This window comes from Paenibacillus sp. sg306046 (assembly GCF_059821225.1).
Window position 1 is genome coordinate 1 of record NZ_JCAMRT010000026.1, and the last position, 57,671, is coordinate 57,671.

Genomic DNA, 57,671 nt, shown 5'->3' on the forward strand with positions numbered 1-57,671 from the left:
CCATAATGAACTGGCCTTCAATTCAGTTACATCGTGCATTAAAGCCGATTTTCGTTCTGCGAAAGTTGAGTAAGTAAAATAGGAAGATTGTAAAAAAATTTCATTCCCTGTCCCATTTTCACCGATAATTAAAGTAAACGGTTCCGAAAAATCCAATTCAAAGCTGTTGAACTTTTTGAAATTCTTTACATGGAGAGAAGTAATACGCATCGGAGTCACCTCAGCATAAGTGATTAATTCTATTATTTCTACGAAACTATCCACCTTAACCCGGTCAATGCTCCCGCCTTACTTAAACCAGCCCTTCTCCTTAAACCGCACAATAGCCTCGATCCGGTTGCTAACATCCAGCTTGTCGAGAATCGTCGAAATATAATTGCGCACCGTACCGGTGGTCAAATACAGCTCGCTGGCGATCTCCTTCGTATTTTTGCCGTCGGCGATCATCACCAGCACTTCCTTCTCCCGCTCCGTAAGCGGGCTTTCCTCGGCATACGCCCCGTCGACCAGCTCCGGCGCATAAATGCGGCGGCCTGCCATTACGCTGCGGATCGAATCCGCCAGCTCCTCGCTGGGGCTGTCCTTGAGCAGATAGCCGTTGGCCCCGGCCCGAACAGCACGCTCGAAGTAGCCCGGACGGGCAAAGGTCGTCAAAATCATCACCTTGCAGCCGGTGCCCTTCAGCTCCTCGGCGGCGTCCAGCCCGCTTTTGCCCGGCATCTCAATGTCCATAATGACAATATCCGGCTGATGCAGATGCACGAGCTGCACGGCTTCCTCACCGTTGCTCGCGCGTCCCACCACCTTCATATCCTCTTCCAAATCGAGCAGGGAAGCTAGCGCTCCGAGCAGCATCCGCTGATCCTCTGCGATGACGATGCGAATCATTCACCCGCCTCCTTCTCCGCTGTTTTGAAGACGTTCGGGACCTTCATGATTAAGGTCATACCCGGCTGACAGGCGATGTCCAGACTGCCGTTGACAAATTCCAGCCGCTCCTTCATCCCGCGCAGCCCGTTGCCCCGATAGCAGGTCGCTTCGTTCGCCACGCCGGCGCCGTTGTCCTGCACCTTGACCGTCAGCTCGGTTGCGGCCGGCTCGATCACAATGGTACAAGCGCTGGCTCCGCTATGCTTGACCACATTGGTGACCGCTTCCTTGATACACATGCTGAGCACGTTTTCCGTCATCAGCGACGTAGCCGTCAGCTTGGGGTCGCCTTCCAGCTGAAAGTCGATCTGCGCCGCCCGGCATATTTGCTCGATACGGAACATTTCGTCCTCCAGCCGGGTGCCCCGCATCTGGGTAACCAGCTCGCGGACCTCCTTGAGCGCAATCCGGGCCGTCTGCCGCACTTCGTCGATCTCCGTCTGAGCGCGCTCCGGATTTTTCGTCATCAGCTTGCCCGCAAGATCGCTTTTCAGACCGATCAGCGACAGCTTTTGGCCGAGCGTATCGTGCAGGTCGCGGGCGATACGCTGCCGCTCCTCCAGCTTAACCAGCTCGGAGATGCGTTTGTTTGCATCCTCCAGCTGCATCTGGAGCTTATCCCGCTTGTTGCGGTTGTACGTCGTAATGGGCAGAAGCACGACCGCCACGACACTGACGAGAATAAAGGGCAGCTGGGAAATAAATGTCGGGTTCGCCTTTTGCGTAATAAAAGCGAAGTTCACCGCCGCAATCGTCGTGACCAGATGAATCGAATATAACGTAAAAAAACCGGCTCTATGCTGAATGTTGCCGATAAAAAATGCCAGAAACAGCGAGAAATACACGTAGCCGAACACCAAGGTCATCAGGATGGAAATCGCGACCTGCATGCCGGTCCAAACGTACATAAGCCATCCCTTCGACAGAAAGGACAGCACGTAGCAGCCGAAAAACACGAGAATCATCACAATTCCGCCCACAACCTCGTAGGTGGAGGAGGAGCGGAAGATGAAGTAAAACGGCAGAATATAAAAGACGACCCAAACGTACGGGCTAAGCCCGGTGCTGCGGTGAAAAATATGATACCACTTCTGCATGGCCGCCCACCTTTTGCGCGAGGATACGGATTGTACCTGTAGTTTACCATACAAACGCGGCGCCGGGCTATTCACCTATTCCCCCTGCAGGCCCGGCTTGGTCAGCTTGAGGCTATCCACGACCGCCTCTGCGTTGCCCTTCGCCTGACGAATGCCCTTGAACCCGACAAACCGCTTGCGCTCCTCGTCCCACAGATGGAAGCGCAGCGATTTCAAGCTGGTACGCAGCGTGATCGTGGTCGCCATTTGCAGCGGCGGCGTCGCGTCATGCGCCTTCTCCAAGTTGTAATTCGGCACCTTGGGGCTCAAGTGATGCACATGGTGAAAGCCGATATTGCCGGTAATCCATTGCAGCAGCTTGGGAAGCTTGTAATACGAGCTGCCTTCGACAGCAGCCTGCACATAGCTCCATTCATGCTCATGCTCGAAGTACGAATCCTCGAACTGATGCTGCACATAAAACAGCCAGATGCCAAGCAAGCCGGATGCAAAAACAATCGGAAGCTGCACCAGCAAAAACGACTGCCAGCCGATCAGCGAGATCAGCAGCGCGTATACGCCGACGAGCAGCACATTTGTCAAGTAGTTGCCCAGACGCTCCTTGCGGCGCGCGCCCTTGCGGTTAAACCGGTATTGAATGACGAATACGAAAATCGGGCCGAGACCAAACATGATAAACGGATTGCGGTACAACCGGTACGCGATGCGGCGCCAGGACGGAGCCGTGACATACTCATCCACCGTCATAATCCAGATATCGCCGACGCCGCGCTTGTCAAGATTGCTGCTGGTGGCGTGGTGGATGGAGTGGGCGTTTTTCCATTGCTCGTACGGGCATAACGTCATCACGCCGGTAATCGTCCCGACGATATCGTTAGCCAGCCGGCTGCGGAAAAACGACTGGTGGCAGCAGTCATGGAAAATAATAAACGTCCGAATGACAAATCCGGCCGTCATCACAGCCAGGAACAACGTGAGCGCGTACGAAACGGATAAGCTCAAATAGGCGCCGTACCAGAGCAGCACCAGCGGCACGATCGTATTGATCAGCTGGCGAATGCTCGCTTTCATATCGGTTTTCTCGTAAGGAGCAACCGTTTTCTTGAGTTGGGCTATGCTGGGTTGATGCATCTCTCGGTCTTCCTCCTCCAAATGGCCTTGCGACGAAACGCAGCCCCGCTCGCGGCGGGCGGTTATATGCTCTTTACCGAGTATAAAAAATTCGACATTTTTATTGAAGTCATAAACGTCATAGTACAACCCATGACAAATGTCATGTCTATAGGTCGCGCAGCGCTTCAACGGCCAAATACGCCGCGATATCCTCGACAGCCTCTTGGTAAAAAATACGGTAGTTACCCTCCGTCACGTAACCGAGATGCGGCGTTGCCAGCACATTGGGCAGCGTGGGCAGCACATGGGAGACCGTCAGCGGCTCCAGCTCGTACACATCAAGCCCGGCTCCCGCGATTTGCCCGGCTTGCAGCGCCTCTATCAACGCCTCCTGCTCCACAATCGGCGCTCGCGACGTGTTGATCAAATACGCCGACGCCTTCATATGCGCCAGCTCCGCACGGCCGATCAAGCCTCTTGTCCGGTCGCTCAGCAGCAAATGGATCGAAACCACATCACTGTCCGCCAGCAGCGCCTCCTTAGAAGCAGCGAGCCCGACACCGTTCGCTTCAGTTTGCTCGCGGGTCAGGTTTTGACTCCAGGCCAGCGTCCTCATTCCGAACGCCTGCGCAATATGCGCCATACGGGTGCCCATCCGGCCTGAGCCAAGCAAACCGAGTGTACGGCCGGCTAAGTCCATGCCAACCGTCGTCTGCCACGGGCCGCCGCTCCTGAAGTTCGCGTTCTCCGGCACAAGCTGGCGGGCCAGGCCCAAAATCAGCGCCCATGCCAGCTCCACCGGCGGGTCGAGGCGGCCGCCTGTACCGCAAACCGTGATCCCTTGAGCTTTGGCGGCGGCAAGGTCAAGGGATGCATTGCGCATCCCGGACGTGACGAGCAGACGCAGCTTGTCCAGCTGCCAGCTGCCTGAGCAGCGAGGCGGGAAACGGCGTGCGCTCGCGCATGATGACAATCACTTCACAATCACGCACCGCTTCGAGCAGCTCCGCCTCCTCCGCAATAGGATGATGAACAGTTCGGATTTCCACCTTGCCTTCAAGCGCGGACCAGTCCGCAAGCTGCAGGGCGACATGCTGGTAATCATCAAGAATAACGCAACGCAGGGTCATAGATATTCTCCCTTTCGAATAAGCCTGTAGGTGACAGACATTACGCGCTCTATTGTATCATAGCCGAGCTGGCTTCTTGTATGCCATGCGCTCCCGTTTCGCCCTGGCGCATCTGTCAAGCCGCTGTCACGATCAGCACAGGTCTTCTTCCTCCAGCTATGCTACTATAGAATGAAGAAAGAAAGGGGGAAGTCATGCTTATGAACCATCGTTCCGGCATTGGGGCCAAAGTACTGCCAATCGGCGCGATTGTGACCGGCATCCTGCTCGTTTCAATCGGTCTGGAAATGTTCCTGACGCCGCACAAAATCATTCCCGGAGGCGTAAAAGGGATCGCGATTTTGCTGTCCCACGTGACCGAGATGAAAATGGGGCTGTTCCTGCTGTTTATCAATCTCCCGTTTGTGCTGTTTAACCGCAAGCGCCCCAGCCAGACGTTATCCGCGCTTGCCTCCTTAATCATTATTACACTGCTTGCTGTTTATTTGGACCCGTTTCCGCCGATATTGGAAAATCCGCTGCCTGCCGCCGTCTGCGGAGGACTTACGCTCGGAATCGGCCTCGGCTTAATTATCCGGCACGGCTGGTATCCGGACGGTCTGAATGTCGTAGCGGTTTATTTGAACCGGTCCATCCGGCTGACGATCGGCGAGCTGGTCATGATTCTCAACCTGTTTATTTTGGCTTGCGGCGGCTTTTTGTTCGGCTGGGATCAGGCGATCCATTCCGTCATTGCGTATTTCGCCGCATTCAAGGCGATTCAGCTTACGCTGGCATTTCGCAGCAGCAAGCTGGTCTGGATTGCCTCCGACGGCCCCGTGGAACCATTAACCCGCCATCTGACCGCTGCGTTCGGTGCGCATATTCAATTTCTGCAGCGGGAAGACGGCAAGCTGACAAGCCTGCAACGTTCGCAGGCGCAATCCGGCTTATTCCTGATCATTCCCAGCCAGCATGTAAAGCGGTTGCAAGCAGCTGTCAGCGAATTTTCCCCGGCCGCCCAGGTCATCGTCTCCTATCTGGATCAGGATTCGGCAGCAATGGCAAGCATCCGGAAGTAACCGCCTCCAGTTGACCGACGTGTGTCCATGCGTCCATGTGTCCGTCTGCTCCTCTTTCCATACGTCCGCCCGCGCGTACCCACGCCCCCAAGTCGGGACACGTACGGGCGATCGGACGGACCGCAGGCGGACTGTCTCGGCAGCAGCCAGCTTACCACGAAGGTCAACAGCCTGCCCGTCTCGCCTCAAGGGACAAGCCCTCATCCCCCTCTTCTCGACGCATCGCCTGACTGCTCTTCCTTTTCTCGGCGCATCGCCTGACTATTCCCCCTCTTCCCCGCGATTCGCTCTGCTTGCCGACAAATCCGCTCTTGACGCAACCTCCAAATCGCCGTACGATTATAGTTAGTCGACTAACTATAAAGGGGCGCTATCATGGATATTCATCATTCCGATTCAATCAACCATATTATGTCGCATGTGATGCGCCTGCATCGCCACCATATCCATCTGCATATTCAGGATCTGGACGTGTACCCCGGACAGCCCCCTCTGCTGTTCCGGCTGGCGGAGAAGGACGGGCAAAGCCAAAGCGAGCTGGCTGCCCAGCTGCGCGTCAAACCGGCCACGCTAACCGTCATGATTAACCGGATGCAAAAAAACGGCCTGCTGGAGCGGCGGACCGATCCGCAGGACCAACGGGTTTCCCGCGTCTATTTGACGCCGCGCGGCGCAGAGGCAACCCGTGCGATCAAGGATGTGCTTCGCACAATGGAGGCCAAATCCTTCGCGAATTTTCTGCCGGAGGAAAAGCTGCTTATGCGCCGTCTGCTGCTGCAGATGTACGACAATCTGGTTGAGTATGAGCAAAGCGCGGAATTTCCCCGCTCGACCAATTAGTTAGCCGACAACTTAATTTTAGTGAGGTGTTTGCTTCGTTTATGTGGAAATTGAAAAGCTACTTGAAGCCTTACTGGGTGGCGACGCTGCTGGCCCCTCTGCTGATGCTGCTTGAGGTGTATATGGACCTGCTGCAGCCTAAGCTGATGGCCAGCATCGTCAATGAAGGCGTGATGCAAGGCAATCTGGCCCATGTTCAATCGACCGGAGCGGCCATGCTGGGCATCGCGCTGATCGGGCTGCTGGGCGGCGCCGGTTGTACGATCTTTTCCAGCATCGCCGCCCAAAGCTTTGGCGCCGATGTGCGCAAAGCGCTGTTTGCGAAGGTGCAAACGTTTTCCTTCCGCAATCTCGACCGGTTCGGAACCGGCTCGCTGGTGACGAGGCTGACCCAGGATATCGTGCAGGTGCAGATGTTTGTGCAGATGACGCTCCGGATTCTCGTCCGTGCGCCGCTGCTGGTCGTCGGCAGCTTCGTCATGGCGATGCTGATCAGCCCGCGCCTCGGCCTCATTTTACTCGTCGTTGTGCCGCTGCTGTCCATCACCTTGTATGCGCTGATCCGCCTGTCCTTCCCGTTGTTCGGCCAGGTGCAGACGAAGCTGGATGGCGTCAACACGGTGCTCCAGGAAAATTTGTCCGGCATCCGCGTCGTCAAGGCGTTCGTCCGCTCGGCTTACGAGCAATCGCGATTCGGTCGCGCGAACCGCGACTACACGGAAATCGCATTGAAGGCGGCGCGGGTTATTGCATATAATATGCCCATTATGACGCTTATCCTCAATGCCAGCATTGTCGCTGTGCTCTGGTTCGGCGGCGCGCAGACGTGGGAAGGCGGCCTGTCGGTCGGCGATCTGGCCGCGTTCATTAATTATGTGATGCAGCTGCTCTCCTCGCTGATGATGATCGGCATGATGCTGGTCAACGTCTCCCGGGCCAACGTGTCGGCCGACCGGATTAACGAGGTGTTGGCCGTCCAGCCTGACATTGCGGACGCGCCGGGCGCGCAGGCAGGACTGACGCGGAACGTCGCGCGTCAGGTTATGTTTGACCGCGTGTCCTTCAGCTACGGCAGCGATGACAGCAAGACGAAGCAGGTGCTGCACGACATTTCGTTCACGGCCGAGGCCGGGCAAACGGTCGCGATTCTCGGCGCGATCGGCTCGGGCAAAACGTCGCTTGTCAGCCTCATTCCCCGGCTCTACGAGCCGGACAGCGGGCAAGTGCGGATCGACGGCCTGGATGTGCAGCAGCTGCCGCTGGCGGAGCTGCGCGGACAAATCGGGCTGGTGCTCCAGCAGTCGATTTTATTCACTGGCCCGATCCGCGACAATATCCGCTTCGGCAAGCCGGACGCCACCCAGGAGGAAATCGAAGCAGCCGCGCAGGCGGCGCAGGCTCACGATTTTATCATGCAGCTGCCGGACGGCTACGATACACAGCTTGGCCAGCGGGGCGTCAATTTGTCAGGCGGCCAGAAGCAGCGGATCGCCATCGCGCGCGCGCTGCTGCTGCAGCCTGCCATTCTCATTCTCGACGACAGCACCAGCGCCGTTGATCTGCGAACCGAAGCGCTGATCCGGCAGGCGCTCGGAGAGCTGATGGCGAACAGCACCTGCTTTATCATCGCCCAGCGCATCAGCTCCGTGCAGCAGGCCGATCTGATTTTGGTGCTGGAGGACGGGCGAATTTCGGCACAGGGCACCCATGACGAGCTGCTTCGCAGCAGCGCGGTGTACCAGGAAATTTACGAATCCCAGCTTACCCGGGACAAGGAGGAGTCGCTCCATGGCTGATCGCAACACATCCGCGCGAACGACTCCGTCCGCAAGCCCGGCTGCAAGCGTCGAGGCCAAGTCGCCGCCCGGCGGCTTCCAGCCGTCCGTCCCTGCATTTCCCGTATCGGCGGCAGCCCCGAACGAAGTGTCAAGCGAAGCCCCGCTCCGGCCTGCTCCGGGCTCGGCTATGCTCGGAGGCATGGGACCGGGCGGCGGACCAGGCCGGGGACCGGTGCCCAAGGTGCGACCCAAGCAAGCAAAGGCAACCATCCGCCGCCTCTGGGGTTATCTCAGCCGCCACCGCAGCGGTCTGCTGCTTGTGCTCATGCTGACGCTGGCCAGCTCCGGGCTTGCGCTGATCGGCCCGTATTTGATCGGCCGGGCAATTGACGAATTCATATTGAAGCAGGACCGCACCGGACTGCTCTGGCTATGCGCAGGCCTGCTGGCTGCTTATGCGCTCGGCAGCTTCACGCTTTGGCTGCAAGCGTATGTGATGGCGGGCGTCACACAGCGAACCGTGCAGCAGCTTCGCAGCGACCTGTTCGAGCGGTTCCAGCAGCTGCCGCTGCCGTTTTTTGACAGCCGCACGCACGGCGAGCTGATGAGCCGGACAACGAACGACATCGAGAACGTGTCCGGCACACTCAATCAAAGCGTCACCCAGCTGATCACCAGCGTCGTGACGGTCGTCGGCTCGCTGGCGCTTATGCTGAGCCTGAACGTGACGCTGACCGCGGTCAGTCTGGTCAGTATTCCGCTTGTCCTGCTGGTAACCCGGCAAATTACAAAGCGGACCCGCAAGCTGTTTACCGCGCAGCAGCAGCAGCTTGGCGAATTAAACGGCTTTATCGAAGAAACGATGAGCGGCCAGAAGGTCGTGAAGGCTTACCGGCGCGAAGCCGGGTCCATCCGGCAGTTCGAGACGCTGAACAGCCGGCTGAACCAGGTCGGCACGCGCGCGCAAATGTTTTCCGGCCTGATGGGCCCGTTCATGAACGTGGTCAACAATATGAGCTTCGCACTGCTCGCAGCCGTCGGCGGCTGGATGGCGCTTGGCGGGCTGACGTCGATTGGCGTTATTGTCAGCTTTCTGAACTATTCCAAGCAATTGGGGCGGCCGATCAACGAGCTGGCGAATCAATATAATATGCTGCAATCGGCGATTGCCGGGGCAGAGCGCGTCTTTGAAATTCTCGATATGGACTCGGAATTCGCCCCCGAAGGGAAAGACGAGGATGGACAGCTGACAACAGTGCAGGGCGAGGTCGTATTTGAGCGCGTTTCGTTCGGGTACGAGGCGTCCACGCCGATTTTGTCCGACATCTCCTTTACAGCGAAGCCCGGAGAAACCATTGCGCTTGTCGGTCCGACCGGAGCTGGCAAAACGACCATTGTGAATCTGCTGACCCGCTTCTACGAGATTCAGGAAGGGTCTATCGCCATCGACGGGCGCAACATCCGGGAGCTGGATAAACGGAGCCTGCGCAGCAAGCTTGGCATCGTGCTGCAGGATGCGTATTTGTTTTCCGATACGATTCTCGAAAATATCCGCTACGGCAAAACCGGCGCCACCCTCGATGAGGTGAAGGCCGCCGCCCTGCTGGCCAATGCGGACAGCTTTATTACCCGGCTGCCGCAAGGCTACGACACTAAGCTGACGGCGGAAGGCGGCAATTTGAGCCACGGCCAGCGGCAGCTGCTGACGATCGCGCGGGCGATTCTCGCGGACCCGTCCATTCTGATTTTGGATGAAGCGACCAGCAGCGTCGATACCCGGACGGAAATGCATATTCAGGACGCGATGAAGACACTGATGAAGGGCCGCACAAGCTTTGTCATCGCCCATCGGCTGAGCACGATCCGCGAAGCCGACCAGATTCTGGTGCTGCAGGGCGGCCGGATTATCGAGCGCGGCACCCATCAGCAGCTGCTGCACAGCCGAGGCTTCTACTACAGCCTGTACACCGGACAATTCCAGCAGGTGATCTGATCGCTTGGCACAAGATCATGAAACGATTAAATCCGTCCCCCTTTCAAAAGTTTAGTAAAAATTGGGTCCTTCATGACCGATATTGAAAACTATACATATCATGAATTAAAGGGGACTACCGAATGCCAGTTAAACAACCCGGCTTGGCCCAGACCTTGCTTGCGCTCGGCTCCATTCGCCAAACAGCCGGACGTATCGTCTGGTCATCGCTGCTGATTCTCGTCACTTGCATCGCTCTGCTGTCGTATATCCTGTATGCCTCGGCCTCCAAAACGATCAAGGATCAGGCGGAAATCCAGATGGAGCTGTCCTCCCATTTGTTAGCCGAGAAGCTGGACGCCAACCTGACGGAAAAAAAAGCGATAATGCAGCTGATCGCGGAGCAAGGCTCCGAGATTGAAGCAAGCCGGCAGAAGCAGCTTGAATTTGTCATCAAGGCGCAGAAGCAGCACCCGGAGTTTGAATCCATTTTCTTCTCGCTTGATTTGACGGCAGCCAAGGCTGTCAACATCCAGGGGCTGGATGTCAACTTATCTGATCGGCCTTATGTGAAAACAGCGCAGCAAGGCATAACCTTTGTATCCGATCCGGTTATTTCCAAAACGACGGGCACGATGCTTGTCGTTGTCGGCGCTCCGCTGAAAAAGGACGGCAAGCTGATCGGCTTTTACGGCGGCTCCTATCCGATCAAGGATGCGCTCAACAGCATCAGCTCCGCCCGGATGGGCGAGACGGGAAAAGCGTTTATGACGCTTGCCGACGGAACGTTCATTTCTTATATGGATGAATCGTATATTTTGACCAAAAAGCTGGCCGATCTCGGCAATCCCGAGCTTATGCAAGCATTGGAACGGGAAAAACAGGGCGATTCCAAGTCGTTCAGCTACAACGAAAACGGCGTTCAAAAAATGGGGCATATGAGCGTCACGACGACAGGCTGGATCATCACCATGTTTGCCGAAGAAAAGGAGCTGCTGCGTCCGGTCGCCGAGATGCTGACGCTGGTCGTGCTGGCCGGGGCTGTCATGGTTATCATCGGCCTGATCGTCAGCGTGCTGGTTGCCCTGCGCATCGCCTCGCCGATTCGCCAGCTGACTAAGGGCATCAACCTGCTGGCGCAAGGCGACCTGACCCACCGGATTTCGGTCAAGGGCAACTCCGATGTCAGCCTGGCGCTCCAGTCCTTTAATGCCGCAGGCGATCAGATACACGGCATGATGAAGGATGTGCAGGGGCTGGCGCATCAATTGACGGATTCGGCCAGGCAGCTGGCGGCAGGCGCAGACCAAGGCGCGCACGCGGCGCAAAACATTTCCGAAGCGATCCTCGTCGTCGCCGAAAGCACCGAACGGCAAACGGCCAGCGTTCAGGACGGCAGCGAGGCCGCGGAAACGATTGCGAGGCAAATTGACGGCATCGCGGCGCATAGCACGGATGCGGCTGCGATTGCCTCGGAGGCCTCGCATTTGTCGGATGACGGGGCCGCGTCGATGGAGCAGCTGACGGTAAGAATGGAAGAGATGGAGCAAGGCATCGGCAAGCTCGCCGGTACGATTCATGCGCTGAACGGCTTGTCCGGCCAAATCGGCAACGTCGTGACCGGCATCGACGCCATTGCCAGGCAGACGAATATTTTATCGTTAAACGCTTCTATCGAAGCCGCGCGCTCGGGAGAAGCAGGCCGGGGCTTTGCCGTCGTTGCCGAAGAAATCCGGAAGCTTGCCGCTCAATCGCTGACAGCAGCCGAGCAAATCGCCGGATTAATCAGCAATATCCAGCTTGAAATCGAACGCACGCTGCAAGCGTCGGAGCAGACGGTCACGCAAGCTGCCGCAGGCCGCCAGGCCGGCCGGGAAGCCGGCGAGCTGTTTGCACGAATTCGCAGCTCCGTTCAGCAGGTAGCCCAAAGCATCCATGGCGTGTCCACGGCTGCTGACGAAATTGCCTCCGGCACAACCGTTCTCGTTGACTCCATCCGGACAATTGCGGACTCGGCTACGGAAACGGCGGCGGAGTCGCAAAACGTATCCGCGGCGGCACAGGAGCAAATGGCGTCCCTGGAGGAGGTTGCCTCCTCCTCAGCCGAGCTGGCGACGATGGCCGAAAAGCTGCGGTCGCAGATCACAAAGTTTACGCTGTAGGCGTCGCAGCCGCATTCAAGGCGACTCGGCGGCTCGCTGCCTGTCCGAATGAAGCCGTCTCGGCCTCATTGCGCACAGACAGACAACAAGCCGGATTCGGACGGAAGCGCTCCGTGAATCCGGCTTTTTTTATATGCTCAGCAGACCTCTCCGTTACATACGTCCCACGAGCTGAGGAACAAGCGCATGCAGCTCCTTCAGAAACGTTTCACTGGCAAGCGACAGCTTCTTCTTCGCGTGAAGCCAATAAAACCATACCGGATACTCCACCTGCAAAGGAATCGGCACAATATTGCCGTTGATGACGTAGGGATCATTTTTCAGCGAAATATCCAAATAAAAGCCAATGCCCAGCCCTTCGCTAATGACCCGCTTGGAAACCTCGGAATGCTTGGAATAGAACATTTCCCGAATCGGCCCGTAGCGCTGCAGCTCCTCCCGAATATGCTCGGAGGTGCCGATAATGGGATGCTTGATAATTTCCTCCATCGACAAGCTTTTTTTGGCGGCCATCGGCGACTTTCCCCCTACGCAAGCCATAATGCGGCATGTCAGAAACGGCTCCGTCACCAGATTTTTAAAGGTCATCTCCTCGGGCGTGCCAATCAGGCCGAGGTCCCAATCACCTGCCAGCAGCCGCTCCTCGATTTCGGCCGGACGGCTTTCGATAATTTCCAGCCCCACAAGCGGGTATTTCTCGGAGTAGCTGGTCAACAGCTTGGGCAAAAAGCTCGTGCACGCCCCGAAGGTTGCCCCGATGACTAGCCGCTCATTCACAAGCGAGCTGTTCACCTTCGCCGCCTCCGTAAATTGGTCCCATTTGCCCAAAATTTCCTCCGCCATCTGAATCAAATTTTGGCCCACGACCGTCGGACGAGTTCCTGAGCGGGTGCGGGTGAAAATGGCTACGCCGATTTCATTCTCCAGCGCGGTAATCGAATTGCTGATATTCGGTTGCGACAAGTGAAGCTTCTCCGCCGCCAACGTAATGGAACCTTGATTTGCGACCTCGACCAAATAACGCAGCTGCTCGATCCGCATGTCTGAACCCCCTGTCATAGGTCGTAGTTATGCAATCATTAAGTTTTTATATTTTACATTCTAAGTCGGAATATGTCACAATTCAATCATTAATTCCGTAAAAAACTATCGGAAAATAATGTTTTGATAGAATTGAAAGGGGTGACCATCAAGATGAGCGAGACACTTGCTCCGTTTGTGTTTGCTAAACGAGTTCCGCAGTCAGCGCCGATGGGGGCCGCGCAGGCGGCAATTCGAAACGATGTCGTGCCGCTCTCCTACGGCTCTCCCGTCTCAAGCGCTTTTCCTTACGAAGCGCTCCAGCTGGCGGCTACGCAAGCGATTTTGGTGCAAGGCCCTGCCGCCCTGCAGTACGCCGGGGCGGATGGCCCGGACATCGTTCGCTCCTGGATCGCCGCCCGTTCCAGCTTGCGGGGGATTCAGGCGGTGCCGGAACATGTGCTTGTCACCTATGGCTCCGGCCAAGCGATTGACTTTGCTTGCCGGGCGATTCTGGAGCCGGGGGACTCGGTCTGGGTCGAGTCGCCCACCTTCTTCGGCGCCTTGAATACGTTTCGCGCCAGCGAAGCGAAGCTGACGTCCTTTCCGATCGACGCGGACGGCTTGCGAGTTGATCTGGTGGAGGAAGCGCTGAAGCAAGCGGTCCGCGCAAACGAGCCGCTGCCGAAGCTGCTGTACTGCATCCCGAATTACCATAATCCGGGCGGCGTCAGCCTGTCAGCCGAACGACGCAAGCGGCTCGCCGAGCTGGCCGAAGCCTACAATTTCTTCATCCTCGAAGATGACGCCTACTCGGAGCTCAATTTCGAAGACAGCTATTTGCCGGCGATTTACGCCTCGGCTCCGCAGCGGACGATTTATCTCGGCACCTTCTCCAAAACGATCGCGCCTGGCATTCGGGTCGGCTGGGCCATTGCCGCGAAGGAAACGATCGGCAAGCTGGGGACGTTTTTCCACGGCAGCCGCGCCAGCGTATTTACCCAGCAAATTGTCGGCAATTTATTGCAGAGCTATTCCCTGGAGGAGCACATCGGCAGCCTGATCGACCGCTATCGCCGCCAGCGTGACAGCCTGCTTGCCGCGCTGGACAAGCATCTGGGCGCAGTGGTCGACTATGCAATTCCGCAGGGCGGCTTCTTCGTCTGGCTGCGGTTCGGCGAAACCGTGGACACCGGCGAGCTGGTTCGTTATGCCGCGGAGCGGGGAGTCAGCTTCATTGACGGCCGCCAGTTTTATTTGTCGCCGGACGACGGGGCGCATTACGCCCGGCTGTCCTTCAGCTACTGCGAGGAAGCAGCGCTGGAGCTGGGCGTCATCCGGCTGGCCGATGCTTACGAGGCTTATGTCGCGGAGCGGACAGCCCGCCCTCAGGCATAACCCGTTGAAGCTCACAGGTCGGCAAACAAGCCGGAGCAGCACGCTAACATTCATCAGGTGGCAACCTGACCACCACTGGGAGGATTACTCATGAACACTCATCGAACGACAGCGCTAGTTGTGTTAATTTTTACCGCCCTTGCGCTCATGCTGGCTGCTTGCAGCAGCAAGCCTGCAACCTCGGGCAGCACCGGAGCTGCGACGGATGCGAAGGCTTCGGCCAGCCCGCAGTCCGCTTCTCCCTCCCCATCAGCCGATGCGAACAAATACAAGGGCGTGGTTGTCCGTCTCGAAGGCAGTCAGGTCGGCCCGATGGTGACCGGGAAGGAAAAAGGCTGGTTTGCCGAGGAGCTGGCCAAATACGGCGCAACCGTGGAATTTCAGACGCTCGCCAGCGCCTCGCAGTACAATGAAGCCCTTGCCGCAGGACGGCTGGACATTGTCCGCACCGGCTATATCGGCACCATTACCGCCCAGGCGGCCGACATCGGGTTCAAGGCGATTGCAGAAGGCAGCAGCGGCGCGCCGGACGCGATTCTCGTGCCGAAGGGCAGCGCGATTCAATCCGTGAAGGACTTGAAGGGCAAGACAATCGCCGTCGCCAAAGGAAGCAGCTCGTGGGGCCTCCTTCAGCACGCGTTGAAAAAAGAAGGCATCTCGCCGAACGACGTGAAGCTTGTGAATCTTCAGCCAAGCGATGCGCAGGCCGCCTACCAGGGCGGTAAAGTCGACGCCTGGGTGATCTTTGAGCCGTACCGCAGCCAGGAAACAAGCAGCGGCAATTCCCGCATCGTCGCGGAATCGAAAACCTTGGGCATTTTCACTCCCGGCTATGTGATGGCCCGCACCGAATTCGCGGACAAGTACCCTGAGCTGGTCGGCGCATTCCTCAAGGCTTACCAACGGTCCATCGACTGGCAAAAAGCGAATCTGGAGGAAGCGATCGACCTGAATGCCAAAGTAAGAAATTTGAGCAAGGACACGATCCGCATCTCCATGGCCAACCCTAGCTCGGAGGCAACCAACCTGCCGATTTCAGCGGAGGCTACCAAATTCCAGCAGCAAACGGCCGATCTCATGTTTGAGCTGGGCGAAATCAAAAAGAAAGTGGACGTCTCCAAGGTCATCGACAATTCCTTTGTGGAGAAGGCGTTGAAGGAACTGAAGGCGGGAGCCGCTACTAAATAAAGGACGTGTATGGCAGATGAAGCAATCTAACGAACAAATGAATTTAGGCGCCTTTGTCTTTACCTTCGGGCATCACTTTGCCGCGTGGCGTCATCCCAAGACAGATACAAGCGAAATCATTAGCCTGGACTTTTACAAGGAGCTGGCGGCCAGCGCTGAACGCGGCAAGCTGGACATGCTGTTCCTGGCCGACTCCGGCTCGATTCCGCTGAGCGATGCCGAATCGAGCGCCCGCTTTGTGTACCCGGAAGCTACGGCGGTCATCGGCGCTCTAGCTGCGGTCACGGACAAAATCGGACTGGCTGCGACCGTGTCCACCACCTTCAACGACCCGTATAATGTCGCCAGACGTTTTTCGACGCTGGATCATCTCAGCCGGGGACGCGCAGCCTGGAACGTCGTCACCTCCACGAAGGAAGGCGATGCTCTCAACTACAGCATGGACAAGCTGCCGGAGCATGGCTCCAGATACGAACGGGCGCAGGAGTTTCTCGATGTGGCGAACGCGCTCTGGGATAGCTGGGAGGATGATGCGCTTGTGTGGGATAAAGAAGGCGGCGTGTTCGCCGACAAGGAGAAGGTGCACCTGCTGGAGCATCGCGGCGCTTCCTTCTCCGTGCTGGGCCCGCTCAACATCCCCCGTTCCCCGCAGGGCCGCCCGGTGATCATTCAGGCCGGGACCTCGCCTGCCGGCTCGCGGTTTGCGGCGCGCGGCGCGGATATTATTTTTACAGCATGTGAGGATAAGGAGGAAGCGATCCGCTTTTATCGCCAGGTGAAGGGCTTGCTGCCCGAATTCGGACGAACCCCCGGCGAGGTGAAAATTATGCCCGGCCTGATGGTTTTCGTCGGTGCGACCGAAGCGGAGGCCAAAGCGCGGGAAGAAGAGTTTTACGAGCTGATTTTGCCGGAGGCCGGCGTCACCTATTTGTCGCGGATGCTGAATGTCGACCTGTCCGGCTGCCCGCTTGACGAGGAGCTGCCTGATATCAACCTCGAAGGCAACACAAGCCGGGCGAGGATCATTGTGGAGACAGCCCGGCGGACGAAGCAGACGATCCGTGAGCTGGGTCTGCATTTCGCCGTCGCGCGGGGGCATATGAAGGTCACGGGAACGCCTGAGCAGATCGCCGATCTTATGGAGGACTGGTTCCGCAGCGCCGCCTGCGACGGGTTCAACATCATGCCGCCGCTGCTGCCCGGAGGAATGGCCGAATTCGTGGATCAGGTCGTCCCCGTTCTTCAACGCAGAGGCTTGTTCCGTACCGAATATACCGGGCGTACGCTGCGGGAGCATTTGGGACTGGAGCATCCGGTCAGCCAATTCGCTGCGGGCGCCCGCTCCGCACATGAGGAGGCCGCCCGATGAGCGCAACAGGCAAGCAATTAAGGCTGGGACTGTTTATTCAAAGCACCGGACACCACGCGGCCGCCTGGAGGCATCCCGAGACGGCGACCGGACAAAGCCACAACGTCCGCTATTACCAGCAGCTGGCCCGAACCGCGGAGCGCGGCACGTTCGACCTCCTTTTTCTGGCGGACGATCTGGCCGTCCCGCTGCCGTTCAAGTCGGCGCTGACGGATCGTTACGGCAAGCTGGAGCCGTTGACGCTGCTTGCGAATCTCGCCGCCGTCACCGAGCATATCGGCCTGGCCGCCACGCTGTCCACGACCTTTAACGAGCCATACCACGCAGCGCGCAAGTTCGCCTCGCTGGACCACATTAGCGGCGGGCGGGCAGCCTGGAACGTGGTCACCTCGGCACTGCATGACGAAGCGCGCAATTTCGGACAGCAGCACATTTTGGATCACGAGCTGCGCTACGACCGGGCCGATGAGTTTGTACAGGTAGCGGCCGGCTTGTGGGATAGCTGGGAGGAGGATGCCGTTCAGGCCGACAAGGAAAGCGGGCAATACTTTGACGCGGAGAAGGTTCATGTGCTGAATCACGAGGGGAAGTTCTTCTCGGTGCAAGGACCGCTGAACGTTGCCCGGCCGGTGCAGGGACGACCCGTCATCATCCAGGCGGGCTCCTCCGGCACCGGGCAGAAGCTTGCGTCCAAGCATGCTGATGTCGTCTTCACGGTGCAAAACCATATCGAGTCGGCCAAGCAGTTTTATAAGCAGGTCAAGCAGCTTGCTGCAGCCGAGGGCCGTTCGGCGGACGCGATTAAAATTATGCCGGGCCTGTTCCCGATCATCGGAGACACGAGCGAAGAAGCCGGGGCGCGCTTTCAGCAGCTTCAGGATTTGGTCGATCGCCGGATCGGAACCGCTTTGCTCGGCGGCGTGTTCGATAATATCGACCTGTCGGGGTATGCCGATGACGAGCCGTTTCCCGAGCTTCAGGACGCTGAAGGGACCCGCAGCCGCTTTCAACTGGTAACGGAAACTGCAAGGAAAGAAGGCTTGACCGTCCGTGAAGTCTATTTGCGCTTTGCATCGGCGCGCGGACATCTGACCGTGATCGGCACGCCGGAGCAAATTGCGCACCGCATGGAGCAATGGCTGGACGAGGAGGCGGCCGACGGCTTTAACATCATGCCTCCCTTCATGCCCGGCGGGCTGGACGAGTTCGTCGACAAGGTGATTCCGCTGCTTCGGCAGCGCGGCCTGTTCCGCACCGAATACGAGGGACGCACCCTGCGGGAAAATCTGGGTCTCCCCCGCCCTGTCAGCCGGTATGCTGAAGCGGCAAGCGAGGCGAAGGCATGAGCGCAACAGGCCGGCTTGAGTTAACCGCAGTAAACAAAAGCTTCCATGCCGCCGAAACCAATCACGTGCTCGCCGACATTCACCTGAGCATCAGCCCGGGGCAATTCGTCACCATCATCGGCCCGAGCGGCTGCGGGAAAAGCACCCTGCTGAAAATCATTGCCGGGCTTGATTCCGAGTATGAAGGCACCGTGCTGCTAAATGGGACGAATGTCGGCGGTCCCAGCCGCCATAAAGGATTTATTTTTCAGGAGCATCGGCTATTCCCTTGGCTGACGGTCGAAGAAAACATCGCGGCGGACCAGTCGCTGCGCAGCAAGGACGTCCGCCGGCGGGTGGACGAGATGATCGAGTTGGTTCGACTGAACGGCTTTGAACGGGCATACCCTAAGGAGCTGTCCGGCGGGATGTCCCAACGGGTCGCCATCGCCCGGGCGCTGATGCGGCGCCCCCAGGTGCTGCTGCTGGACGAGCCGTTCGGCGCGCTTGACGCGTTCACGCGTGCGCATATGCAGGAGGCGCTGCTCGATATTTGGCGGACAAACCGCACCACGATGCTGCTGGTTACCCATGATCTGGACGAGGCCGTCTTCCTGGCGGAAAAAATCGTGGTCATGGACGCCCGTCCGGGACGGGTGAAGCAGGTGCTGTCCAATGATTTACCCTACCCGCGCACGCGTTACGGCGCCGGCTTTCAAGAGCTGCGGATGCAGGCGCAGCGGGTACTGGAGCTGACCGGGGACGCGGAGGAAAGCTGGTCGATTTAAGAATATTACACCGATGCTAGACCCGATTAAAGGAGACCGTATGAAAAAATCGCGAAAATGGTGGAAAGGGGCCATAATCCCCGTCCTCGTGCTGCTTGTCTGGCAGGGGGCCTCTCTGACGGGCGCTGCCGACCCCAAGCTGTTTCCTGCACCCAGCTCCATCTTCGGGGACTTCTACAGCATGATCGTGTCCGGGGAGCTGCTTCTTCACATCCGCATCAGTGTCGCCCGCGCTGCGCTGGGCTTTTTGCTTGGAGGGACGCTGGGCCTGCTGATCGGTCTGCTGGTGGGCATGTATGTGCATGTCGAAGAGCTGGTCGATCCGCCCGTGCAAATGCTGCGTACTGTACCACTGCTTTCCATTACGCCGTTGTTTATCCTATGGTTCGGCTTCGGCGAGCTGTCCAAGGTGCTGCTGATTGCGATGGGGGCCTTCTTCCCGCTTTATGTCAATACGTTTCTGGGCGTACGGAATGTGGACAAGAAGCTGTACGATGTCGCTCGGGTGCTGGAGTTCAGCCGCTTCAAGCAGGCGACGAAGCTGATGCTCCCCGCTGCCCTGCCGAACGTGCTGCTGGGACTCAGGCTGTCGCTGAGCATTGCCTGGCTGTGTCTCGTGGTGGCCGAGCTGATGGGCGCAGACAGCGGCGTCGGCTATCTGATCCAGGATGCGCGCTCCTACGTGCGGACTGGAGCCGTATTTGTCGGCATCCTCGTCTTCGCCACGGTCGGCAAGCTGGCCGACTCGCTGGTGCGCCTGCTGGAGCGCAAGCTGCTGCGCTGGCAGGATAACTACGGGGGATGATACCTCCCGGCTGCCGACCAACCATACCGTATCCGCAGAAAATCAACAGGATGTTCTGGCATGGCTGCGGATGGATGCGAGGAGCATGCGGAGATCCTGCCTATGAGCGATTAAAATCGTAGAACGAACAGGAACCGATGCTCTGTCCCGCCTGCGCGAAAAGCCCTCCGCTCCACAACAACGTGAACACGGGGGGCTTTTCTTTTCGGCTTTTCGGCTTTGTGGCCTACTTCAGCACGTATTCGGCCAGCACGCTTTGCAGCTCGTAAATGTTCAAGCTTTTGTTAAACTTCTTCATCAGCGGGGCCGGTGTGCCGGAAATCCAGATTTTCAGCTCCGCATCCAGGTCGAAGGTACCCGCCGTTTCGATGCTGAAGTGGGTGATGCTTTTGTACGGAATGGAGTGGAATTCCATCTTTTTGCCGGTCATCCCCTGCTTGTCGATCAAAATAAGCCTGCTGTTCGTGAACACAAACAAGTCGCGAATCAGCTTATACGCCTTCTCCACCCGCTCTGTTCTTGCCAGCACATGGGCAAATTCCTTCTGCACGTCCTCCAGCTTCAGCTCGGACGCATTTCCCATCAACGCATCGAATAATCCCACGCGATCCCCTCCCGCATAAATGATCTGGTCGGCTGGCCTCCAGCCGCTCCCTCCATTATAAAGCACAAACCTGTCTACGGGGCATTCTCTTCCAAAAATTTCAGGCTGCCCTGCGCCGTCTACAGCCTCGGGTCAAGCTCCCGCTCCTTCGCCGTCTCCACGAGCAGGCCAACCGCCGCCTCCCGGTAAGCGTCATGCTCCGGCGCAATCTCAGCCAGCCTCACCGCCAGCATTCGCTCGCCAAGCCGGTGCTCATTCATGGAGGTACGCAGCTTGGTCCGGATATTTTTCTGCTTCAGCAGCTTCCGGTACTTATGAGGAAATTTGTAATCATAGCCGTAAATAATCGACAAGTATTCCGGATTGCGCACCTTCATAAACGGCACGGCTTCGTCCGTCGGCAGCTCCGGCTTGATCACGACCCCCTCCATATGCTGCCCGACGGTCAGCCTGGAGAAAAATTGCTCAGCCAACTCGCAAGCGTCCGGCGCGGACAAGTCCAGCAGCACATGCTCATCGTCGGACAGGAAGCGGTACATCGCCGACGTCGTCCAGTCAGGACGCCGCTCCTCCCCGCTGTCCAGAACCATTTTCAGCAGCGCAAACGGCTTGTAGACCAGCTCCCCGTCCCCGGCGTAAATGTCGAGCTGCCGCTTGTAGGTCGCGTATGCCCGCATATGCTCCTCCACCGGCACATGAACCGCCAGCAGCTCGTGCAGATGCTTGTAGTTCTGGTAAACGCTGGCCCCGTATTTGTCGCTCAGCGCTCCCTTCGCCATCTGATGCTGATCCTTCTCGAAGCCGCTCGCCTTATAGCCCGAGGCCAGCTGCTCCCATGCCTGCTGGAAGCCATGCTGCTGCAGCAAGGCCAGCTCGCTTTCCAGCGCTTGCCCGATCGGCTTAAACTGGCGTTCAATCAAGCCGTCGCCAAGCGCCTTCCACGGCAGCAGCTCCCCGTCGAGCAGCAGCAGCTCGATCCCCTGCTCCGCCATGTACGAGCCGAAGCGGGCCAGCAGCCCTTCGTAAATGCCCGTCAGCTCCACTTGCCGAATCCGGTAGCCGTTGCGGCTGACCGCGTAGCACCGCTCCAGCTCCTTGTGCAGGTAAATGTTGCAGCGTGAGCCCATATACTTGGGCTGCAGCACGACCTGTTGAACCCCGCGCTCCTCAAAATAAGCCAATCCTTGCCTCAGCGACTCCAGCTCTCCCGCCGCCTCGTCCTTATCCGCCGGAGACATCGTGCCGGAAATAAAGTTGACACCGCTGCGCGAGATGTAGCGGAGACGACGCACCGCCTCTTCGTCCAGATCGTGAATGGACACCTTGCGCTCCGCCTGAAACAGTACCGGCAGCTCCTCGGCGACCGCCGCCTGCGTCGAGCGAAATGACTTGAACAGCGGCTTGTAGCCGATCACCACCGAGGTAAGCTGGTTGCCGTACACGCTGCCTGTATCCAGATGCAGCTTGTTTTTCACCCGGAACGCCTGCTTGGCGGCAATGTGGCCGAACAGATGGTACGGATGGTTTTTTACCGCTTCCTCCTGCACAAAGGCAAGCTGCTGCTCCGCCGACTCGCCGCGGTCCAGTCGGAAGCTGCGCTGATGGCGGGCCGCATAAGCGTCCAGCTTGCCGATATATTTGTTCCGGCATGGCGCGTGGGTGACGTAGAAGGACGGGCTGTCCACGCCGATATAGCGGTAGAACGGCTTGGCCTGCTCGACCAGCAGGTTGAATTTATTCAGCAGCTCGGCGTCCTGCGCCAGCACCTGCGTCGAGTCGAAATATGATTCCAGCAGCTGCGGGTCCACGCCGGACACTTCGCCCTTCATATATTTGTAGACAAAGTTCTCATGGTTGCCGAGCACAAACCGAAAATGCTCACGGTTGTCATACAAAAATTCAATGATCGCGCGGGAATTTTTCCCCTTGTCAATCCAGTCTCCGGCGAGAAGCAGCTTCGTATGCCGCAGCTTGTCCCCGGCCAGCAGCTTGCCGTCCTGCAGCTTGTAGCCGTAGCTGAGCAGCAAGCCTTGCAGCGCATCCACACACTCATGCACGTCGCCGATGACGATGTAGCGCTGATTGCGCGGCAAGATCGCCGCCAAATAGTCGTCGAGATTGGCGATGCGCACCTCGTAATCCGGGTTCGGCGCACCTTCCTCCGGGCGATAAAAATCTTTGGCTCGCACCCGATGCACCGCGTCATAGCCTTCACGGGCGAGCGAGCCAAGCACGTCCTTGCGCAGCCGGTTAATATGATTCGTAATGAGCCGCTTGGAGCGCTCGGACGCATAGTAATCGTCACGCTTGCGGTAGTCAAACAGGATGACTTCCACGTTGTAATGCTGCTCCTGAGCGATTTTCCGGACCTCCGCGCGGAATTCCTCTGCCAGTCCGGTCGTATCCACAATTATAAACTCCGCATTCACCGGGAAGGCTGCCGCCAGCTTCAAGCGCTCGAATAGCAGCCGGAACGCCTGCTCGCTTGCTTCCAGCATCACCTGGTCGTATTTATCGTGATCGAAGCCCAGAAGCTCTTGCCTGATCCGGTCGGATGAAATCACCTGCACGTTGGCCTTCAGCTGCTGCCCGGCCGCCTCGAACCGCAGCTGAGGAACCAGCACCTCGCGGACGAAGGTGGACTTGCCGCATTCCGTCGGACCGACCAGCAGGAAAATCGTATGAATCTTTGTTGTAAGCTGCACTTCTTTACGCCCCCTTGCGCCGCAAAATAACGCCTTGTGTCGTACGAATGTCATTTACGCCTTCGCCGATTGCAAGGAACTCATGCTCCAGCTCGCGGTCCTGCATCGTTTCCTCCAGCCATTGCCGGAAATCCGCCTCGCCCAGCTCCCACTTGTGATCGTCATGCCGGAAGCCGTCCAGCTCGTAGTAGCGGTTAAAATCCGCATTCGGCGTCGTAACGATGCACTGCTCGAAGCTCACGCGATCGCAAATGTCCCGAAGCAGCGCACGCGCCTCCTCCAGGCTCATATGCTCGATCACCTCGCTCACGATCACATCGACCTGTTCACCGTTGTATTGCTCCAGAAACCGGTCCAGCGAAGCGAAGGTCGCCACATTGTCCAGCTCCTTGGCCTGCGCTTTGCGCTGTACCGTCTCCAGCAATTCTTCATTAATATCAATGGCATAATAGCTGTCCTCCAGCTTGCCTGCAAACGGAATGGCATAGAAGCCTTCGCCGCAGCCGACATCCAGAATCGACTTGTTAAACGGCAGCATGCCGCCGATATACGATCGGCGCTGCATGCCCGTCCCGCCGAACTCAAATTGAATCGTGTAGCGGTCCGTCTGCGCCAGCTCGCCCTTGTACGTGCGGAAGCGATCCCGGGACGACAGGAAGTGGCGGGCAAACAAGCTGCGAATATAAAACGGCGCGTCGATGATCCGAATGCTGCGAATATATTTATCCAGGATGCTGTCGGAAATATCAAGCTGCTCCTCGCCAAACATCGCCAGAAACAAGCAGAGCACGCTGACGACATGCAGCAGTTGGTACAGGCTGCGCTTCGTCCGCACGGTTAACGCGTAGCTTTTGTGCGCACGATGCTCCAGCTCGAAGGTAAACTCCTTCAGATGCTGGCTGAACAGCTCCACATACCGCACCCGCTCCACATGGATCATATTGATAAAAAACGTCTGCTCGCAGCCGTCCGTATCCCTCGCATCCTGCTCTTTGAGCGGCGTTGAGAAAAATTCATTGATCGCATTCAGCGGAAATAGCGGCGTATTATAACGGGAAACGTTCAGGTATTCGAACTCCTCCTGCGCCTGCTGCTTGTATGAAACTTCATTGTCCGCGTCCTTGAAATACACATTAAACGTCGTCGCATCCGTGTACCAGCCGTACGCGATCCCCTTGCGGATCGAGCGGAGCAGCATGCCGGAGCTCGGGTTTTTCTTGATGATAAATGAAAGCTGCGGGTTCGTGGACCGCAACTGCACAATAGCCATCCTGACAACCTCCTTCGCGAAATAAAGCTTGTAAACTCTGGAATACAAAAAGGCTATGGACTCCATCGTCCATAGCCGGAAATTCACCACTGATACCAAACGGCAGGCTGCAGCTATCTCTGCCGGCAATACGCAAAGTTAGCCGATCCTCCGCTTGCAGACAGAAGCCGGGAAGGTCGATGAGCAGGAAACGTCAGAACGAACAGCCGCACGAAATCAGAACTTAGCGCCGGATGTCGATCATCCGCATAGCTTAGCTCCAAATTCTCACGATACTGATTGTAAGCAGCATACAGCTGTTCGACTGCTGGTTTCATCACTCATCACCCCTCCTTCAACTTATCATGAATAACGCGCGGCAATCCGTCACCTGTTTATTTTCGCCGATGCACCGGCAGCTGAACAGGGCGAAAGTATGGCGAAGCGCAATAAACAATCAGGCCCGACCCTGAATCGTCGATTTTTGTTCAACTCCTGCCGGATGCCCCTGTGCTACTATAATATAGAAAAACAGCCCAAGAGAGGAGCTCACGATGTCATGACGATGCCCATGATCATTACGCTGGCATTACTCGCTGCGGCAGCCGTCTTGTTTATGAGCGGCAAGGTTCGCTCTGATCTGGTCGCGGTATGCGCGCTTATTTTACTCGTCGTATGCGGCATACTCAGCCCGGCCGAAGCGCTATCCGGGTTCGCGAGTCCGGTGGTCGTGATGATGATCGGTCTATTTGTAGTCGGCGGCGGCATTTTTCACACCGGGCTGGCGAAAATGGCCAGCAGCCGCATGCTGAAGCTGGCTGGACCCCACGAAACCCGGCTGCTGATTACGGTGATGCTCGCCACCTCGGCCATCGGCGCGTTTGTCAGCAATACCGGCACGGTAGCCGTCATGCTGCCGATTGTCGTCAGCCTGGCAGCAGGCGCCGGGATCGGAGCCGGCCGGCTGCTGATGCCGCTGGCCTTCGCCAGCAGCTTCGGCGGCACCTTGACGCTGATCGGCACGCCGCCCAATCTCGTGATCAGTGAAACGCTGCAGGAGGCCGGGCTGGCCGGACTGTCCTTTTTCTCCTTTGCGCCGATCGGACTCGTCTGCCTCACCATCGGCACGGTGCTAACCGCGCTGCTGAGCCGCTTGCTGCTGCCCAAGGAAGCCGATGCGTCCGGGCGGCTCAAACGGCAGAGCCGTTCGCTGAATGAGCTGGCCCGCCAATACCAGCTTGCGCAAAATTTATTCCGCGTCCAGGTCGGGCCGGATTCTCCCTTGACGGATAAATCGCTGCGCGAGCTGGATATTCCGAATATGCATCACGTCCATCTGATCGAAATTCGACGCCAAAGCTCGGCCAAAAATCCGTTTTTCAAAACGATCCGTCAGGAAATCGCGGGACCGGCCACCATTGTTCACCAAGACGATATTTTGTATGTGTACGGCAGCTTCGAGCGGGTTGAAGCATTTGCCCATTCCCAGAGCCTGAGGCTGCTGGACCATCAAACTGCGGAGCGGTCGAGCCACGAGCTGCAGACCGATCGCTTCGCCTCCCGCCAAACCGGAATTGCCGAGGTGCTGCTGCCACCCAATTCCCGGCTCATTCATCTGCTGGTGAAGCATACGGGCTTTCGCGAGCGATACCAGATCAACATCCTTGGCATTCAGCGGAAGGGCGAATATGTGCTGCATGAGTTGAAGGAGGAACGCATTCGTTTCGGAGATGCGCTGCTTATTCAAGGAACGTGGAGCAACATCGCCCGGCTGGCGCAGGAAACGTATGATGTCGTCGTGGTCGGACAGCCGCTGGACACCGCTGCTTCCGTACCGATGAATCACAAGGCGCCGCTGGCTGCCGCCATTATGCTGCTGATGGTCGTCCTGATGATCGTCGAGGTATTCCCGGCCGTCGTCTCCGTCCTGATCGCTGCCGTGCTGATGGTCATAACCGGCTGTCTGCGCAGCATGGAAGAGGCGTACAAGACCATTAACTGGGAAAGCATCGTGCTGATTGGCGGGATGATTCCCATGTCCGTGGCGATTGAAAAAACGGGCGCAGCAGCGCTGCTGTCCGAGCAGCTGGTTGCCTCGCTCGGCGGATTCGGCCCGCTTGCGCTGCTCGCCGGTATTTATTTCACCACCTCGCTGCTGACCTTGTTCATCAGCAACACCGCCTGCGCAATTTTATTCGCGCCGATTGCGCTATCGGCGGCTGTCCATTTGGGCGTTAGCCCGCTGCCGTATTTGTTCGCCGTCGCAATCGCCGCCAGCATGTGCTTTGCCGTCCCGTTTTCAACGCCGCCCAATGCGCTCGTGATGGCGGCGGGCCGCTACAGCTTTATGGACTATGTCAAGGTTGGCCTGCCGCTGCAATTGCTGCTCGGCATAGCGATGGTCGCGCTGCTGCCGGTATTTTTTCCGTTCGGATGACGTTCGGATGACGTTTGGGTGATGCCGCATGAATGTACGATGAACAGCGTACGCGTTCGCCTGCGAGCTACTGCCCTGCAAGCAGCCCGTCCTCGTACAAAGACACCATCGCATCGACCAGAGCAGCGTCAAACTGCTTGCCCTTCTGCTCCACCAAATAAGCGACGGCCTGCGGCACGCTCCACTTTTCCTTATAGGGGCGTTTCGCGGTCAGCGCCTCAAACACATCGACGACGCTGACGAGCCGCGCCTCCAGCGGAATTTGCTCGGCCCGCAGCTGGTGGGGATACCCGCTGCCGTCCCATTTCTCATGGTGGTGTAAAATAATATTTTTAGCTGTCGTCAGCTCGCTTTCGAACAGCTCGTCATCCAGCTCGCGAAAAATTTTATCGACAATATCGACCCCGATCAGCGTGTGCATCTCAATGATCTTGCGCTCATAATCGGCGAGCGGCCCCGGCTTGTACAAAATACCTTCCGGTATGCCGGATTTCCCGATATCATGCAAAATGCTGGAATTAACGATATGGTTCAGCTTGTCCGGCGTCAGCTGTCCGCTGCAGGCTTCGTTATAGCGATCCGCCAGCAAGCTGGTCAAGCCTTGCACATTGGACAGGTGGGTTTCGATGCCGGGGTCGCGGATTTCGCAGGAAATGGCCAGCACCTTGAGCAAGGACCGCTGCACACGCCCCATCCGATCCTCGTCCAAATAGTGGCCGCTCTCCAAACGCTCCAGCTCGCGGAAAACGCCCACAAAGTAAGCCTTCCCCTCGATGTCATACGGCGTAATCGTAATGGACGAGTGCCACAATTCGCCGCTCCGTTTACAATTCGTAAACACGCCGGACCAGGCCACACCGTTATGAATGCTTTGCTTCATCTTGTCGAAGGTGTCCTGCGGCGTGTGCGGGGTACGTAAAATACCGGCTTTCCGCCCCTTAATTTCAACCAGGGTAAAGCCGGTAATTTGCTCATAGGCAGCATTCACCGCCAAAATGCGGTGATCCGCATCCGTCACGATCACCGCATCACCCAAGGCTAACAAAGTTTGCAGCATACTGTTCATCCATGTCCACCACTTTATTCACTTATTGTTGATCTCGCAGGCTTTGGGCTACAAAGACTATACAGGCTCCGTTACTGCCGGCTGCCCGCTGTTGTCCGCTAAGGCGGATTCCCGCGCAAGCCGGACAAAGCAGGCAGCTAAATGTAATTCACAGTATAGTACACCGAGCACAGCGCAGCAAGACTGTCCCGGCTGCTTGTCCCAAAATAAAAGAAACCCTAGCCTCCTGAAGCAGGACGCGGGTTTCTCGATACGCTGGAGTTGGCGGCCTTGCGGCCTCCATCATCCTGATTTATTCCATTTCAGAAGCCTGTGGCATACGGTGCAGGGATCGCAGCTTCCTTGTTTAATTTCGACGCAGCTTCCAGTGCCCAATAAGGATTTCTCAGCAGCCCTCTACCCACAGCAACCAGATCAGCCTCTTCATTTCCGATAACGGCATTCGCCACAATGGGAGCTTCCAGTCTTCCGACGGCCATGACCGGAATATTCAGCGCTTCCTTGATCGCCCTTGCCAAGGGTACTTGATACGCCGCGTGAGTTCCGGGTCTGCTTCCTGCAGTTATCGGTCCTTCACCGCCGGATGAAATATCAAACAGGTCTACTCCTGCTTTCTGATAGGCCTGGGCAAAAGCAATGCTTTCCTCCATACCATAGCCGCCTTCTACGTATTCTTTGGCGGAAATACGCATCAAAAGCGGCATGTCCTCCGGCATTTCGCTCTTTGCCGCGTGCAGGACCTCACGGCCAAATCGAGTAAGATCTCGACCATACTCATCATTCCGTTTGTTCGTAAGCGGAGAATGAAATTGATGAATCAAATAGCCATGGGCACCGTGAATTTCGATGGAGTCGAATCCGGCCTTGACAGCGCGGGCTACCGCAGCACGGAATTTCTCCACCAATCCTTTAACTTCTTCTGTTGTAAGCTCGCGAGGCTGCTTTGAACGCTCATCAAAAGCAATGGCAGACGGCGCTACAGGAACCTCAGCATCTTCCGCCTTGCGTCCGGCATGTGCGATCTGGATTCCCACTTTGGCTCCGTAGCTGTGACAAGCATCGACAATCCGTTTGAGTGCAGGAATCTGTTCATCCGACCATAAGCCAAGATCAAAGTCGGAAATACGGCCATCCGGCTCTACATCTGTCATTTCAATTATAATAAACCCGGCTCCGCCTACCGCTCGGCTAACATAGTGCATGTAATGCCAATCTGTAGCCACTCCGTCTTTGTTAGCAACCGAATATTGGCACATTGGCGACATCACGATACGATTTTTCAATTGCAAGCCTTTAATTGTATAGGGACTAAATAAATCTTTCATAGGAGAAAGACTCCTTTCACTATTTAATTTAAAAGCATATGGCCTTTATTTCGTACCAACTATATACAAGCATGCGCATGCATTTAATTTATCGAAAAAATCAGGTGCTGTCAAGCCACCGAGCTCGGCTATTGTTTATGCATGTCCCTGATGTTGTCACGGCTGTTCCCAAGTTAAGGCAGCAGGCATGTAAAAAGACACTCCTCTTCCTCTGTGAGTGTCTTCTACGCTACTTAAATAATGTTTGAATCACATGCTGAAACTCTGATTGCAAGCCCTCTTTTTGCAGCTCGGATTGTAAAATCTGGCTAAAGGTTTGTCTTGCTCTTTGCAGTTTGTTTTCGCCCAACTCCGTAATTCGGGTATAAATGCCGCGCCGGTCCATCTCACATATATGTCGTTCCAGCGCACCGCAGTCCTTCGCCTCCATTCTTACGACGAGCCTGGAGATCGCACTTTGGCTCAAGCCTACCATTTCCTGAAGCTGCTGCAAGCGTAATTCCTTGCCTTCCGAACTGGAAATAAAATGCAATACATAAAACTCTTTCAGAGATAAATCATAGTGCTGCTGCAAAGCCATTTCCAATTCGTTAGTCACGTTGGAGTAGATATTTGACAAAGCTAACCATGGATCTAACAGGTCCTTTTTAGGTTCCAAGTGTGACCCCGCCCCAATCTGCGCTCAAGTATTCACCTATTGTATCAAGCTTCAACAAAACGGTCAAAACCCGGCTGACACCTGACTCAAGCGGGACCGGAGCCTAGGCAAAAAGCCCGTCCGCAGCAGCCGCCTGAGACGGCGACACTGCGAACGGACCCTGCTGCATACGTTCGTGCGATGCTGTGAGACTTACAGCTGACCAGCGCCCGCTTCCGCCTTGGACCGGCTGGCCAGCTGCATCAGGTCCTGCCCTTTGAGCACGCCCTCAATCAGCTCTGGCAGCTTGTCCGGCGTGCAGCCAAAGCAAGGAATGCCTTGCTTCGCCAGCTTTTGAGCGATCGCTTCATCATAGGACGGCACCCCTTCGTCAGACAAGGCCAACAGGCAAATGACCTTCACCCCGGCCTCATGCATCCCGATTAAGCGGCGCAGCATTTCGGTGCGGTTGCCGCCCTCGTATAAATCGGATATGAGCAAAAACAACGTTTTTTTCGGCTCAGCCACAAATTGCTCGCAATACGTAATCGACTTGTTGATGTCCGTCCCGCCGCCGAGTTGAATGCCAAACAGCATATCGACCGGATCATTCGCACACTGCTCGCTCAAGTCTACGACCTCGGTGTCGAACGCGACAACCCGCGTATCCAGCGCAGGCATGCTGGCGAAGATCGACCCGATAATCGACGCGTAAATGACCGAACCGGCCATCGAGCCGCTCTGGTCGATATCCAGAATGACCGTCCACTCCTTGCTGCGACGAGCCCGATCGAAAAAGTACACCCGCTCAGGGATCAGCAGCTTGCGCTCCATATCGAAATGCTTGAGATTGCGGCGGATCGTCGTGTTCCAGTCCAGCCCGGTAGCCGAAGGCAGCGGAGAATGCTGGCGGCGGTTCAGCGCCCCGGTTACAGCCCGGCGCAAATTTTGCTCCAGCCGCCGCATGATCTCGTCCACCACCGCCCGGACAAGCTGCCGGGCCGTGTCCTTGGTTTGCTCCGGAATTTTGCCCTTGAGCGCAATCAGCGTCGCCACCATCTGAATGTCCGGCTTCACCTTGGCCAGCAGCTCCGGCTCCAGCAGCAGCTGTGTCAGCCCTTTGCGCTCAATTGCATCCGATTGAATGACCGATACGACGTCCTGCGGGAAAAAGTTGCGCACATCGCCCAGCCACTTGACCAGCTTGGGCGACGAAGCGCCCAGTCCGGCCCGGCGCGCGCCGCTATTCCGTCCCCCCGACTCAGCCGGATCGTAAGTATCGTCATAAATAGCGGCCAGCGCCTCATCCATCAGCCGGGCTTCCTCGTCCAGAAAGCCTCCGGCCGCCGGATGATGCGATTGCAGCGCCTGATCGGCGGCAGCTCCGAGAATGAGCCGCCAGCGTTTGACCTTCTCGCTATCCACTGTGCTCATAAGCTACACGTCTCCAAAGTCAAATTCGTTAAGCTCATCCAGCGCCTTCCTTTCTTCGTCGCTAAGCGGGCGCTGCAGCACAGCTCCGATCAGCTCTGCGCCGTCTCCCCACACGTCGCCCAGCATCTCCGCTACCGCCGCCCGTTCCCTTGGCTCGAAGGTGCTGAAGGCCCGGCGCAGAAAAACAAGCGCGCGATGGAACGCTTCCGGCGGCAGCGAATCAATGTAAAGGTCCAGCTGTGTCCATAACGACAGCCGGGACAGCAGCGCATAGCGGTTGCGCAGCGACAGCCCCTCGAACCAGCCCGCCCCGATATCCGCCGGAATGCCCGGCGACAGCCGGCGCGACACTTCGCGCGATACATGCTCGTCGGGCAGCTCGCCGCGCTCCAGCAGGATGGCGAAGGCAACGCCGGACAACTTCGCATTGCGGTCATCCCGCGACGCCAGCTCCTGCAAGCGGGCAAGCCACAGCTCATCGTCGACCGTCTCGAAGTGATCCTGCGCGATGCCGTGCATCAGTCCGATCGCCTTCACCATCCCATTTGCGGCGGCATCATTGCATGCGGACGCATCAATCAGCAGCAGCGTCCCCCGCAGAAACAGCTGCTCCAGCAGCGGCAGCAGCGACTCTGTCTCGATCCGCCGCAGCGAGCCGTAGCGGATCAGCACCGCCAGCTCGTAAGCTGCGCCGGCGACCTGCTCGAAGCTGGCCGCCTCGACGGCCAGCCCTTGCACGACCGCCCTCGCCTGCTCCATCAGCGCCGTCAGCGCGCAGTCGCAGGCGATGCGGATGATACGCGACGCTTCCGCAATATCGGCGCAATCGTCCAGCCGCTCCTTCAACACGAAGGCCGCGGCCAGTTCAACCGTCTCGCCCTTGAGCGTTGACTCGACGATTTGAATTTCCGCCTCCGGCGTCCATTGCAGCGTCCAGTGCTCCGCCCAGGAAGCGGAAGCCTGATGCACATGCTGCTTCTGGGCAAAGCTGATGCCAAGCACCTGCAGCCGATGCAGCAGCACCGAACGGTTCAAATCCAGCCAAGCGGACTCCTCCGACTTGACACGGCGATTTTCACGCAAATCCAGCTCCAGCGTGCTGGCGACAGCCGACTTGTGCTTCTCCAGCTTCAACCGCTTGAGCTGCCTTGTCAAATCATCCTGCACCGGCGTCTGGCTCACGCCCTCCGGCAGACGGCCGATCATCGTGCCGATGTCCGCACGGGCGAGCGCATCCGCAATGACCGCCAGCTCGCCGAAGCCCAGGCAAACGACTGCCGCATCGCGCAGGTCGCGCCAGGTCGGCTGGCTGCCGTCATGCATCGCAGCCAGCGCCTCGGCCAGACGAACCGCTTCGATCACAGAAGCCGTGGACCGATACGTCCCCTGCGTCCGCAAATGGGCGGCAACCTGCGACAAATACAGCGCAGGCAGCCGATGCAGATCGCCCTGCTGCAAGCATTGCCAGAACAGCTCATAATAAGCAGGCGCCTGGTTGCCCGCCCCGTAGCCGGAGTGAGAGGACAGCTTATAGTACGAATACGGCATCAGCGTCAGCTTGGTGGTCGTTTTGGGCAGGCCCTTGAGCTGAGCATTCGTCATCGCGGGCAGCGACAGGTCGAGACCGGATACGTGATGCGCCCCCGTGACGACAACGATGCGGTCCGGGCGATGTCCGGCCTCCATCGTTTCCTTGATGACCCGCCGCATGTATGCCTCGCGGATTTCGTTATAGGCCGCCTCGCGGGGCTTCCGCTCCCGCTCCTGCTGCTCGGTCAGCTCACGCATAGCCGCGGAATACCGGTGGATCGCCCCGCGGTAAGCCCGATCCTGCAAATTATGCTCGAAGTGACGTTCCCAATAGGCTTCGTAATCCGGCTCATCGGCCAGCTCCGCCAGCCGTTCATACAACCGCGCCTGCTCCTGCACATACGCGGCATGATCCGCATGACCGGCTTCATCGTCCGGCGCTTCGCGCCGCAGCTCGTACAGCGCAAGGGAGTGAGCGGTCGGCAAATCCATAAACGCCGCATGCGCCCCATGGTCTGCCGCCCAGCGAAACGCCTGGTATTCCGGCGAATACGCCGCATACGGGTACAGCAGCGTCCGAACCGGCAGCTTATCGGTATAAGCGAGCAGCGCGACAGGCGGCACGACGCCGTCAGCGGTCAGCTCGCGGATATATCCGCTTGCATCGGACGGCCCCTCGATCAGCACAGCCGTCGGCTGCACGCGGTCCAGAAACGCCTTCAGATGGAAAGCCCCGCCCGGCGACAAATGGCGGATGCCGAATACATATACAGCTCCGTCCTTTAGCTGTTCATCTCCGCGCACGCGTAATACAGATTTCTCCATGTCGAACCCCGCTTTTTCATCACATTGTCCAAGTATTCCTTCCACACGAGACGGTCCTTGTCCTCATCCTTCACGATGGCTCCCTGCAAGCCGGCGGCAATGTCTTCCTCCGTAATTTGGCCGCTGCCGAAGCTGCCCGCAAGCGCCATACTGCCCGTCAGCAGCGAAATCGCCTCCGCCGTCGAGATGACGCCGCTTGGCCCCTTCACCTTCTCCTTGCCATCGAGCGTCATGCCGCCGCGCAGCTCGCGGAAAATCGTAACAACCTTGCGCACCGCTTCCTCCTCAGGCAGCGATGCCCGCAGCTCATAGCTGGCGGAAATTTCGGCGACCCGCTTGCGGACGATCTCAATTTCCGTCTCGATGTCGGCGGGCGCAGGCAGCACGATGATGTTAAAGCGGCGCTTTAAGGCGGCCGACATATCATTAACGCCGCGGTCGCGCGTATTTGCGGTAGCGATGACCGAGAAGCCGCGAGCAGCCGATACTTCCCGGCCCAGCTCGGCGATCGAGATCGTCTTCTCCGACAAAATCGAAATCAGCGCATCCTGCACCTCGGAGGCGCAGCGGGAAATTTCCTCGAATCGGGCAATCCCGCCAGTCTCCATCGCGCGAAAAATCGGGCTTTTAATAATCGCCTGATCCGAAGGACCTTGCGCCAGCAGCATCGCATAGTTCCACGAATACCGGATCTGCTCCTCGCTTGTGCCGGCCGTCCCCTGAATGACCTTGGACGAATCGCCATGAATCGCCGCAGTCAAGTTTTCCGACAGCCACGACTTCGCCGTACCGGGCTCGCCGATCAGCAGCAGCGCCCGATCCGTCAGCAGGGTTGCAATCGCCATCTCGACGAGCCGCCGGTTGCCGATATATTTCGGCGTAATGTCGATATCCCCCGCCTTGCCCCCGGTGAGAAACGTCAGCACCGACCGCGGCGACAGCTGCCAGCCTGCAGGCTTTTCGGCTTTATCCTCTTGCTTCAACGCTTCCAGCTCCCGTGCATACAGCTGCTCGGCAGGAAGTCTAACGACCGCTTTATGTTGATCCATTGCTCATATCCCTGTCCCTTCTGTTTCCGTCTGGCCGTATCGGCCTATTCCGACTTCGCTTCCAGCGTTTCCGCCAGCTCAAGCAGTTGCTCCTTCACCGCGGTATACGTCGCTTTTTTGGCCAGCTGCCGCACTCGCTCCGCATACGAGCCGGGCAGCGCAGGCAGCAGCTCCATCAGCAGATGGTGCACATAATAGGCACGGCTTCGCTTCTCCAGCGCTGTCATCATCAGCTCCGGCGCCTCGCTTACCCCGAGGCTGACCAGCGTCCGCAGCGAGTAGGCGGTCCGGTCGTCGCTGGCATCGGGATTGGAGCGGCATTTGCCGGCGAGGTAGCCGATAACGTCCGGGTCCGGCTCACGGAGCAGACGGTTCGCCAGCTCCTCCTCGTCAATACGAGCGAGCAGCGCCGCCCAGCGCTTGTCCCAACGCTCCATGCCGGGTCTGTCCATCGGCAGCCGGTACGGCTCCAGCGCGCCGGATTCCGACCGCTGCCGCCCGTCAAACTCCGGAGCCAAGCCGTGCAGCGTACGCAGCACTTTTTTCGCGGCAGTCTGCTTCTTGTCCTGCAGTTCCGGCTCATAGCGAGCATACAGCTCCTCCGGCGGCAGCGTACGGAACCCGGCCCGGAAGCTGTACGCGATAAAGCGGCGCTTGTGCGCGGTTTGCAGCCCGATCAGCACGGCATCCGCCTCCGGCAGCTCCAGCTCAAGCAGCAGCTCGGCCGCCGCATCCTGGGTCAGGTCCGTTTGCTGCCTGATAAACTCCGGTGTGGCCAACAGGCGGCCGAGAAATACAACCACGCCAGGCAGCCGCCTGCCCTCCAGGCAGAAAATAACGCTGCGCAGCCGCTCGTCCTGGTCCTGAATCGCACGCAGCGCTTCGGCGGCGGGTGCGGCGACGGTTTTCGCCCCTTTTTTGCCGCCGGACTTGGCGACAGCCTCGGCCATTGCCGCCTGGTCTCCGGCTAACAGCCGCAGCAGCAGCTCCAGCGACTCTTCGCCATAGGCGATGACCGCATCCGTTAACGCTTCCGCGGCCGCACACTCCCGGATCGGCTGAACAGCCAGCTCGTAATCCTTGGAACGGAGCGCACGGAGCAGCCGCTCGACGGCGGCAGGCGTACCCAGCTGCGACAAAGCAAACAGCGCCGCCTGACGAATCTCCTTCTTTCCATCGTCGGCTTGCTCCAGCAAATAGTCCTCCTGCTCCGGATAGTCGCTCAGCAGCCGAACCGCCGCTGCGCACACCTCCTGGGAGCCGGCTTGCGCCGCCTGCAGCAGCGTCGCCAGCCCTTCGGGGGTATGGCGATGCAGCGCATAGATCAGCTCCAGCCGCCGAGCGTCGCCGCGACCGCCCTCCAGCTTCCATTGCCGCTCCAGGGCAGGCAGCGCCTCCCGTCCGAGCGCCGGAATCAGCTGCTTCTGGAGAAATTCCGGTACCTCCGCATAGCTGTCATCCAGCGCCGCCACAGCGGCTGACGGCACACGCAGATCGACAAACAACGCTTCCTCGGCCCCTTGCCGCAGCAGTTCCAGTCTTCCTTGACCCTTCTGGGTAATCGCCTCCAGAAACGGAGCAAGCTTGCGGTAAGGCTGAGCGGTTCTCAAGGCCGTAGCTGTTCCCTCCACCGGCGCCTGCTCCCCGTCCGCACCGGATCGCCCTTGCGTGTACATCACCGCATGCAGCAGCGTTGACAGCTCCAGCAGCCGGAAGGCGGATTCCCCGGGCTCTGCCTCCAGCACCCCGCTCACCGCCTGCTCCAGACGGCGGAACACCGGAGCCGCCTCACCAAGCCTTTGCAGCGCAGGCAGCCGCTGGCGCAGCCGGACGTCACCGGCGCCAAGCCCGCTGCCCGCGATCATTAACCGCCTTACTTCATGCTGCAGCTCGAACAATACGTCTATCCTCATCGCTTCGTCTCCCAGCTTTCCAAAGTCAGTACAGCAGCCGCACGACAGCTTCCGGCGTCACGATGCTGAGCGGCTGCGCCGTCAGCCGGCCGCTCTGCAGGTCATGGGCGAACATGACAAGCATCGCCTGATCTAGCAGGCAGCCCCGGTTCACCATGTCCAGCAAATGCACGGTCGGCACGCCGATGTAAGGAAGATCGGCCAGCGCAAGCTGTTCTCTCTGCCCGTCCAGCAGCACATAAGCCGACGGCGTCTTGACGATCCGCGCGAAGCGCACAAGCTGCACCGGGTGCTTGTCCGCCAGCGGAGCCTTCAGCTGGTTTTTCACCAGCCGGATCACCTGGGCCAGCGACGGCTGCGCGTACTCCAGCGCCTGACGGTAGTCCGCCGTTCCCGCTTCCCGCAGCGACGCTTCCTCCCAGCGTACCCGCGTATTCAGCTCGCCCGGATATACAAGCAGCTCCTTCGCATGGACGACGCGAAATTCGGAATCTTCCTCACGAATATATTTGGCCGCCTTAAACGGCCGGTACGTCCGGGTCACATGCAGTTGTCCGCTCTGCAGCTCCAGCCAGCAGCCCTCATCAATATATTCTTCTCTGGCGCTCGCGCTGTAGGAGCGGAACGCCAGCTGCAGCAGCTCCGTATCCCGCCGGACGCGGCCATGCTCCCGCAGCTCGGCAAGCTGCCAGGCATGTCCCAGCGCCTCCTCAAGTGTCGATTCGGCATCCATCGCCAGCTCCGGCTCGCGCAGCCGCGCCTGGAGGTAAGCCTTGCCCTTCTTGAGCAGCACGTGCAGACTCGTCAGCCGCTCAATCACAACCGAATACAGGCTATCCCGCTCGTCCTGCTGGAGCAGCTGCGCAATGTCGCGCATCGCATGCTGCACGCCGGGCAAATAAAAGTTGCCGAGCTGCTTCACCTGCGCATCTACGGTACGCAGCGTCTGCCTGTCCACCGTACCAAGCCCGGATTGTACAAGCTGCTGCAGCAGCTTCTCGGCAAGCTCCAGCCCTTCGAGCTGGGCCGCCAGCTTCTTGGCCAGCGCAGCCTTGCTTACCTTGCGCTTGGGGGCAGGCGCCTCTCCCGTGTCCGGTGCGGCCGCCTGCTCTTTTTTCTTCTCCTCGCGTTTCTCTTCGCGCTTTTCCGCCTTCTCGCGTTTCTCCTGAATATCCTCAGGAATGTCCGCAATTACGAACACCTGTCCCCCGCTGTATGCATACAACAAGCCCAAATTATGCTTGCAAGGGAATTGCCGGCTCGGGCATGTGCAGCGGAATACCGGGCTGTCCGGCTTCATCCAGTCCACCGAGCAGCGGTAAGGCGTTTTGCCGCTGCCTTGGCAATCTCCCCACAGCAGCGTGTTGTCCTCCGAGCGGCATAACAGCGGGAAGCTGCGCTTCCGCACCAGATCCTTGCCGTTTTTCATTGCAGCCGCATTCGGAGCCAAACTATCTACATACGAATCCGTCACATGGTCCATCGCATACCTCTCGCCACCCGGGACTGCTCCCTTTATTTCGATAACGCTCACGTTTGCTGCAGCTGCCATACGGCATCACGGGACGGAGCCTTGCCAGGCTCGCCTCCGTCTGCTGCAAGCTTATTTTTTTCAACGCGGCTCAATCACGCTTGGCTGCCTGCAGGAAGGGCCTCCGACCACTGAAAAGTGAGCCATCGGCCTACTCGCGCGGGTCTTCCAGCCGTGGCATGACGCCAAGTCATGACAGCCAAGCCATGATCATCAAACCGTTACAGCCAGGTCGTCTTCGCTTCAGCCGCCGTACGCTTCGTCGCTTCGACCTCTCCGCTCGGATAGCCGATAAAAATCGTACCGACGATTTTACGGTTCTCCGGAGAACCGAGAAATTGATGCAGACGCTCATCGCGAACCAGTCCAATGCCGCGCGTCCGCCAGACAAGACCGAGTCCCAGCTCTTGGGCAGCCAGCCACATGGAATGAATGGCGCAAGCGACCGCGTACTCATTGTCCTCGGAGGACGCTTCATCGCCGGGGACCACATCGGCTGTCGCCACGATCACCAGCGGCGTCGTCTCCAGAACGGCAAGCGAATCCTTGACCAGATGGGGCTTGGTCGGAAACCGCTCCTCCAGAAAGGTGCGGGCAAGCTGCGCGTAACGTTCCTTCGCCTCTCCACGGATCACGTAAAAATGCCAAGGCTCCCGCAGCCGGTCATTCGGCGCCCAAGTCGCCGCTTCAAGCAGCGCGTGAATGTTCTCCGTCTCCACTTCCTTAGGCTCGTAATTTCGAACCGCCCGGCGGCTTTTCAAAATGTCTGTTATCGACATGTCCATTGTCTTCCTCTCCTGATGCGTTCTTCCAATCCCTCCTAGTTTACTTGATTTCCAGCGGACTGTGAACCTGAATGTACAGACAAGCCATCCCGATTCAAGAGCTGTATTCTCCCGCTGCCCCGTCATTAGCCGGCGTCATTAACCCGCGCTCGTTAACCCGCGCTGGCGCTGCCAAGCGCCTCCTGCGGCACCTGAATCGGCTTCACCTCATTGTAGTTGGTAAACTTGCTGTCCATCTTCATTTCCATCGACACTTGCTGGCCTTGCTCGCCCATGTCCATCACCATATCCACCGTTGTGCTAACAGGCGTAAAGCTGTCCTTTTTGACCGTGTAGCTCATATCCATCTTCTTAATATTCATCTGGTTCATCAGCGCATCCAGCTGCGGATTTTGTCCCGATGTCCCGGTGCTGGCCATAAAGATTTTCACTGCTTCCTTAATGCCGTCGCCGGATGCTGTCACGTTCAGCACATACGTATCGCCGTTTTCCGTCACCTTGGCGTCCTTCGCAAAGGCATTAAATTGCTCCAGCTGCTTCTCCGGACTGGCCTGCGCCTGTACCGCCTGCATCAGCTGATCCTTCATGTCGGCAGGCAGCTTCATCCATTTGCCCTGAGTCTGCATGTAGATGCCTTCCGGTGTAATATATTGCTTGATGTCCTGGCTCCCCGCGCCCACGCCAGGCATCTCCATTTTAATTTCCTGATACATGGCCAGCGGCTCGTTTATAATGTCGCTCTTCATTATCATATGGATCAGCTGCTCCTGCTTTTGACCGTTTTGCGTCATCGCAAGCTTCTGGTTCACCTGGCTGTCCATCGAGTAGCTCTTTAAGCTTTTGCTCGCTTCCATCGTTTTCGTGATCAGCTCTGCTGAAGCGGGTACCCCCTTAACAACAGGGGCCGACGCCGGGGCTGGGACCGATGCCTCAGAGCTATTGGCCGCAGGCGTTGTGCCCGAACCGGTTACAGCCGCCGGCTCCTCCTTGCTGCCGCATGCGGCTAAACCTACCGCCAGTACACTTGCCATCCATACAACCGTCCATCTGCTTTTCCGTTTCACACTTCGTTCCTCCCGATTCTATCCTTTTACTTGTTTGGATATCTTCTCCTATTTACCACCACAACTCATTTCGAAACGCTGCTGACACAATTTCTAAACCTTCGGCATGAACACTTGTTCTCTATAACTGCCACACGGTATACGCCAGCTGCGGAAAAAAGTTCCATTATCGACCAAAATTTGTGACTTCGGCCCTACGTTCCGGGTCTATAGCAGCACACTATGCTGACGTTCTGACTTTCCGGCAGGGGCAGGCATACTGCTGCTGCTCCGACAAATAACAAAAACCCGCAGCCGGAAGCTGCAGGTTGAGTGGGCATATCTGGTTACGCGGCTTTGGCGGACGGCCCATCAAGCAGAATTTGACGGCTTTCCGCTCAACAAAGCATTCAGCTGCTCCGGCAAATTATTGCTGCCCATCAACGAAATCGTGCCGATCTTCTCGCAAATTTTCTCTAAAAACTCCAGCTCCTTGAGCCGGTACAACGTCTGGTTCTCATCCATCAGCTTGGCTGTGTTCAGCAAGCTGCGGGTTGAAGCCGTCTCCTCCCGGCGGGTGATGACGGTGGCCTGCGCTTTTTTCTCCGCCAGCAGCACGGTGTTCAAAATTTCCTTGATTTCACCCGGCAAAATGATATCCTTCACCCCGGCCGTCAGAAAGCGGGCGCCAAACGCCTCGCTTTGTTCATTCAGCCGGGACAACGCAAACGAGGCGATTTCCTGCTTCATACGCAGCAGCTCGTCGAGCTTCAGCGTGCCGATATATTCCCGCAGGAGCAGCTGCAGCCGGATATATAACTGCTCCTCGAACCCTTTGATGCCGAGCACGCAAAGCGGATCGGTGATCCGGTACTGGCAGACGAAGTTAAGCCGCAGCGTCACCTTGTCCTCGGTCATCATTTCCTGTCCGGTCATATCCAGCTGCAATTGACGCAGATCAACCGTTTTGACAGTAACGGCAACCGCGCCTTTCCAGAAATAATACTTTCCAGGCCGTAGCTCCCGCTGCAGTTCATGGTTGTAATACAACGCCCCGGCTTCGTGATTCGCTACTTCAAAAACCTGACAATACGGCGCCAGCTTCACACGCAGCGCCGCATTCAGGTTGGCCGGCAGCTCCGGCTGGCGAATGTCCACCCGCAAGAACGTATGGGCCTTCAACACCTGCCAGAACGCATAGCGACCCGGCTGCAGCAGTCCGGCGTACTTTCCATCCTCGAAACGCAGCACATATTCATGATCCTCAATCTGCACCACCTCCAGTTCGCGGAGCAGGTCGGCGTCATGGAGAAACAAGCCGAGGTCCCGATCGGGCGGCGCAAACGGCTTCGTCAGGCTGACGATCTCAACCGTATCTTCGGACCATGGCGCAAACCTGTACACCCCCGGCTTCAGCAGCTTGCGGTAGCTGCCTCGCTGAAACAGCAGCCCCCGCTCATCGTCTCGAATCGTGATTTTCTTTAGCATCTATAAGCCCCCTTCGGCAGTGGATAGCCGTTTGTTCTTCTTCTGATGTTGGGACTTCAGGTCAAGCAGCCTCCTGGCTCACAAGCGGAATCCCGCTTGAGCAGCCGCCCTTACCGGCCCCCGCTACTGGCTGTCTTTGAGCCGCCAGTCACCCGCTTGCGGTCATTGGCGTTCTCTCCGTTGCTCATTGCGGGGGAACCCGGCTGGATCGGCTGCGGCATCCGCGGATCGCAAAGCCGTGCGCCAGCGTGCCTTCAAGCCCGCTATTTCGACCGGAAGACGCTGAGGCCGCTGCCTGAAGTCACCTCTCATAGATTTCGCTGGCAAGCGAACTAATTGTCGTCGGATGCTCCACCACGAGCCGCCGCAGTCTGTGCCCGCGACCAGGGAATCGAACCCTGTCTCCGATCCATGTCCTCCTGTAGGTAACGAAGTACAGCATACGCGCGCCTATTGGCTCACACGCACTGCGGAACGTCAGAAGTTCCCGCCGATGGTACGGCCGGCTGCTGCCGGATTGCTGCTCTGCTCCGGCTTCGCCAAGCCTCTCGCTACAGAAGCTATTATCCCCGACCCGCGCGGCTCTGAACATGGCGTAAGTATGGCGACGGGAGGTTCTGCGCGGAAATTGTGCGAAAGCAAAAAGACGACTGCTCGCGGAGAGATGCAATCGTCTTTTTGCTATGGTGGTATGAAATAGAGTTGTTTACTCGAAGTACAGGTCGTAGCTTATATAGTCAACACCGTACCACTGATCGGCAAGCCTGTATTTCAGACCGTACAACGTATAGCTAACGCTGATCTTATCTCGATTTGCAATGGGAACAGCATAATACGTTTGCCCGTTCAGCTTCAGTTCCGTTCCCTCTAGCTGCTGTGACCCGTAATAAAACAAGTGGTCCACACCAGCCGTAGCGTAGTCAAGTTCCGCCATGACCTTCGCGTCAGGATGCAAGGGGTCTTGAAATGTAATCAAAATTTGATCAGCTGACTGCGCTGCTTTGGGCAACACATGTCTGCTCTCCACTTTCCGATCCAACGGGGCATAAACTTGCCCGGTCACACTGTTATACGGTGTCAGACTTGCGATTTCCAGTGCTGACTTGGTTGTAACAACCCGGGTTTCCAGTTCAGAGCAACCGGCCTCGTTGCATGCCTGAAACCCAAATGTGTAGGTTGTTGCGGGCTGCAAATCTGTAAACGCTCCGTCAGATTGCTTTACCAGCTCACCATTCTTGTACAGCTTCATTTCTTTAAAATTGAAATCAGGCGTGAGGCCAAACACGACTTTAGTCGAGCCAATCATGAACTCCTGCAGTAAGACAAATGGCCCGGGCTTGCCAGTCGGCCGAAGTATTGCAAGCTCAACATGCTGAGCGGAGCTTAGCGTAAAGGGAGGCGACGTCGCCTTCAGGAAGCCCTCCTTCGTTACCGTAACTGTAAGGGTTTTGCCGGACGGGACTTCATTAAACCAATAGTAGCCTTGATCGTTCGTTTGCTGCTTCTGATCCGTCCCGTCCAGCGTTACGGTTGCACCGGCAATTCCTTTAAAATGATGGTCGAACACCGCTCCCTTCACGCTGCCCGGAAGCATGACGCCCGGAATCGGAATGTCCACCCTCAAACCCAGAATCGGGCAAGTCGTCGCCGAGCAGGTATTTGCCAGACTGCCATTCAAGGTCGGCCCTGCGGGCTTGCCTTGATAAGTGAGCTTGTACAGCGTATCACGCGCCTGCCCCTGCACCGTCAACAACACGACATTTTTGAAATGAGGATAATGCGTCAACGCTGTCACCTGCAGATTTGGATCAAAGCTGAATTCGCCGGCAACCGGCTTCTCCACTGGATACTCGAATTCAACAGCGACCAGATCGGCACGCAGGCTGCTGACCTGCTTGACCAGACCCTCATATTGCTTGACCGTTACTTTAAAGGTTTTGGTGAAATAGTTAGCCCGATTATAAATCGTTGCTGTCAGCGTAACCTCCACATCTCCTGCTCCCCAAGCTGGACGCTCGAAGTTGAATGGCCCAAATGCGGAAGAGTTCGATCCCCAAATGACATTGTAATCTTGCCCATCCCCGTTCACAAAGGTTGGCTGCTTCGTCACCGAGTCTGCCGAGTCTCCCTCAGCATAGTGAATAGAGACCTGCTCCTTAATACGGAGTGCTTCTTGTAATTGCTTCGCCACATAATTGTAAAAATCCAGGCTTTCCGAACTTAAATCTTCTCTACTCACGCCAAGCTTCTGCGCTGTCGCAAACGCCTTGTCCGCCGCCTCGAGCTTCGCAAACGCCGCATCGGAAAGATCTGTACTCAGCTCCGCATACAGCTTGTTGACATAAGCAATCGCCTTGGTCTTTGCTTCGGCGGCCACAGCCGGGTCAATCGTCGCCTGCGGGCCGTCGAAGGCGAGCTGCGCAATCGCTTCCGCGCCCCCGCCCACTTGAACAGGCGCTTCGCTTTTCACCGTGCCTAGCCTAGCCTGATTGCCCAGCACAAGCCTGGAGCCGCCAGCCGCTTCTGTGACGTGAACTTGCCCGACCCGACCGTCCCCGGTCAACGTCAGCTCCGTCTGCGGGGCCGCTAGCTGGATCGTCTCCCACGCAGCATCCCCAAGTGTGTTGACCGTGGCATTTGCTTTCATAACCAGCTGCTTGACGAGCGTCCTCCGCAGTCCGCTGCTGTCGGCCGGAGGTTCGGCCTTCAACTGCGCCTGCGGCGCTTCAACGGTCACTTCACCGTTAATGTTCCCTTTAAACGTCACCGTCCTCCCGGCTGCTCCGGCAGTCAGCTAGATGCTGCCCGAGTACCCGGAAGCCGATATGGACTCCACGATCGCTTGGGATGCGATCTCCGTGCTGGAAATTTCGACCCCATCCTGCGCCTCGATTCTGACAGCAACCCCTGGCTGCCCACTCGCATCCACCTTGAGCTGCTTGATCACCGTACGAGACAGCTTGATGGAGTTCGAGCTGCCGGATTTGACAACGAGCAGCTCCGGATTAATATTGCGCAGCGTCACTTCGCCGCTCGCGCCGGGATCGACGGTCAGCTCGCGTACCGTCGTAACGGCGCCGTCCGCCGGTCCATAACTGCCGGATGCGTTAATGGTCAACGTTTGCTGCGGCTGGCCGCTGGCCAGCGCTTGCGCCACTGCCGATGCGCCCGGCGCTGCGGACGCGCTTCCCCCGCCTCCGCCCCCACCGCCGCCGAGCAGCGCAGAAGCGCCCGTTACGCTCAATCCTGTAGCAGCGCCCTTGTAGCTCAGCTTGTACGTTTTGCCTGCGCTTTGGGCTTCGGTCGTCAGAACAACAACCAGGTCGTTTCCGGCTTTCCGCGAAGCTGCGGTCACTTGTAACGCGGGCTCGAAGGAAAATTGCTCCTGGCTCACATCCTGAGCCGGAACGTTGAAGGTTACTTCCATCGAAGTGGACGACAGCGCCGTAATGGCTCGGATCAACCGTTTACCGGCGTCCGGTTGCTCCGGCTTCGCTGTCAATGCTCGACCTTTAGCTGTGTATTCCAGGCCATTCTGCTGCACCGCATACACAAGCCGGGCCAGAGCCTGACGCTCGGCGGGCTGCTTGGGCTGAAAGCGAAGCGTACCCTCCGGGTTGTCCAGCCCTTGCACCAAACCAATCTGTGCAGCCAGCGACACGGCGGACAACGCCCAGTCCGATATGTCCGCCTGATCACTGAATAACGCCGCTGGCGGGAGCTGCGCCGCCGTCTGCTCCAGTCCGAGCACGCGAATCAGGAAAACAACCAGCTCTTCGCGCGTCACCTGCGCGTCAGGGGCAAACGTAGTTGCGGACGTCCCCTGCGTAATTCCTGACTGTACCAAAGCGCCAACATAACCGCGATGCCAGCTGTCCGGCTGCACATCCCGGAATGAAGCTGCCGCCTCCGGCGCTTCCGTGAGTTGCTGCTGCAGCACCAGTACCTTGGCCAGCTCCGCCCGGGTGATCGGCTTGGCCGGCTGGAAGGAGCCGTCCGGATAGCCCGTCACCAGACCGGCTGCCGCCAGCTCGGCTATTTCCTGCTTCGCATACGAAGCGTCAAGGTCTGTGAAGGCGGGCTCCTGACCTGCTTCTGCTAAGGCCGCAGCCGCAGGCAGCAGCAACGTGGCCAGCAGCGCCGTCGATGTCAGACAGCTTACTATTTTTTGCGTAAATCGACCTCTCATCTTGTTGTCAATCCTCCGTTTGAACCGAAATCCATGCATTCCCAACTGAGCATGTCTCTGTCATTATAGGAGAAATTGCTCGACCCGTCACTGAGAAAAAGCCAGCCGGGGACTCATTTACATCAATCTGCTTCTCTCCTGGCGCCACCGCTGCTTGAGCAGGCGGTCAACCGTGCGCTGAATCCGTTCCGGCGAGACCGGCTTAGGCACAAAATCCAGTACTTGCAGCTCAAAGGCCTGCAATGCATATTCCACAAATCCGCTGACACATACGATTTCAATCGCAGGCTCACGCTCACGCAGCCGGAAGATCAGCTCGGGTCCATACATCACCTGCATCCGGATATCGACAAAAGCGGCATCTGGCTTCAGCTCGGATACCGAGGCAAGCGCCTCCTCCGGTTTCGTGAAGCAGCCGACAACACAAATTCGCCCGTCATCGGACAGCAGATGGTTCAGCCAATTGCCTGCAGGCTGCTCATCATCTACAATTATTGCCTTTAGCATCCGCTTGCCGCCATCCTATCTCCAGAATAACCCTAATTATACAAGGGGCCTCTGGACAATTTCTGGACAAGCAAAGCCGGTCTCCGAAAGCATGGCGCACCGGATTTCCCAATTGTTCGTCCTGACGCCGTCTGTTACACTAGAACCAACTACACTTATTCAGACTCGGAGGTTGTTTTCCTATTAAGCTCCCATTTTCAAGGCGTCCGTCATTTAAGCTTCCCTTTCAATTGCCAAACTTCCTGATTCTGAAAGTTGTTACGGTCCTTGGGGCGGCGCTTGTTTTCCTCAATCTGGCGCTGCCGATTCATCAGGAGCTCACGGATTATAGCCCCAAGGCTGTGCAGGGGGTTCTTGACTTGTCCGATTGGACGCCAACCTCCTCCGAGGTCGTGAAGCTGAACGGGGACTGGGAATTTTACTGGGATCAGCTGCTGACGCCCGAAGATTTCGCCGCAGGCCGCGTCCACAATCCGGGCCTTGCTCGTGTTCCGTCCAATTGGGAAAAGGCCCGTGTTGATGGAGAGCAGCCAGAGGTGATGGGGGCGGGCACGTATCGGCTGCGCATACAAATGCCCGTGAACCAAGGTACCTTCGGCATCAAGACGACCAACATTCGCGCTTCGAACCGCATGTTTGTGAACGGGAAGCTGCTTGGCTCAAGCGGCTCACCGAGTCTGGACCCCGCTGCGATCTACCATCGCAATGTGCCCTATTCCGGCTCCTTTGAGCTGCAGGGGCGCGAGGTGGACATTGTCGTGCAGGTCGCCAGCTCGATGAGCTTCGACAGCGGCATTGTGCAGCCGATTTCGCTAGGAACACGCGAAGCCGTTGCCGGGCATCATCATTTTAATCTCTCCGTGGATGGCGCGCTTGCTTCCGGCTTTTTTTCTATCAGCTTATATTTCAGCGGACTTTATCTGCAGCGGCGCAAGGACCGGGAGCTGCTTTATTTTGCGCTGAGCGCTTTTTCGACGACCGTGTTCGTGATGACGCACTCCGAGCGGCTGCTGATGCAGATGATTCCCGAGATGAACGTGCTCACCCAGTTGTATATTGAGGATATTTCGGCCCTCGGCACCTTCGGCTTTTTCGCACATTATGTGTATCATTCCTTCCCGCAGCTGTACTCGCGCCGTGTATTGGCCGCCATTACATGGCTATCGCTTGCCTGCGCTGTAGCTGTACTAACGACATCAGCCAGCTATTACGCCCCGTTCGTGCAGGGGCTTAGCTTGTTCGGCGTGCTGGTTATGATGATCAACAGCTGGTATTTGGGCAAGGCCATCTGGCACAAGGTGGACGGCGCGCTTTATCTGGTGCTGACCATTATGGGCGTACTCGATTTTGTGATCGTCAACGTGCTGAACAACATTTGGACGCTCGAATCCAACTTTATTTGGCCGATTGCGCAGCCGATTATTTTGATGTCCCAGGCGTTATACATGTCAAGAAAGTACACGACGGCCTTTCAGACGATCAGCAATTTATCCGACCGGCTGTCCAGCTTGGACAAGCTGAAGGACGAATTTCTCGCCAAGACGTCGCATGAGCTGAAAACGCCGCTGAACGGCATCATAAATATTTCCCATTCCTTGCTTGAGGGCGCGGGCGGCAGCTTGTCTCCGGATCAGGCGAATGACTTGAAGCTCGTCCGGGATATCGGCAAGCGGCTTTCTACGCTGGTCAATGATATCTTGGATTACTCGAAAATGAAAAATCATGACCTGCGCCTCAAGCCTACGCACCAGGATTGCTATACGGTGGTCAACATTGTCGTGGAGCTGTTTGCTTTTATCCGCATGCCGGAAGCGCTGTCGATCATCAACCGAATCCCGCCGGATACCTACTATGTGCATGCCGACGAAAATCGTCTGCTGCAAGTCGTGTACAATCTGGTGGACAATGCGGTGAAATATACGCCCTCCGGTACGGTCACATTATTTGCCGAGCGACGGGGCAGCTGGGTGTTTATATCTGTCGAGGATACGGGGATCGGGATCGCACAGGATCAGCACGAGAACATCTTCCTGTCCTTCGAGCAGCTGGAGCCTAGCTTGACCCGGGTGCATAACGGCGTTGGCCTCGGCTTGCCGATCAGTCGACAGCTTGTCCGGCTGCATGGCGGAGATATCCGGGTTCATTCGCAGCTCAATCACGGCACCCGAATGACCTTCTCCTTGCCCGCAGGCAATCCCGAGCTGGTCGAACAGCGGCCTGGCACGGAGCTGACCGGACTCGGCACGGCGGAAAAGCTGCCTATAAAGCTAGCGGAAAAGCCTGCTGCCGAGCTGCCGCATGGTCGCCGCTTCCGCATCTTGGCGGTGGACGACGAGTTCAGCAGCCTGCGCGCGTTAACGAATATTCTTACTCTGGAGCACTACAAGGTCACGGCTGTCAGCAGCGCGGATGAGGCGTTGGAGCTGCTGTCCGTGCCCCATGCGTTTGACTTGTGCATCCTCGACATCATGCTGCCGGGCATTTCCGGGTATGAAATATGCCGCCGACTGCGGGAGCGCTGCTCGCTGCTGGAGCTGCCGGTGCTGATGGTGACCGCACTGTCGCGTTACGATGATTTGGCGGCGGGCTTTGAGGCAGGCGCCAATGACTTTTTGCTGAAGCCCTACGATATGATCGAGATGAAAAGCCGGGTTCGCACCCTCATTCAGCTCAAGCATGCTGCGAGCGAGCTGCTATCCAAGGAATTGGCGTTTCTGCAAGCGCAGATCAAGCCGCATTTCATTTACAACGCGCTGAATACGATCTTGTCCTTCAGCTATACCGACCATGCCAGATCCAGACGATTGCTGACCGAGTTCAGCTCGTACTTGCGGGCTTGCTTTGATTTCAAGGAGGCGTCCGCTTTCGTGACGGTCGAAAAGGAGCTGCATTTGATCAACGCCTATACGGCGATTGAGCAAGCGCGCTTCGGCAGCAAGCTGATCTTCGAGCTGCATGCCGGACCCGAGACGATGATGGCGATGATTCCGACGCTAACCGTTCAGCCTCTCATTGAAAACGCCATCCACCATGGCATCATGAAGCGGGAGCAGGGAGGAATCGTGCGGCTTAAGGCAGCTCTTGCCGACGGTCAATTGGCGATCACCGTAGAGGATGACGGTGTCGGCCTCTCGCCCAAAGAGCAAACGGAAGTGTTCGCCAAGCTGCCGAGTCGCGAAGGGATCGGCCTGGCGAACATTAACCAACGGCTGCTTCATTTATATGGGGCCGGACTGCACATTGTGTCTACCGCCGGCGTCGGAACAACCGTTTCCTATGTTATTCCATTTCAGACAGAGGAGTTATCCCATGAAAGCCTTCCTCGTTGATGACGAACAGCCCGCATTGGACATCATGAAGCTGCTGCTGGAGGAGGACGGGCGGCTTGAAATCGCCGGCTCCTTCTCGCGGCCGCGAGAAGCTCTGGCCGCTGCGGCCGAGCTGCGGCCGGATGTCGCTTTTGTCGATATCCAGATGCCGCTAATGAACGGCCTGGAGCTCGTTGAGCATCTGCAGCACATTAATGATGATATTGAGGTTGTGTTTGTTACAGCTTACAATCACTACGCACTGGAGGCGTTTAAGCTGAATGCCATCCACTACATCCTCAAGCCGATTCAGCCGGGTGAGCTGGCCTCTACGGTGGATCGCCTGTTTAAGCGGAAACGTATGCCGGAGGGCAGCCGCACAAGCGATGCGCCATCCAACATGCTGTACGATACGCGGTCAACAGATGCGGTCAACGATGCTGCTCTGCCGGATGAACAGGCAGCGGCTGCAGCGGTAGTACTCGACCATTCCCCGCGTATTACATGTCTCGGCGGCTTCACGATCACTGTCGGTCCGCAGGCGCAGCCGGTCAAATGGCGAACCGCCAAAACTGAAGAGCTGATGGCTTACCTGCTTCTCAAGCAAAACACGGTCGTCCCCAAATGGGAGCTGATCGACAAGCTCTGGCCCCATGCGACCGAGGAGCAGGCTCATTCCAATCTGCACACCACCTTGTACAAGGTGCGGCGAACTTTAAAAGCGGCCAATATCCAGGCAAATATCGTGTTTATCCACGGCAGCTACCGGATGAGCCTGGAGCCGCTGCGCTGCGATCTGGACGAGTTGGAGCGCTGCGCACGCGACATGACGCCGATTACAGCCAGCACTGCCGCCGACTACGAGCAGCTGCTGGATACCCATCAAGGCGAGCTATTCCTGGGACTTGATTACGACTGGTGTGAATCGTCCCGAGAATATTACCGCGAGCTGTATACGGGCCTGTCGAGACGGTTGGCGGCTTACTGGCTCCACCTCGGCCATTATGCCGAAGCGGCGACGGCCATACGACGCGCCCTTGACAAGTCGCCGCTGGATGAGACGTTGCATGAGCTGCAGCTGCAAATTTACTTCAGCCGCAAAGAGCGGGTTGCCCTGATCCGGCACTACCAGAAGCTGACCGAGCTGCTGCGCGGGGAGTTAGGCCTCGCTCCTCAGCCATCCACGGAGCGGCTGTTTGAGCAGATGCTGGCGCGGCTGCAGAATATCGGTGTGAGTGGGGATGGAGAGTAATTGAATCTCGCTCGAAAGGATTGACTGGTTGCTCAACCTTTCGAGAGGAATGAACCAACCCGCGCTGCGTTCGCTCCGTCTTCCAGTTGATTTCGTTAGAAAACGCAATTAAAAAAGCTATCAAATCCCGCAGTTTCGCGGGATTTGATAGCTTTTTTGCTGTTGCGGTTGAAACCGACTATGGACTTGCTACAAGCGTAATGTGCACCGGTTCGCTGGTCGCTTTGCCAAGCATTGTAGCTTTCAGTGAAAGCTGATGCCCAGGCTTGTATCCGTCCGGATATAAGTAAAGTGTATACTTTCCTTCTGCCGACGCTTCAGCAACTTGATAAGTTCCTAAAGATTCATTTTCCAGCATAATGAGCGCTCCCGGCTCCGCTTCCCCATGATAGTGGTTGGCGTTGCCTTCATCCTCAACAATCGTCGGCATGTCTGTCTGACCCACCGTAGGCTGAACGACAAAGGCTACAGGCTCGCTTGGCAGCTTGCCATGTGCACGCGCCCGCACATAAACAGTGTCTCCCGCTTGTATAGCTGAACTCGAATGGATCAAAGCCGTCCTGGAAAAATTCCCGTCATCCCCTACGTAGCCGCTGCCAAGAGAGAAGCCGGTCAGATTGCTGTTCAACTCGATATACGAATACATAGATGGCTCTGCCGTTCCATACAAGCTGAATGCATTCGTATAAACGACTCCCTGCACAGAAGGCTTGGCTGCTGCTGACGCCGCCTGAATAGTAACCACAACCGGTTCGCTCGCCGCCTGACCAAATCTGGTTGCTGTAACCGTCAGCTGATCACCGGCCTTCCAGTACTGGTATCCGTAATAACTTTGACTGAATGAGCCACTCCTAGAGGTCCAGATCATATGAGTGTTCCACCCGTTGCTAACCGTAAGAATGGTTTCCGGCTCTGAAGTACCTTCGATCAGCGCTTCCGTGCTTATCTTCACAACAGGCGGAGCCGTTTGACCCTGTACCGGTTGCACAGTGAGTGTAACCAGCTCGCTTGGCTTCTTGCCGAAAACATAGGCTCTGACTTGGATTTCATCACCACTCTTCAGCCCATAATACGAATCCAGCAGATCGAAGCTTGCTTCGAACTTGCCATCCTGCGTTACATATAAATTCCTAATTGACGTACCATCCGCCTTGCTGACTCGTAAAAAGTTGGAATACTTGCTGCCATCAACAGTCGGCTCCATAGATCCGCTGAGCCTTAATCCATTCGTATAGACAGCACCTGTCACGACAGGCGTCTGACTTACAGGAGCCGCAGCGACGGTAACCTTGACAGGCTCGCTCGCCGCCATACCGATTACGTTAGCTATGAGGGTCGCTTGCTCCCCCGCTCGCATGTAACCGTTCATGCCTATCTTTTCGAATATAAACGTACCGTCCGATGACGAGGCTGTTCGGAGGTGCTCGCTTTGTGATTTTTCCAGCTTCAGGATTACATGCGCACCGAACGGTGCCCAGCCCGTGATGACCTCATCATTCACTAAGTCGGTCATCACCGCCGCCGTCTGACCACTCAATGGCTGTACAACAAACTTGACAGGCTCACTCTCCTTCTTATTGGAAGCTCGCGCGGTCAAGTACACTTCCTCGCCGACTGTCAGTCCCTCATCGTCAGTATATAACGATTCCAGCGTAAATGGGTCGCTCTCGCTAACATAGCGGTAATGCAGTTCGTAACCATTCTTGCGCTTCAAGGTTACGTATGTCCAGCTATTGGAGGCCGAACGCTCCGTCGTGCCACTCAGCTTCCATCCATTTGCATACACGGCCCCGGTAACAACAGGCATTGCCGTCTGCGGGAGAAGCATTACCGTCTTATACACCGCATCACTTACAGATTTACCCAGAGATGTGGCCGTAATTTCCAGCCTCGTTCCCGGCGTCATCCCCCACCAGAAGTCGAGCTGATAAGAGCCATCCTTGTCACTTGCCACAGTTTGAGACGATATAGAGACAGACCCGCCCCTTACCTCAATCCTGGAGCCTGGCTCGGCATAGCCGCTTAGACTGCTAGAGATGCCCTCGTACACATCTCCGCTCACACTTGGCGCTGCAGTTTTTCCGCTAACCGGCTGGACAATCAGCTTATAGCGGTCGCTTGCTTTTTTGCTCCGATTACGGGCCGTTACCCATACTTCTTCGCCCGTTGTCAGCAGAGAAAAAGAATCCTGCCCGTACTGCTGTCTGAGGGAAAAGCTGCCGTCACTTTGTACGTAGGTGCTTGCCAAGTAATTTCCGTTAGCACTTGTCAGCGTTATCTCCACATTATTATTAGCAGATGACGCTTCCGCCTGCCCGCTGAGCTGCCAGCCATTCCAATATACCGCGCCAGTTACCGTATACAGCTCGGTTTTGGGCGAGGCTTGAACCGTTACATATACCGTTTCACTTACTGTCTTCCCAATCACGACGGAACTGAGCGCCAGCACGGTCCCGGCTGCATACCTGTCTGACGTATAGAACTTGTATGAGCCGTCCTTGGTATCGGCAAAGATCGAAGAAGGATACATATTCGCAACTTCCAGCTTGACAAGAGAGCCGGGATCCGCATAGCCGCTGAGGTCGCTTAACTCATACACGGTACCTGTTACAGTAGGCTTCATGGTTGCCGAGCCAAGCAGCTGCACGACCAGCCTGACCGGATCACTCGTCCTTCGTCCATAGGCTTCGGCCGTGAGCAGCACTTCTTCACCAGCACGCAGTCCGAAACTGTATGGATCAAAGCTGGTACTGGACCTAAGTTGAAATTTTCCGTTCGATGTCCATGATTGATCCAAATAAGAGCCGTTCGACCGAGTGAGTCGAATGGATACACCACCACTTAATGGATCATTAGCCGTTCCTTCAAGCATCCATCCATTCGTATATACAACACCCGTCACAACAGGCGCAGCCGTTTTAGGAGCAACCTGTACCGTTATTGATAGCGGCTCGCTTGCTCCCTTTCCGAATTCAATCGCCGTCAAGCTCAGCTTGTCACCAACAGAAAAGTAACCTGAGCCGAAACTGTACACGCCATCCTCCGCCGCGATCTGCGAAGAGATCACTCCATAAACACTACTCAGGACAACAGCAGCGCCTGGACGCGACATACCACTGAATCTCCCTAAATTATATACAGAGCCGCTAATCGTCGGCTGATCGGTCACACCGCTAACAGACTGTACGACAAGCCGTATAGGCTCGCTAGGACGCTTGTTACTTTCCGTTACAGTCAACAGCAGCTCTTCGCCCTGAGAAAGCTGTACATAGGCTGGACTAAGCACATACAAGCTATAGTCCCCTGTACCATATATGTTCATGGAGTCGAGAGAAGAGCCATCTTGCTTCGAAAGTCTAATCGTCGAGTACGGAGCCGCCGTACCGCTCAGCTTCCAGCCGTGGCTGTACACAACCCCCGTCACCGTCGGCTTTGCAGATTGCGGTCTGGCTACCGGCGTGGCGCTCACTTCGTCTGAGATTGATACTTGTCCGCTCCTGACCGCCTTCACCATGAAATAGTAGGTCTGTCCATTGGTCAGGTTATAAGCCGTATAAGTCGTGCTGTAAACCGTTGTCGGCCGCTCAGGATAGAAGCCGCTGACCGTTGAGCTATACACCTGGTAGCTAACGGTATTCGGAACGTACGTCCATTCCAGTTTGACCTGCTCATCACCGCTAAGCGCAGACAAGATCGGTTTATACGGATCATGCTGCACAATCACTGGCACAACCTGCTTCAGTCCGCCATAAGCAACGGTCAGCTCGGCTCTCCCGTTGGCAACTGCGGTCACAAGTCCAGAATCGCTCACTGTCGCTACACTCGAACCACCCGTCTCATACTGTGCTTCCTGCGTTACTTTGCGCGACTGCCCATCGCTATAACGGGCCGCCACCTCTAACTGGCTGGTTTGCCCATACACCGTCAGCAGCACGTTGTCAGGCTGCACGGTCAACGACGCAATCTGCGGCTCTGTCGGTGTCGTTGGCTCTGTCGGCGTTGACTTGAGCGCCAGCACGGTCACAACTTGCTCAACAGTCCGCTCCACACCGTTCTTGAACAGCACAGCCGTCAACGTAACAACCGCATCAGCTAGGCCGACTTTAGGACGAGTTACTGTACCATTAGCAGCAATAACCTCCCGATGCGAGCTTGTCCACTGGATCTGAACACCGCGCTGCTGATCGGCTGTTGGCAGCGTCAGCGACCGTGTCACAGCTTGCGCGGCATCTTCGTCCGCATAGCCGATCGCCAGCGCTTGAGCCGCCGCTTCCAGCGCCAGTTTCGTCATTCGAGCCTTCGCTTCAGGCAGCTTGACGCTGTAGCCTGTGATCTGGGCGGCATCCACGCCCAACAGCACCGTATTGACAACGAGGATCTCGGCCGCTGTAATTTGCGCCTCCACCTCGGCGGAATACGCCGTAAAGTCCGGAATTGCCGCAATGGCGGCAATCGCGTTTGCCTTTAACATCTGAATGACGTTATCTGCGGCTTCCACAATAACGCCCGGCTTAGGCGTGATTTTGATCGCACCGATCGTAGCTGCGTCGCCTTCCAGCTTGACACTGGCGTCCAACTGAATAGCGGCAACCTTCGTATTCGTCAGGTTCAGTGTCGCACCTTGCGCTTCTTTAGCTACCGTAATCGAGCTGACGGCGCCTTCTCCGGCCAGCGCAATTTTTGCATTCGGGGCCGTAATCGTTACGTTGCTGAGCGTCGTGCCTGCTGCCGTAACCAGGCTGGCGTCAGCCCCCAGATTCAGGGAGGCTACCGTTGTGTTCGCCCCCGCCTGCGTAGGCGCCAGCTTGATCGTCGCGCCCGGACTGTCGACGGTCACGCCTCCCTGCAGCGTGCCTCGCAGCTCGATCTCCTGATTAGCCGCGCCATAACCGATCTTGATCATGCCCAGGCTTCCGGCACTCGACTCCATAATGACCTTCGACTGCACATCCGTCTGCGCAACACTCGCGCCTTCCAGCGATTCGACCCGTACCGGCTTCGACTGATTGCTTGCGGCAACCTTCAGCGTTTTAATCACCGTTTGCTTCAGCTTGATCGAATTGGAGCTGCCGGAAGCGACAATGATTTGTGCGGCATCGACGTTCTGCAGCGTAATCTCGCCATCCGGACCAGGGTCCAGCGTTAACGTGCCGGTAATGGTCGTTTTCGTCGCCCCATCCGCCGGACCTACCACACCTGACGACTTGACGGTCAGCGTCTCGTAGGTTCCTCCCAGGTTCACTTTGTCCAAGTCCGTCAGCGGCGCAGTTCCCGGATTGCTTGGCGCAGCAGCTCCGCCGCCTCCGCCACCACCGCCGAAAGCAGCCGCTGCTCCGGTGAAGGTTTTCCCGGTAAGCTGGCCCTTATAGCTGAGCTGGTACACCTTGCCTGCAGCTTGCGTAGACGTTGTCAGCACAACGACTGTTTTGCTGCCCGCCTTCCATTCAGCCTTTTGCACAGTCAGCCCTTGGTCAAATGTAAAATGCGACGCAACCAGTTGATCCAGCTCCTGGCTGAAGCTGACCTCGACGATGTTATTGTTAACCACAGCTACGCCGGCCACGGCCTGCTCCGGCTGCTGTACAAGCTCCTTGGCTTTGCCGACCCATGTCGCGCGGTTCGCCTTGAACTCATACGCCAGTCTGGCAAGTGCCTGCCGCTGCGCTGCAGCCTTCGGCTGGAATACCAGATGCCCGTCCGTTCCCTCAATGCCGTTTACAAATCCGATCCGGAAGGCAAGCGACACATGCGCACGCGCCCAATCTGACACGTCCGACAGATCGGCCAGTCCGTCTGTCGCCGCCGCCTGCTGCGCCTCCTTCTCCACCCCCAAGGCGCGGATAAACAGCACAACCAGCTCTTCACGCGTCACCTGGGATTCCGGTGAGAAGGTTGTCGCCGAAGTGCCCCGCGTGATGCCGGACGCGACCAACGCCCCGACGAAGCCGCGATACCACGCATCCTGCTTCACATCGGCAAATGCGGCCGCTTGCTCCGGATTTTCGGTCAAGCCCAGTGATACCGATAATAGTTTCGCCAGCTCAGCCCGGCTCATCGCCTTCGCTGGCTGGAAGGAGCCATCCTCATATCCGCTGATCACGCCTTGATCGACCAGCTCTTGAATTTCCCGGCTGGCATACGAGTCTGCCACATCCTTGAATTGCGCCGCAGCAGCGCCGAAGCCCGCAAGCGGCATCAGCATACTGAACAGCAGCGTAAACACAAGAAGCGCACTGATTCGACTCCGGCCTGTTTGCCTGTTCATTCCGTTATTCCTCCTGCCTGTTCATGATCTGTCTCTACACGCTCCATCGCGTCGGCCTAGTTACCTAAACCATACAAAAATACCCAAGGTATCATAGGGATTATATCCCATTACACTCCAGACATCTACTATTTATGAGACATTATACCCAATATGCCTATCCCAGCTCCTGATTCCAGTCCACCTGCTGAAACAAGCTTTGCTTGGAAGCGAGCACCCTCGTCAAATTTGTCTGGTTGTTACGGGTATAAGCAAACGACATATCCTTATCTACAAATTGAACGCCTGCAGCAAATCCGGCCAAATATTCCCCCCAGCTCCCGTACGCGCTCTGGGCAGCCTGAGCGAATTGGAGCTGAAACTCATCATGCTTTTCCTTCGGATAGGAGCGATACTCCCGACCGGCACGACATAAAAATACTCCCCATGCATAATCCACAGCGGCGATGCCGCCGGACGGGAGCCGGTTCATGTAATGGTACGCAAGCAGCAGCTCGGTATGGTCGCCGGGCTTGGCCTGCTCCGCCTGGACGTATCGCTCTCGCTCTGCTGC

At 57.2% G+C, this 57,671-nt stretch carries 40 protein-coding genes (1 of these 40 running past the window's edge); 14 read left to right on the forward strand and 26 right to left on the reverse strand.

The features are described 5' to 3' along the window. From AC6ROY_RS21425 to AC6ROY_RS21450, 6 genes are all read right to left on the reverse strand, one after another. Positions 1-210: AAA family ATPase (locus AC6ROY_RS21425; RefSeq protein WP_500102630.1), on the reverse strand; the 210-nt coding region annotated here is incomplete at its 3' end. A 78-nt stretch (positions 211-288) separates the two neighbouring features. Beyond that, a complete protein-coding gene (locus tag AC6ROY_RS21430) occupies positions 289-888 on the reverse strand; it encodes a response regulator (RefSeq protein WP_500102631.1) in 600 nt (199 codons plus the stop codon). Further along, positions 885-2,027: a histidine kinase gene (locus AC6ROY_RS21435; protein WP_500102632.1), complete on the reverse strand. Its 1,143-nt coding sequence runs from the start codon at positions 2,025-2,027 to the stop codon at positions 885-887. Before AC6ROY_RS21435 ends, AC6ROY_RS21430 begins: the two co-directional genes overlap by 4 nt. Positions 2,028-2,102: 75 nt before the next feature. Continuing rightward, entirely contained in the window at positions 2,103-3,158 is a 1,056-nt protein-coding gene (gene desA, locus AC6ROY_RS21440; protein ID WP_500102633.1) for a Delta(5) desaturase DesA, read from the reverse strand. A gap of 148 nt (positions 3,159-3,306) precedes the next feature. Next, on the reverse strand, positions 3,307-4,023 hold the full coding sequence (locus AC6ROY_RS21445; RefSeq protein WP_500102634.1) for a D-2-hydroxyacid dehydrogenase family protein: 717 nt from the start codon (positions 4,021-4,023) through the stop codon (positions 3,307-3,309). Then, positions 4,004-4,270 (reverse strand): hypothetical protein, encoded by a 267-nt coding sequence (locus AC6ROY_RS21450; protein WP_500102635.1) that lies wholly within the window; start codon positions 4,268-4,270, stop codon positions 4,004-4,006. Before AC6ROY_RS21450 ends, AC6ROY_RS21445 begins: the two co-directional genes overlap by 20 nt. Positions 4,271-4,470: 200 nt before the next feature. On the opposite strand from AC6ROY_RS21450, the gene AC6ROY_RS21455 reads away from it, so the two are divergent. The 5 genes from AC6ROY_RS21455 (at position 4,471) to AC6ROY_RS21475 (ending at position 12,083) form a co-directional block, all read left to right on the forward strand. Beyond that, positions 4,471-5,331: a YitT family protein gene (locus AC6ROY_RS21455; RefSeq protein ID WP_500102636.1), complete on the forward strand. Its 861-nt coding sequence runs from the start codon at positions 4,471-4,473 to the stop codon at positions 5,329-5,331. A gap of 375 nt (positions 5,332-5,706) precedes the next feature. Beyond that, a complete protein-coding gene (locus AC6ROY_RS21460) occupies positions 5,707-6,171 on the forward strand; it encodes a MarR family transcriptional regulator (RefSeq protein ID WP_500102637.1) in 465 nt (154 codons plus the stop codon). Between the two features lie 41 nt (positions 6,172-6,212). Then, a complete protein-coding gene (locus AC6ROY_RS21465) occupies positions 6,213-7,967 on the forward strand; it encodes an ABC transporter ATP-binding protein (RefSeq protein WP_500102638.1) in 1,755 nt (584 codons plus the stop codon). Positions 7,968-8,136: 169 nt separating this feature from the next. Further along, entirely contained in the window at positions 8,137-9,942 is a 1,806-nt protein-coding gene (locus AC6ROY_RS21470) for an ABC transporter ATP-binding protein (protein ID WP_500102675.1), read from the forward strand. 122 nt (positions 9,943-10,064) lie between these two features. Beyond that, positions 10,065-12,083: a methyl-accepting chemotaxis protein gene (locus tag AC6ROY_RS21475; RefSeq protein WP_500102639.1), complete on the forward strand. Its 2,019-nt coding sequence runs from the start codon at positions 10,065-10,067 to the stop codon at positions 12,081-12,083. Positions 12,084-12,236: 153 nt separating this feature from the next. On the opposite strand, the gene AC6ROY_RS21480 is transcribed toward AC6ROY_RS21475, so the two are convergent. Beyond that, on the reverse strand, positions 12,237-13,124 hold the full coding sequence (locus tag AC6ROY_RS21480) for a LysR family transcriptional regulator (protein WP_500102640.1): 888 nt from the start codon (positions 13,122-13,124) through the stop codon (positions 12,237-12,239). A 153-nt stretch (positions 13,125-13,277) separates the two neighbouring features. On the opposite strand from AC6ROY_RS21480, the gene AC6ROY_RS21485 reads away from it, so the two are divergent. The 6 genes from AC6ROY_RS21485 (at position 13,278) to AC6ROY_RS21510 (ending at position 19,976) form a co-directional block, all read left to right on the forward strand. After that, positions 13,278-14,501: an aminotransferase-like domain-containing protein gene (locus tag AC6ROY_RS21485; protein ID WP_500102641.1), complete on the forward strand. Its 1,224-nt coding sequence runs from the start codon at positions 13,278-13,280 to the stop codon at positions 14,499-14,501. A gap of 90 nt (positions 14,502-14,591) precedes the next feature. Continuing rightward, on the forward strand, positions 14,592-15,689 hold the full coding sequence (locus AC6ROY_RS21490; RefSeq protein WP_500102642.1) for an aliphatic sulfonate ABC transporter substrate-binding protein: 1,098 nt from the start codon (positions 14,592-14,594) through the stop codon (positions 15,687-15,689). Between the two features lie 16 nt (positions 15,690-15,705). Continuing rightward, a complete protein-coding gene (locus tag AC6ROY_RS21495; protein WP_500102643.1) occupies positions 15,706-17,058 on the forward strand; it encodes an LLM class flavin-dependent oxidoreductase in 1,353 nt (450 codons plus the stop codon). Continuing rightward, entirely contained in the window at positions 17,055-18,404 is a 1,350-nt protein-coding gene (locus AC6ROY_RS21500; protein WP_500102644.1) for an LLM class flavin-dependent oxidoreductase, read from the forward strand. Before AC6ROY_RS21495 ends, AC6ROY_RS21500 begins: the two co-directional genes overlap by 4 nt. Further along, positions 18,401-19,171, forward strand: a complete 771-nt coding sequence (locus AC6ROY_RS21505; protein ID WP_500102645.1) for an ABC transporter ATP-binding protein — start codon at positions 18,401-18,403, stop codon at positions 19,169-19,171. The genes AC6ROY_RS21500 and AC6ROY_RS21505 overlap by 4 nt, the downstream gene beginning before the upstream one ends. A gap of 40 nt (positions 19,172-19,211) precedes the next feature. Next, complete coding sequence (locus AC6ROY_RS21510; protein WP_500102646.1) at positions 19,212-19,976, forward strand: ABC transporter permease; 765 nt, start codon at positions 19,212-19,214, stop codon at positions 19,974-19,976. Between the two features lie 226 nt (positions 19,977-20,202). Here the strand turns inward: AC6ROY_RS21510 and AC6ROY_RS21515 are convergent, their stop codons facing one another. The 3 genes from AC6ROY_RS21515 to AC6ROY_RS21525 all read right to left on the reverse strand — a co-directional run bounded on the left by AC6ROY_RS21515 (position 20,203) and on the right by AC6ROY_RS21525 (position 24,555). Further along, complete coding sequence (locus tag AC6ROY_RS21515) at positions 20,203-20,580, reverse strand: PH domain-containing protein (protein ID WP_500102647.1); 378 nt, start codon at positions 20,578-20,580, stop codon at positions 20,203-20,205. Positions 20,581-20,699: 119 nt separating this feature from the next. Next, positions 20,700-23,285 (reverse strand): AAA family ATPase, encoded by a 2,586-nt coding sequence (locus tag AC6ROY_RS21520; RefSeq protein WP_500102648.1) that lies wholly within the window; start codon positions 23,283-23,285, stop codon positions 20,700-20,702. A 4-nt stretch (positions 23,286-23,289) separates the two neighbouring features. Continuing rightward, positions 23,290-24,555 (reverse strand): class I SAM-dependent methyltransferase, encoded by a 1,266-nt coding sequence (locus tag AC6ROY_RS21525; protein WP_500102649.1) that lies wholly within the window; start codon positions 24,553-24,555, stop codon positions 23,290-23,292. 538 nt (positions 24,556-25,093) lie between these two features. On the opposite strand from AC6ROY_RS21525, the gene AC6ROY_RS21530 reads away from it, so the two are divergent. Beyond that, the gene (locus AC6ROY_RS21530) at positions 25,094-26,971 is read left to right on the forward strand and encodes an SLC13 family permease (RefSeq protein WP_500102650.1); all 1,878 of its coding nucleotides are present in this window, start codon (positions 25,094-25,096) and stop codon (positions 26,969-26,971) included. 67 nt (positions 26,972-27,038) lie between these two features. Here AC6ROY_RS21530 and AC6ROY_RS21535 read toward each other — a convergent pair whose 3' ends face one another. The 14 genes from AC6ROY_RS21535 to AC6ROY_RS21600 form a co-directional block, all read right to left on the reverse strand. Then, positions 27,039-28,037: an HD domain-containing phosphohydrolase gene (locus AC6ROY_RS21535; RefSeq protein WP_500102651.1), complete on the reverse strand. Its 999-nt coding sequence runs from the start codon at positions 28,035-28,037 to the stop codon at positions 27,039-27,041. Between the two features lie 302 nt (positions 28,038-28,339). Next, a complete protein-coding gene (locus tag AC6ROY_RS21540) occupies positions 28,340-29,362 on the reverse strand; it encodes an NADH:flavin oxidoreductase/NADH oxidase (protein WP_500102652.1) in 1,023 nt (340 codons plus the stop codon). Positions 29,363-29,591: 229 nt separating this feature from the next. After that, on the reverse strand, positions 29,592-30,020 hold the full coding sequence (locus AC6ROY_RS21545; RefSeq protein ID WP_500102653.1) for a MarR family winged helix-turn-helix transcriptional regulator: 429 nt from the start codon (positions 30,018-30,020) through the stop codon (positions 29,592-29,594). A 192-nt stretch (positions 30,021-30,212) separates the two neighbouring features. Further along, entirely contained in the window at positions 30,213-31,433 is a 1,221-nt protein-coding gene (locus tag AC6ROY_RS21550; RefSeq protein WP_500102654.1) for a VWA domain-containing protein, read from the reverse strand. 3 nt (positions 31,434-31,436) lie between these two features. Then, positions 31,437-33,788 (reverse strand): DUF5682 family protein, encoded by a 2,352-nt coding sequence (locus AC6ROY_RS21555; protein WP_500102655.1) that lies wholly within the window; start codon positions 33,786-33,788, stop codon positions 31,437-31,439. Continuing rightward, complete coding sequence (locus AC6ROY_RS21560; RefSeq protein ID WP_500102656.1) at positions 33,746-34,837, reverse strand: ATP-binding protein; 1,092 nt, start codon at positions 34,835-34,837, stop codon at positions 33,746-33,748. The genes AC6ROY_RS21555 and AC6ROY_RS21560 overlap by 43 nt, the downstream gene beginning before the upstream one ends. 44 nt (positions 34,838-34,881) lie before the next feature. Then, entirely contained in the window at positions 34,882-36,750 is a 1,869-nt protein-coding gene (locus AC6ROY_RS21565; protein ID WP_500102657.1) for a HEAT repeat domain-containing protein, read from the reverse strand. Between the two features lie 25 nt (positions 36,751-36,775). Beyond that, complete coding sequence (locus AC6ROY_RS21570; RefSeq protein ID WP_500102658.1) at positions 36,776-38,233, reverse strand: SWIM zinc finger family protein; 1,458 nt, start codon at positions 38,231-38,233, stop codon at positions 36,776-36,778. A gap of 269 nt (positions 38,234-38,502) precedes the next feature. Continuing rightward, positions 38,503-39,060, reverse strand: a complete 558-nt coding sequence (locus AC6ROY_RS21575; RefSeq protein ID WP_500102676.1) for a nitroreductase family protein — start codon at positions 39,058-39,060, stop codon at positions 38,503-38,505. Positions 39,061-39,218: 158 nt separating this feature from the next. Next, positions 39,219-40,130 (reverse strand): DUF6612 family protein, encoded by a 912-nt coding sequence (locus AC6ROY_RS21580; protein ID WP_500102659.1) that lies wholly within the window; start codon positions 40,128-40,130, stop codon positions 39,219-39,221. Between the two features lie 351 nt (positions 40,131-40,481). Continuing rightward, positions 40,482-41,597, reverse strand: coding sequence for an SPFH domain-containing protein (locus tag AC6ROY_RS21585; protein WP_500102660.1), 1,116 nt, complete (start codon positions 41,595-41,597; stop codon positions 40,482-40,484). A 706-nt stretch (positions 41,598-42,303) separates the two neighbouring features. Then, on the reverse strand, positions 42,304-44,364 hold the full coding sequence (locus tag AC6ROY_RS21590; RefSeq protein WP_500102661.1) for an immunoglobulin-like domain-containing protein: 2,061 nt from the start codon (positions 44,362-44,364) through the stop codon (positions 42,304-42,306). Between the two features lie 27 nt (positions 44,365-44,391). Continuing rightward, entirely contained in the window at positions 44,392-45,786 is a 1,395-nt protein-coding gene (locus AC6ROY_RS21595; protein ID WP_500102662.1) for an S-layer homology domain-containing protein, read from the reverse strand. Between the two features lie 117 nt (positions 45,787-45,903). Next, positions 45,904-46,293 carry a LytR/AlgR family response regulator transcription factor gene (locus AC6ROY_RS21600; protein WP_500102663.1) on the reverse strand — a complete coding sequence of 130 codons (390 nt, stop codon included), beginning with the start codon at positions 46,291-46,293 and terminating at the stop codon, positions 45,904-45,906. Positions 46,294-46,652: 359 nt separating this feature from the next. On the opposite strand from AC6ROY_RS21600, the gene AC6ROY_RS21605 reads away from it, so the two are divergent. Then, a complete protein-coding gene (locus AC6ROY_RS21605; RefSeq protein ID WP_500102664.1) occupies positions 46,653-49,622 on the forward strand; it encodes a hybrid sensor histidine kinase/response regulator in 2,970 nt (989 codons plus the stop codon). Next, a complete protein-coding gene (locus AC6ROY_RS21610) occupies positions 49,603-50,853 on the forward strand; it encodes a response regulator (RefSeq protein ID WP_500102665.1) in 1,251 nt (416 codons plus the stop codon). Before AC6ROY_RS21605 ends, AC6ROY_RS21610 begins: the two co-directional genes overlap by 20 nt. A gap of 178 nt (positions 50,854-51,031) precedes the next feature. Here AC6ROY_RS21610 and AC6ROY_RS21615 read toward each other — a convergent pair whose 3' ends face one another. Further along, positions 51,032-57,118 carry an immunoglobulin-like domain-containing protein gene (locus AC6ROY_RS21615; protein ID WP_500102666.1) on the reverse strand — a complete coding sequence of 2,029 codons (6,087 nt, stop codon included), beginning with the start codon at positions 57,116-57,118 and terminating at the stop codon, positions 51,032-51,034. A 157-nt stretch (positions 57,119-57,275) separates the two neighbouring features. Then, a protein-coding gene (locus AC6ROY_RS21620) for a DUF1266 domain-containing protein (protein ID WP_500102667.1) crosses the window boundary here: on the reverse strand, positions 57,276-57,671 show its 3' portion. It continues 258 nt past the right edge of the window; 396 of the gene's 654 nt are visible here — the last part of the coding sequence; its start codon lies off the right edge, out of view; it ends in the stop codon at positions 57,276-57,278.

What these genes read in the sequence shown, in the direction of transcription:
- AC6ROY_RS21600 (WP_500102663.1), bottom strand. Translation starts at nt 46,293, where the DNA reads ATGCTAAAGGCAATAATTGTAGATGATGAGCAGCCTGCAGGCAATTGG.
- AC6ROY_RS21445 (WP_500102634.1), bottom strand. Translation starts at nt 4,023, where the DNA reads ATGCGCAATGCATCCCTTGACCTTGCCGCCGCCAAAGCTCAAGGGATC.
- AC6ROY_RS21510 (WP_500102646.1), top strand. Translation starts at nt 19,212, where the DNA reads ATGAAAAAATCGCGAAAATGGTGGAAAGGGGCCATAATCCCCGTCCTC.
- AC6ROY_RS21455 (WP_500102636.1), top strand. Translation starts at nt 4,471, where the DNA reads ATGAACCATCGTTCCGGCATTGGGGCCAAAGTACTGCCAATCGGCGCG.
- AC6ROY_RS21450 (WP_500102635.1), bottom strand. Translation starts at nt 4,270, where the DNA reads ATGACCCTGCGTTGCGTTATTCTTGATGATTACCAGCATGTCGCCCTG.
- AC6ROY_RS21535 (WP_500102651.1), bottom strand. Translation starts at nt 28,037, where the DNA reads ATGAACAGTATGCTGCAAACTTTGTTAGCCTTGGGTGATGCGGTGATC.
- AC6ROY_RS21430 (WP_500102631.1), bottom strand. Translation starts at nt 888, where the DNA reads ATGATTCGCATCGTCATCGCAGAGGATCAGCGGATGCTGCTCGGAGCG.
- AC6ROY_RS21505 (WP_500102645.1), top strand. Translation starts at nt 18,401, where the DNA reads ATGAGCGCAACAGGCCGGCTTGAGTTAACCGCAGTAAACAAAAGCTTC.
- AC6ROY_RS21495 (WP_500102643.1), top strand. Translation starts at nt 15,706, where the DNA reads ATGAAGCAATCTAACGAACAAATGAATTTAGGCGCCTTTGTCTTTACC.
- AC6ROY_RS21550 (WP_500102654.1), bottom strand. Translation starts at nt 31,433, where the DNA reads ATGAGCACAGTGGATAGCGAGAAGGTCAAACGCTGGCGGCTCATTCTC.
- AC6ROY_RS21610 (WP_500102665.1), top strand. Translation starts at nt 49,603, where the DNA reads ATGAAAGCCTTCCTCGTTGATGACGAACAGCCCGCATTGGACATCATG.
- AC6ROY_RS21525 (WP_500102649.1), bottom strand. Translation starts at nt 24,555, where the DNA reads ATGGCTATTGTGCAGTTGCGGTCCACGAACCCGCAGCTTTCATTTATC.
- AC6ROY_RS21540 (WP_500102652.1), bottom strand. Translation starts at nt 29,362, where the DNA reads ATGAAAGATTTATTTAGTCCCTATACAATTAAAGGCTTGCAATTGAAA.
- AC6ROY_RS21565 (WP_500102657.1), bottom strand. Translation starts at nt 36,750, where the DNA reads ATGAGGATAGACGTATTGTTCGAGCTGCAGCATGAAGTAAGGCGGTTA.
- AC6ROY_RS21465 (WP_500102638.1), top strand. Translation starts at nt 6,213, where the DNA reads ATGTGGAAATTGAAAAGCTACTTGAAGCCTTACTGGGTGGCGACGCTG.
- AC6ROY_RS21500 (WP_500102644.1), top strand. Translation starts at nt 17,055, where the DNA reads ATGAGCGCAACAGGCAAGCAATTAAGGCTGGGACTGTTTATTCAAAGC.
- AC6ROY_RS21470 (WP_500102675.1), top strand. Translation starts at nt 8,137, where the DNA reads ATGCTCGGAGGCATGGGACCGGGCGGCGGACCAGGCCGGGGACCGGTG.
- AC6ROY_RS21530 (WP_500102650.1), top strand. Translation starts at nt 25,094, where the DNA reads ATGACGATGCCCATGATCATTACGCTGGCATTACTCGCTGCGGCAGCC.
- AC6ROY_RS21575 (WP_500102676.1), bottom strand. Translation starts at nt 39,060, where the DNA reads ATGTCGATAACAGACATTTTGAAAAGCCGCCGGGCGGTTCGAAATTAC.
- AC6ROY_RS21570 (WP_500102658.1), bottom strand. Translation starts at nt 38,233, where the DNA reads ATGGACCATGTGACGGATTCGTATGTAGATAGTTTGGCTCCGAATGCG.
- AC6ROY_RS21555 (WP_500102655.1), bottom strand. Translation starts at nt 33,788, where the DNA reads ATGGAGAAATCTGTATTACGCGTGCGCGGAGATGAACAGCTAAAGGAC.
- AC6ROY_RS21435 (WP_500102632.1), bottom strand. Translation starts at nt 2,027, where the DNA reads ATGCAGAAGTGGTATCATATTTTTCACCGCAGCACCGGGCTTAGCCCG.
- AC6ROY_RS21595 (WP_500102662.1), bottom strand. Translation starts at nt 45,786, where the DNA reads ATGAGAGGTCGATTTACGCAAAAAATAGTAAGCTGTCTGACATCGACG.
- desA (WP_500102633.1), bottom strand. Translation starts at nt 3,158, where the DNA reads ATGCATCAACCCAGCATAGCCCAACTCAAGAAAACGGTTGCTCCTTAC.
- AC6ROY_RS21615 (WP_500102666.1), bottom strand. Translation starts at nt 57,118, where the DNA reads ATGAACAGGCAAACAGGCCGGAGTCGAATCAGTGCGCTTCTTGTGTTT.
- AC6ROY_RS21475 (WP_500102639.1), top strand. Translation starts at nt 10,065, where the DNA reads ATGCCAGTTAAACAACCCGGCTTGGCCCAGACCTTGCTTGCGCTCGGC.
- AC6ROY_RS21460 (WP_500102637.1), top strand. Translation starts at nt 5,707, where the DNA reads ATGGATATTCATCATTCCGATTCAATCAACCATATTATGTCGCATGTG.
- AC6ROY_RS21490 (WP_500102642.1), top strand. Translation starts at nt 14,592, where the DNA reads ATGAACACTCATCGAACGACAGCGCTAGTTGTGTTAATTTTTACCGCC.
- AC6ROY_RS21560 (WP_500102656.1), bottom strand. Translation starts at nt 34,837, where the DNA reads ATGGATCAACATAAAGCGGTCGTTAGACTTCCTGCCGAGCAGCTGTAT.
- AC6ROY_RS21585 (WP_500102660.1), bottom strand. Translation starts at nt 41,597, where the DNA reads ATGCTAAAGAAAATCACGATTCGAGACGATGAGCGGGGGCTGCTGTTT.
- AC6ROY_RS21480 (WP_500102640.1), bottom strand. Translation starts at nt 13,124, where the DNA reads ATGCGGATCGAGCAGCTGCGTTATTTGGTCGAGGTCGCAAATCAAGGT.
- AC6ROY_RS21485 (WP_500102641.1), top strand. Translation starts at nt 13,278, where the DNA reads ATGAGCGAGACACTTGCTCCGTTTGTGTTTGCTAAACGAGTTCCGCAG.